The organism is Vitiosangium sp. GDMCC 1.1324 (assembly GCF_003044305.1).
Lineage (GTDB): Bacteria > Myxococcota > Myxococcia > Myxococcales > Myxococcaceae > Archangium.
This window is the reverse complement of the sequence record NZ_PZOX01000025.1, coordinates 1-55299: the sequence shown is the minus strand read 5'-3', so window position 1 is coordinate 55299 and position 55299 is coordinate 1. Positions and strand designations below refer to the sequence as shown.

Genomic DNA, 55299 nt, shown 5'->3' with positions numbered 1-55299 from the left:
GGGAGAGCGCCTCGCGCCCCTCCACCAGCGCCTTGGCCACCGACACGGGCAGTTCCACCGTGGCGCCGAAGAGCGTGGGCACCGGCGGCTCCTCGCGCGCCAGCATCCGCTGGAAGGCCATCAACCTCGCCCGCTCCAGGGCGGCGTGAGCGTCCAGCACCACCAGCGTGCCGCCGGGCCCCTCGCACACGTGGAAGCGCTCGCCCAGCACACCCATGGGCCGCAGCGCGCCGAAGTAGCCCGGGGGCGGCGCCTCGTTGAGCTGGGGCAGGGCCTGCCCGAAGGCGGGCGAGCGCCCCGGGAGCAGCGGGGTGGAGGGCGCGAAGGCGGAGCCGGACGCCGCGGGCATGGACAGCGCGGCGAAGGGCAACTCCGAGGGCCCGGGCGCCGGAGCGTCCTGGGTGCCCGGCAGGGGCAGCGGCGCGCCCCACGTGGCCTCCTGGGCCCGGGTGAGGAAGCGCTCCACCGCCATGGCGTAGTGGGCGGCCTGCCGAGGCGGCTCGGCTCCCCCACCCTCCCCCGTGTTGCCCAGCCAGGGCGCGGCCCGGAGCGCGCGGGAGATGGCGGCGTGCACCGTGTCGCCCACGCCCTTGCCGTCCGCGAAGCGCACCTCGAGCTTCTGCGGGTGCACGTTCACGTCCACCGTCCTCGGGTCCATGTCGATGAACAGCACCACCACCGGCTGGCGCCCGGCCGCGAGGAACTCCTGGAAGGAGCGCTGGATGGCGCTGTTGAGGCCCCGGTCGCGGATGTAGCGGCGGTTGACGAAGGTGTAGATGCCGCGAGCGTTGGGCAGTGTGTACTCGGGCGAGGCGATGTGTCCGGTGACGCTCACCCCCAGCCTCCGCTCCTCCACCGGCACCAGGTGCGGGTGCACTCCGGGCCCCAGCGCCGCGGCGATGCGCTCGCGCGGATCTCCCGGGCTCGCCGGGCTGGTGAAGAGCTGCTGGCCCCCGTGCTCCACGAAGAAGGACACGTCCGGATGCGCGAGCGCCAACCGGATGACCGCCTCCTCCGCGTGCTGCAGCTCGGTGGACTCCCGGCGCATGAACTTGCGCCGCGCCGGCGTGTTGTAGAACAGGTCCTCCACCGAGATGACCGTGCCCACCCGTGGCGGCGCCTCCTCCAGCAGCGGCTCACTGCCCCCCTCCACCACCACCCGCGTGCCCACCTGCGCCTCGGGCACGGCCGTGTGCAGTGTGAACCGCGAGACAGACGCGATGGCCGGCAGCGCCTCGCCCCGGAACCCCTTGGTGCTCAGGGTGAACAGATCATCCAGCTCGCGCAGCTTGCTGGTGGCGTGGCGGTCCAGACACAGCCGCGCGTCGTCGGGGCCCATGCCGTGCCCGTCGTCCGAGATGGTGATGCGCCCGAGCCCTCCCCGCTCGAGCGCCACGCGCACGGTGCGCGAGCCGGCGTCGATGGAATTCTCCACCAGCTCCTTCACGACGGAGGCGGGGCGCTCGACGACCTCGCCGGCGGCGATCTTGTTGATGAGGACATCACTGAGACGGGCGATACGTGCCATGGGAGGTCACATCATGCGCAGGACCCGCGAAGTTGGCCAGCAAACCTGACGCATCGCGGCTGACAACCGTGGGGCTTCTGAGCTATCACGCCCACTCCCGTATGGAAGCAACTCAGGCGAGCAAGGGGGGACTTCGCGTCGCGGTGACGGGGGCTGCCGGTGACCTCGGCCGGCTGCTGCTCCCGTTGCTGGAGCGAGATCCCGACGTGGAGAGCATCCTGGTCCTCGACGTGGCGAAGCCCGCGGGGGACAAGGTGGACTTCCATCGCGTGGACCTCACGCGGCACGACGCCGAGAGCGAGCTGTCCGACGCGCTCGCCGAGCTGCCGGTGGACGTCTTCTACCACCTGGCCTTCCTGTACGGGCCGGTGAGGGATGGGTCGCTGGCGCACGAGCTCGAGGTCATCGGCACCATGAACGTGCTGAGCGCGGTGGGCCGAGCGCGGGTGCCGCGGCTGATTGTTCCCTCGCTGACGGCGCTCTACGGGGCGCGAGGCCAGAACCCCGCGCTGCTGGGCGAGGAGACGCCGCTGATGGGCTGCCCGGGCAGCCGCTTCGTCACGGACAAGGTCGAGGTGGAGAAGCAGGTGCGCACCTTCCGCGAGCGCCACCAGGAGACGCGCGTCATCGTCCTGCGCTTCGCGCCGCTGTTCGGACCGAACGTGGACAACCCGGCGACGCGCATGCTGGCGCACCGGGTGGTGCCCACGCTGTTCGGGTTCGATCCGCTCTGGCAGGCGCTGCACGAGGAGGACGCGGCGCGGGCGCTGTACCAGGCCCTGAGCGCGAATGCCGAGGGCGAGTTCAATATTGTGGGCCGAGGGGTGCTGCCGTTGTCGGGGCTCATCCGGCAGGCGGGCGGGCAGCCGCTCCCCCTTCCCGGACCGCTCTACCGTGCGGCCCTGAAGACGATGACGTCGCTGGGGGGACCGGGATTCCCCACCGCGCTGCTCGACTACATGCATTACGGATGGGTCGCCAACGGCGAGCGGGCGGAAGAGGAGCTCGGCTTCATTCCCATGTTCCACGCCCGGGACGCCGTGGCGGCGATGCGGAGGAGTTGATCATGGCCAAGGGAGTGCTCGGAAACGATCCCTTCCAGCGGGGCGCGGCGCAGCGGCCCTCGGAGCCCAGGTCGGCCAGCACGGCGCCCACCGCCCCGGAGCCGAAGAAGGCCCAGGCCGCGCCACCGGCCGCGAAGAAGGCAGCCCCGGCCAAGACCGCGAAGAAGACGCCCTCCGAGAAGGAGAAGGCCGTCGCGAAGCCGGCGCCCAAGCCTGCGGCGGGCGCACGTGCGAAGGCCGAAAGCCCCACGAAGGCCGCCGCGCCGAAGCCGGCGACGAAGGCCGCCACGCCCAAGCCTGTCGCGGGCACGCGTACGAAGGCCGACGGCCCCGAGAAGACCACCGCGCAAAAGCCGGTGCAGTCAAAGCCGGCCCCCCACTCCGTCACGACCGCGAGTGCGAAGACCGAGGCCACCGAGAAGACCGCCGCGCAGAAGCCGGTGGAATCGAAGCCCTCGTCCAAGCCTGTCACGGGTGCACGCCCAAAGGCCGAGGCGCCCAAGGAGCCGACTGCCGCCGCCGCGACCGGAACGGCATCGCCCCGGCCGGGAGCGCGCGTACCGCCCGAGGGAGCCACGGGCGTGACCGAAGAAAGAATCCCCGCCGAGGCCACAGGTGCTCCGGCCCGGCCGCAAGTACACATCACGCCCGAGCCAGCCACCGCCGCCGGAGTTGAGCCAGGCACTGCGGTCGCGGCGCCACCCTCGCCGACCCAGCCACCGACCTCGGCGGAGGCGAGGGCCTTCGTCGAGGAGCCGATGGAGCCGCGAGAGCCCTCGGCCTCCACCGCGTCCGACAATCCCGAGGAAGCGGAGGTAGACGCGGAGCTGCTGGAGCGAGCAGCGGAGGCCCTCACGGCCGCGGAGGCCCTGCGAGAGCTGGAAGAGACCATCGGAGAGCCGTTGCCCACCGGGCCGGTCGCCATGCCGGGATTCGAGGACGTGGCGGCGATTCGAGAGGATGGGGCGGTGGTGGTCGAGGTGCTCGACGGGAGCATGGACGAGTACGCCCCCGACAGCGAAGCCGAAGCGGTGGAGGAGGCCCGCATCGAGGTGGAGGTGGAAGCCGCGCTGGCGCCCGCGCTGCCGGCGGTGAGCACCACCACCACGGACATCTTCTTCACCTCCACGTCCCCGGGAGCCGAGTCACCGCGGTTCGGGGCACGGGTCGCGGGGCTGATGTCGCTGGCGAAGGAGGTTGCATTCCAGGCGCTGGCGAGCGAGCGGCTCGGCAAGACGATGGGCTCGGCGCAGGGGCTGCTGGGCGCGGCGCTGACGGGAATCGGGGTGGGCGGCGGCACGGCCATCGACGAGTACGGTAAGGACGCGGCGCTCGGCAGCGTGATGCAGCCGGTGCTGGACTTCCTCTACGAGCGGTACTGGAGGGTATCGGTGCAGGGGGCGAGCCACGTGCCGTCGGGGCCGGTGCTGCTGGTGGCCAACCACTCGGGAGCGCTGCCCATCGACGGGCCGGTGCTGCAACAGGCGCTCTCGAGGGAGCGGCCGGACCTGCAGGAAGCGCGCTGGCTGGCGGAGGACCAGGTCTTCTACGCGCCGATGCTGGGCACGCTGATGAACCGGCTGGGCGCGGTGAGGGCCTGCCCGGAGAACGCATTGCGGCTGTTGGACGAATTGCGCCCGGTCATCGTCTTCCCCGAGGGAATCCAGGGACTGGGCAAGCCCTTCGCGCAGCGCTACCAGCTCAAGCGCTTCGGCCGGGGCGGCTTCGTGAAGCTGGCGCTGCGCACGGGCGCACCGATTGTCCCGGTGGCCATCGTGGGAGCCGAAGAGACGGTGCCCCTGTTCGGGAAGATACCGGCCAGCTTCCTGGGGATTCCGTACCTGCCGCTGACGCCGCCGCCGTTGCCGGCGAGGTGGACCATCCGCTTCGGCGAGCCCATCAGCATGGGCGAACTGCCGCCGGAGGCCGCCGAGGACATGTCGCAGGTGCAGCGGCTCACCGAGCGCACCCGCGAGTCCATCCAGGGAATGCTCCAAGCGCTGCTCAAGGAGCGCCGCTCCGTCTTCGCGGGGTGAAGACGCATTGAGGGGATGCCCCTAAAATTCAGAGGCATCCCCTCCACACTGGTGCTCACCTACCCCGCCGCAGCACCCACCGAAACTACGGCGGTGTTGACACTTCTGTTACCCACATGAGTGTCACGAGGCGTGGATTGCAAATCACTCTGCTGCGGCTCCTTGAATCCGAAGACAGTCGCGCTGTGAAATTGGACCGAAACAGAAAGTCAGCTTGACCGTCCCCTCAGCTACATTCGTTGTCGTTCCACCATCACAGGAGGGCTGCACTCTTCGACGCCCCATAGCGCTCTGAGCGTAGAATTCGGTTTGGAGCCGCTCGCCCCATAAAGGCTTAGTCGATGTCGTTACCTGCCCATCTGGTGGAGCACTGATGAGGTACCAACCATCTTCCATCGGCAATGGAGGCGCTCCCTTCACTTGAAACCGAGTGGTGACACAGCCCTCAAATTTCTCTGGGACGACCCATCGAAGCCCAGAGGGCGTTTTACTACATGCAAGCAATACGCACATCAAGACTAGTGGCAACAAGCACTCGCTGGATCGGCCCCTACATTTTGCAACGCAACCTGCACATCTTATTCGCATACCCCACCCACTCTTGACAATCCCTCAACCCAAGAGAGTAATCCATTCGATCGCCCGGATTCATCCCCATATCAAACATACACTGTTCAAAACAACCATTACTGTCATCAACGCGATCGCACCGCTCCGGAACATACTCATCTCGAGATGGCACCCCAGGACCCGACGCCCCACCATTCGCAGACGTCTTACCGAAACACTTAAGCTCACCATTCGGAGCGGTGACACAATAAAACTGATGATACAGCGGCAAAAAGAAAACATAAGGATAGCTTCTTCTTGCAGTCTTGTCGCTTCCGCCACCATACGGAACCAGTGCATCCAGTGGCTTGGAGCACATATAGATATCGAGCCCGGTTGGATCTGAGAATGCTAATGCATTGCTCAAGGCGAACACATACACCGGAAGCCCATGCCCTAGCCTCGCATACCGCAGGTGACTCTGCGGGTCCTGAAGAATCGGCTCCGGTTGCAGGTAACGCCCAATGCTCGGATCGTAGTAGCGGTTCCAATTCTCGAAGAGGTCCGTCTCCGCGTCGTAGTACTGGCCAGGAAAGCGCAGCGGCGTCCAGAATGGCTGCGCGCCCGTCTGATAGCGCTGGTACTCGTACGCCTCCATCACCACTCCCGTCGACGTGCTGGAGGAAGAATTCGCCTGAGTCCCTGCGAAAGATTCGGTGGTGCAGTCCTCGTGGCAGAAGAGGTCATTACAAATGACGGGGCACGACGTGGTGTAGGTGAATCTCACCTTCGCATATCCTGCGGAGGGCTGCACCCATCCAGACCAGAAATGGCCCTGCTCGGAACTATCAATGGCATCGGAGAGCGTGCGTCCATCCGTCCCGTCAACCAGGTTCAGGTGGCCCTGCCCCTTCGTATCGAGCAGATGGAAGAGGACTCGCATCTTCACCTGGGTAGACGCACTCGTGGGCTGCCTCAATTCTGCCATCGTGTAGGGACTACCCATGGTGGGAAGAGGATGCCCCGTCTCCGCGTGCAGCGCCACCCGGTTGGCCTGGCCGAAGGGCTCATAGTCCACGGCACCCGCCACGCGCCCCGCACCGTCCAGCATGAGCACTGGCTTGCCGATGTGATCCGTCACCGGGAAGTACACACCGCATGCCGAGGCCTCTCCGTTACGGCTGCAATCCGTCGAACTGTCAGACAGTCGAATCCACGTATTGCTCAGCTTACCGCGCACCATGGCGACCGGGCGCCCGCCCAGCCACACGTAGTCGTCTTGGGTGTAATGCGCCACCGGAGTGGTCGTGCTGCTGCTTCCACGGTCCACCAGCATCTTGCTCGACATGTCGTGGAAGAACTCGTCCGAGGTACCTCCGGGGTAGCTCTTCGACCGGCGGCGTCCCTGCGCGTCGTAGTAGTAGTTGTAGAAGACGCCGTTCACTTCCACCGCCCGGAAGACGGTCTCCGTGGCCACTCCCACTGACTGCCCATACCTGAACCCCAACGTGTACGTCGGCTGTCCATCGAGTGTTTTTGCTCCTTCTTTCCGGGTGACTCTCCCCTCCGCGTCATACGCCAGCGTGTAGCCCCAAAGACTGTTTGACGCAGAAGAGCTCCAGCCCGTCAGCCTGTCCCCTCGAGGCGCGGCCGCGTAGCTCATGTTGTAGGAGGAACCGTCGATGTTCATGGACGTCCGGTTGCCACGACCATCGTAACCGAAGCCGTAACCGCCCGTGATGCTCTCGGCCGACCACTGCATTCCCGTCAGACGCAATGTCCTGTCGTAGCCGTAGCTCTCCGTCCTCGGCGCCGACGCCCCGAGCAGACACGTGTCGGTACGTACGACCTGGTCCGCCTTCCACGTGTAGGTGCGCTGGTAGATGTCGCCCGCTCCGGTCCCCATGGCCATGGCGCCCGAGGACACCCTCAGGCTGCGCAGCCGACCCGTCAGGTCCGAGCTCGCCACAGACGGGAAGGTCGTCGAGCAGCCCGTGGGCGCCACTGAACCGTTATCTCCCAGGCCGTACTCCACCGTGCTCGTCGTGCCCGTGGTGGGGTGGGTCAGCGTGTAGCCCCGCAACCCGCCGTATGGCTCCCACGCGACGTTGCTCAGCAGTCGCTTCGTGGTCCACACCGTGCCGTCGTACAGCGTCACATCGACAGCGGCAACCCTGTCCGCGTTGGCGCCTGTCCCATACACATACGTCACCGTCCGCCCGTTCGGGTACGTCACCGAGGCGAGGTTTCCGTTGGCCGAGTAGGTGTAATAGGTGTGCGGGTTCGCATTGACCACGGTGCCGCACGTCGTCTGCCCTGCCCTCACGCGAACCTCACCCAGCACGCGGCCCTGCGGATCATACTGGTACCAGGTCTGTCCGAAGGAATCCTCCCGGTAACGTGTACGCCCCATCGTGTAGGTCAGGGCCGGGCAGCCGGAGGGGGACGTTCCCTGCGAGTCGTAACCGAAACGGTAGAGGGTTTCAGTCCCCGTCTCGTACACCCGCTGGGCGGACACAGGCCTCGAGAGCATGTCATAGGAGTAGGAGACGTACTCGTGCGCCTGCCGCATGGCCTCCGTCTCCTTCACCACCACGTTGCCCAGCACATCGTAGGCGTAGCGCACCGGTCCATCGGCGTGCGGCAACGCCACCTCCACCACCTTGCCGAAGTCGTCGTACTTGTACGTCGCCGCCGGCTGGCCGCAGCTACCGAAGGAGTCCGTAGCCAAGCACCCCACCTTCACCCCGGTCACGTTGCCCTGCACATCGTAGTCGAAGAGCGTGCGCTGGGCCACGCCGTCCGCAGGGTACTCGTCCACCTGCACCAAGCGGTTGGCCCTGTCATACGACATGGAGGAGCACAGCTGCGACAGCGGCGTCCCGTCCGCCTTCACTCCACCGCACCAGGCCGGCGGGTTGTTGAAGGGAAGCCCCACGCCTGTCGGGTTGTCCGCACCATCGAAGGACTTCGCCGTCGTGAAGCTCCCCGCCCCGTCGCCCCACTTCTGCCATGTGGGCCTCTTATGCGCATCCGCCGCGTACTTCAGCACCCGCCGCGTTTCGCTCGTGGCTCCCGTCCTCGCCAGGTAGCGCTCCTCCTTCAGCGTCCCATCCGGCCAGTACGTGTACACCACCTTCTCCGTCCAACCCGTACCGTCCGTGCTCGCCGCCCGCGCCTTCCACTGCAGCTTTTCCGTCAGCGTCCCTCCCGTGCACGCCTCTCCCGAGGTCCCCGTCCGATAGCAGAACACCTCGGCGTTGCCAGCGGGAGACTGGACTGAGGTCAGGTTGCGGCCATCGGCATAGCCGTACTGGGTCGACTGCCCATTCATCACCGTCTGGAGCAGCCTGTCTTCCTCATACGTGAAGCCAGTCACCACACCATTCGCATCCTTGACGCTCGTGACATGGCCCCGCGCATCGTAAGCGAGGTACTCGGTCGTCAGCGGCGCAGTGGACGTGCGCGTGGGGTAGACAGACACCTTCTGCAAGCGGTTGCGGACACTCTCCGCGGCGGTGCTCGGGTAGTAGTCGTAGCGAGTCAGCGAATAGTCGCCGGCAGCACTGCAATCCGTGGCGGACTCACTGGAGACGACGCACGGGCCGTGCACCTCCATCGTCCGGCCCAGCGGGTCGGGAATCGACTCGCCCGAGGAGATATGGGAAGTGAAGTTGAAGGTCCCCACGAAACGGCGCGTCGGCGTCCAGCTGCCGTCCCCGTTGCGCACCAGCGTCCAGCCGGACTCGATGACGGCCTTCTGCCTCCCCGACTCGTCGTACACCGACGCCGTGCGCTTGCGCGCCCCCGTGCCGCCCAGCACGCTCTGCTCCTCGGTAGCCTGCGGCAACTGCTCCCCGTTGGCACCGTAGGTGTAGCTGAAGGTCTGCTCCTCGAGCGCGCCCGTACCGAACATGTCCGAGGCACCCCGCTTCACACTGGTGCGCTCCAGGCGCGGCTGCGCCTCCGAGGACATGGAGTAGCCGTACACCTCCCAGTTGTCCCGCTTGTCCTTGCGCGCCGCCTCATGCCCGGGCATCCCCGCGGCCGAGCACGTCCACTCCGTACGCTCCGAGCCCGCGCTGCACGCCTGGCTGGGGCTGCACGCCTCCGTCGTCCGATACAGGCGCGGCGCCAGCTGCTGGCCATAGTTGGAGAGCGTCTCATAGGTGTACGTCAGCGAGGCCGCGGTCTCGGTTCCATCTCCGCGGCCCACCAGCGAGTCCGTCGCCTGCTTCACCTGGGGCACCTTGCCGCAGCAGTTGGAGCCGGGCTGGCAAGTCCCCACCGCCGACTGCCATTGCAGGGACACTCCGGACCCACCACCTGTCACGGAAGACACGCGATTGTCCGTTCCGTAGGTGTGACGCACGAGCTCCACTCCCTGCTCGGTGCGCCGGAAATCCTGCACCTTATAGGAGCTAGACGGATTCAACGTATAAAGATACTCCTCCTGCCGTGCACGGTACTGAGCCTTGGCGATACGCCCGGAGCGCTCCAGGCTTCCTATCCTCGAATAGGTGTACGTCACCTCGGGGACCGTGGAGCCCCCATCCACACCACCCGGGCTGCCCAGGCTCACCGCCGAAATGACGCACTCGGCGCCCCCGCTCAGCTGCGTCAGCAACCGGTAGCTGAAGCTCAACGTGCTCCCCGCCGCTGTCTGCACGGACGACAGGTAGGGGACTCCCGGATTGCTTCCGACGCCCCCCCAGGGGCAATTCGCCAACGCCGGTGCTGCATAGTTGAGCGTTGCCAGCACCACCCCTGTCGGCGACTGGACTCGTGAGAGGAAGTAGCGGTTGCGTCCGCCGTCGGCCGGCACGAAGCGCGCCTCGAAGACGAGCCGGCTGCCGTCCTCCTGCACCAACTCATACCCGCTGGCCGTCCGCCACAGGCGCTCGCGCTGGCTGGGGTTGCTTTGCGATGGAGCCGCCTGGCACGGCACTCCTCCCGTGCATGGCGTGAAACGCAGCATTCTCCCGTCCCTGTCTCGGACACTCCAGAAATTCGCATGCTCCATCACCAGGCTCAGCCAATTGTGCCACCACTCCACGGAGTTCGGGTTGCTCACGCTGGCCCCAAAGGGCTTGGGCACGCCGAGCAGCGGAGCGTCAGTCCCCCACTCGTCCGCACGCGAGCTGAAGGTGCGCTCGAAACTCAGCGTCGTCACGCTGTCCGCAACCTCGACATCCTGGACTCGCTCAAAGCTCGTACCCGTAACGATGTTGACGGGGTCGAACTTGTTCGTCCCTCCGCACGCGCACTTGGGACCCACGCAGGAGGGCGGCGGCCCACCATCCGGCTCTTCATCCCGACAGTCCTCATCCACCTCTCCATCGTGATCGTTGTCGAAACCGTCATTGCACTCGTCGCCGCCCCCCTCCAACTCCGGCGGGTACTCGCAATAAGTCCCCTCATTCAAGATGAATGAAGCCTGCTCGATAGTCGAGACATCCATCTTATCATTGACAAGGCACCTGCCCCCGGGGAAGGCCTTGCAGTCCGAGTCTTGTCGGCACCGCCATTTGGCGCTTATCGGACACTCCCTGGCTTCGGGCAGGATGACCCTACGGGTGTCACCTGGCTGACGCGGGGCGTTGCCATTCGCAAGGCATTGAGTTTTCACCAACTCGCAACTACCTGTGCGATTCGGACAATAATGATCGCTACCAGAGGAGCAGCCCCCTGTATAACATACCAGTGGCTCCTCGCCCGGGCAGGAACACAACCAGTAGTCGTTCAGATTCGGATTGGTCGGATTCTGAACTTTCAACACATAATTACTATTGGCCCGCATGGGCACCAAGAAACACACGAGCCCCAAGAGCACGGTTGCCGTTGCTCTCAGCAAACACAAGGACTGGAGACATGACAAAATCCAGCGACGCATCAACACATGGGATTGTTGCACGATTTCACTCGATGAATGCCAAAGAAATGGATACACGGATGATTCTGGGAGAAGGACTCACTGCCTCGAGGGCGAAGGGACACACAGCCTCCCCTGAGGCGTGGGATACACCTGAGCGCACCGCCAATCCTGAGGACACTCCTGCTCGCCCTGGCACGCACGGCTGCAGACGTACCCCTCCTCGCGCCCTGGCTTCACATGGAGACAGACACCGGAGAGACACGCACTGGCGCCATTCTCCGAGCAGTCCTCCCCCATCTGCTTCGTCGCCATCTCGGCTCGCAGAGGGCGATGCTCCGTGAGCACTTCCCGCGCTCCGGACACCTCGGGTTCCGCCTGGTTTTTCGAACAGCCCGCCCACACCCCCGTGGCGAGCCCCAACATCAAAACAATCCGCCTCATGAATCGCTCTTTCCGTTCGCGCGGCATCGATCTGGCTTCTCAACTCCCAAACAGCTGTCTCCTGACCACACCTGCGGGCGCACTTCGGACAGGAGCCCACGACCACAGACGCCTCGAGCTCCGCCAATGATTGAGTCCGTGGTCGCCGGCGGCCGAAGCACAGGCCGTGCCAGCTCAGGAAGCCCCCCCCCGAAGCCCCTGAGACGCCTCGCCGCTGAACCTCTGCCGGTGACCTTCACTCAGCGGGCTGGCAAGGCTCGGAGGGGCCCTGCCGACCACTGGAGACGAAGCAGGGAGCTGGTGCGCACATCGATGAGCCCGAGGGGGAACACGGAGACCGGAGCACACTCAAACATCCGTCGCCCACCAACCCCGCGAACTTCCAAGACCCACCAGCAGGCCAGCTTTCGGAGAGAGCTCGTTCAGGCGACCCGCCCACCGATACCCGTCCGCCCCATTCGACCAGCACGGAGCTCCGTTCTCGGCGACGGACTACCATCCCATCCCGGAGACGCTCGTGAGCAGCACAGGACATGGGCTCGCTCTCCATCTTCGGACATGGACCTGAGTCAGCCGGGCGGCTACGTGAAGCTGGCGCTGCGCACGGGCACGCCGATCGTCCCGGTAACCATCGTGGGGGGACGCCGAGGAGACGGTGCCCCTGTTAGGCAAGATTCCGGCCCGCTTCCTGGGGATTCCGTACCTGCCGGTGACGCTGCCGCCGCTGCCGGCAAGGTGGGCCATCCGCTTCGGAGAGCCCATCAGCATGGGCGAACTGCCGCCGGAGGCCGCCGAGGACATGTCACAGGTACCCGAGCGCACCCGCGAATCCATCCAGGGCATGCTCCAGGCCCTGCTCAAGGAGCGCCGCTCCGTCTTCTCGAGCTGAGCGCTCTCGAGATCAGGGTCGTTCCCATGAGGCTCGCATGTTGAGCCTCGCATCTACTCTGAATACACTTACGTCCTGACAAGCTGCTCAATGCGATCAGCCACATCGAGCCAGATTTGAACGCGTCTCGCCCGAAGTCGCTCATCCGCTCTCATGGCGAGGTACACACGAGTAAGCACCGGCAAATTTTGTTTGTCCAACCTACCTCCGGCCGCAGCAAACGCCTGGCTAGACCTGGACCAATCCTCCGGATGCAACTTTGCCCAGAGTTGCCCTAAATCAGCCATGGCACAATCGTAAGCGGCATCAAAAATCCACCGCTCGAATTCTTTTCGTTCTGCCTTTCTGCTGATGGCCAACCAAAGATCTTCAAGGCCGCTGACGTAATTACCAGCACCCGCGAATGAGTGTTTCTCCGCCTCCGAGGCAAAATCAACAGGCTCTACAACAGCGTCAGTTCCGCCGAACCAAGCCGCGGCACCCTCCAAGAATCGACGTGCCCAGTCAGAATCCAGAGCGTACGCCTCGAAGAGCGGCAGGAACAGCATCAGTCGCTCACGAACAACTTCGAAAGAGACTTCTGGGGAGAGACAACTGATCAGCGAACGAAATGCGGATTCCTCTTCTTTATTATCCCCTCGCAAAACAGCCTCACGGAAATCCTGTGCAATCAAAACCAACTCCTCCTTCGTATGCTCTTTTCTACAGCCGACTTGCTGTAACGATCTGAGTTCATACGAAGCACTATAACCACGGACTGCCTATCAGGCGCAGGCTTCGGCGAAAGATCTGGAGTACCCGCCCCAGTCCCTGCTGGAGCGCCGCTCCGTCTTCGCGGGTTGAGCGCTCCCTGAGTCCTACTTCATCGTAGCTGCGAGGGGTCACCAGGCTGGCCAGCACCTGCAGACCACCAGCAGCTACGCTCGCCCCCCTCCCTCGGAAAGCGGCGAAGGCGAGCTCCGACGGACACACGCAGCAGAACGGCGACATCTCGACGCAGAACAACGGGCATTGAGAGAGGATCAGTTGAAACAATGCCAGTACATACTCGGCTGTGTCGCAGGGCTACTCCAAAAGAAATATATCCACAGCTTCAACTGGAATCCCGCTCCCGACATCAGCAATGGGCTCGACGCGTCCCATTCTGGCCCACTCTCGATAGATTGATTCTGCTTCCCCAAGGTCCAATCCGCTCCGTAGCAGCCCATGCTCATTCAGGATCCCTGGAAGCACGTGCGACGGATCCAACAACACGTGTTCTTGCAAGCTTCTCAACAGCGACCATTCCCCAACAGCGATCACATCCACCCCCAAGAGAGAGGGGGTACGCCCTGGCGTTTCGGCCCGGCAGCGTAGCGAAGAAAGATACGGAGAAGCCACCGCAATCAATTCGCACGGAGGCCCATTGACAATGGAATAGGCCAACAAGTCCTGGGCAGCTCCAAACTCACGACTAACGGGCCACCAGAGTCCGCGCTGCTCGGGCGACCTCATTTGCTCAAACCAGCTTCGTTCCCGCTTCGGGATCAGCCCTTCATAAAAATGTCTCTCAACCAAGCCCCAAGGATTTCTATCAACTCCACGATAAAGGAAACCGCGCCGCGACCGCTCGACAACCAAGTAACCATTCACATCGATTCCTCGCCAAGCTTCCGAAGGGCAGTGCATGCCTCATCTCGGACCTGAGCCACCCTATCCCGCTTCAACTCGCGAAGCATCTCAACAGCCCGTCGCCTGATCTCAGCGCTCTTTGTGTGCAAAGCCAACGATTCAAGGCCGTGGGGCACCAAGGCGCGCGCCGGCATCGAGGCACCTTTCGAAAGCGTCGAGAGCGCCTTCAGCGCATCTTCGTCACAGTAGCGCTCGCCAAGCACTTCCCCGATAACAAACGCCCCCATTGGGCTCCCCCACTGGTCGAAGCTCTCCACCAGCAGAGGACGCAGCTTCTCTCGTTGTGGTGCCGTTAGCAGCGCCCAGCTGCCGTCGATCTCTTTCAGCAACCCCCAAGCCCCCTCATGCGCCCGAAGCACTGGATCACTCAGCAGAGAGAGCAGTCGCTCAAAGGCATCTTCAGGAAACTGCTGGTGCATGCACAGACTGGCGATCAACTCAACCACGAGGGCAGAGAGTGGCCCTCTGCCGCCTGTGCGAATCACTGCGCCAATGTCTGCAAGAACATCCTTGGGTTCGCGAATCATGGAGTAGCCCACGAGCGGAAGGCTCAGGTTGTTCCACCTTGAGCGTGCACTTCGGACCACGCACTTCGCTTCAACACTCCCTCAATGACCGATGCGACATACTGAGTTCGCGTTGTACCGTCCTCTCGACATCGACGAAGGAGCTCAACGGCCTCCTGTCGATATTCCCGGCCCTGCGTCTGAGCGAACAGGTACATTGCCGGAGCCAACACGGCTGGGTCTTCCTTCAGAAACTGCCGGCAGTCCTCTGGCGCGATCTCCTCCCCAAGATCCGCCCAGGGGATGTACTTCTGCCAGAACCTGACTTCTGTACTTTCCGGGTAGGCTCGACCCGCTTCACTGAGCAGAACAGGGAACCGCTCGCTGGCCGTCGCGACAAATCCTGGACCCAGCCCGTGCCTGGTCGAGAATCCAATCTCGGTGGCTTGCCAATATAGAATCGCGAGATTCAAGAACAGTTCCAGTGTTCTCTCTCCAACCAACAGCGACCCTTCGTAGAGCCGAGCAGCCGCCTCAATCTGACCTTCGCGGTCGAAACGAATGGCATCGAAATGATTCATCGGAATTCTCCAAGCCTGCCAGACCGGTTCAGGCTGCCTGAACCCCTGGCGAAAAGGGGAGGCAGAACCGCAGGGATGAGGCTCAACACCAAGTCTCGCTCTGGCTGAACCAGATCGGGATGTTCGGCATAAAGCGGGTTCATCACCTTGTCCTGAATGGTTGCCATGAGCATCGCGACCTGAAGCCGGTAATACTGGAAGATCTCCTCTGTTTCCGTCGTCTGGACCAGCCGCACTGATTCATTGAGCTGTGCCCCGATTGACAGCATGAAGTCAGAAACTGCCTTTGCCGTTTGTTCTCGTCATCTTCCAAATTTCCCCTCTTACAGCTCAGCGTCGGTAGGCACGCCTTGAACGCCCTACTCTCTCACACCCCCGTCAGCCATCGCCGATGTGGGCGGGCAGAACTCATCACGAAGTGGAGAGGGCGGACATTCGCATGCGGTTCTGGCGGATTCAGGACAGCCCAGGATGATGTCGTGCACCTGATCTTCCGTCACCATGTGGGCACAACTGCTCGTCCCCACAACCCATGACAAGACAGCCATCACAACAGGAATCACCTGACTTTTCATCTTGGACACTCTCAACCCCCGAGGCCCCGTTCCAGACAGCGCTCAGGGCATGCTTGACGGACGTGACGGCCCAACCAGGACTACTCGGTCGTCATGGGTTCCTACAATCCCATCGCGGCCCAGCGAGCGGAGCGAGATACATCCCGCGTCTTCGTTCAGCACAAACACTCGTCCCCAATCGTCGCGTGGTACTGCAGCCTGCATGCAACCGGCGCCAACACATCGGGGTGGTACCATTTCTTCGACGCTCCAAGGCCAGATACCTTTCGCCCGCCGGAATTCGTCAATGGCCGAGGCAACCCGCCGCATGTTCCGGTCGGCATTCATGTCGGACCAGTGTCGCTCCGACCAAGCCAATATTGCCACCAGAAAGCTCGTAGCACCGGTCACAACGATTAAGACCCTGTGATGCAATCTCAAACTCATGGGCATCCCCCCCTTGTTCACTGCGTTGACCCAATGAGTCCCTGTTCGTCAGACGCGCTGGTGGCGCAAGATGCATTCGCAGGAATCAGGTACGGTTCTGGCGTCCTGAGAACGCATTGGTTTTTCACGCAATGGGCCTCGCAGGAAGAGCCTTTCATGCAGATGCGATTGACCGATCCACATGCCTGCTCTACCTCCTTTTCGAGCTCAATCCGCCCCTGACCAAGGAACCACGAGCGATTCACCGCTGTGCAGCAGGGACCAACAGAAGGCCAGGAGTGCATGACTGCACAGTCCGCATCGGCAGTGCACTCCTGGCTATTCACCATTGCGCTCATGGCAGACCAGGACCTCCTCAAACAGGCCTCTGACGTCGGGGACTCATAGCCCAGGGCTACAGCACACGCATGATCGGATCGAAACTGCTCGAATTCGAAACCATCCCTCCCGGGATGTTCCCAGTAGCGCCCCCTGGATACGCAACCCACCAGCAGACCGATGGCAACCATCATCCCCCGCTGAATGCCTTTCATTCTCAACGCACTCCGGACTTCGCTGCTTTCAGCGCTCGCATCCAATCTTCCCAGTGGGCCGGATCCATAGGCATGCCGTCCTGTAGCAGTTGAAGTCCCGAGAGCAGATCTCCCAGAGCGTCTGGTCTGCCTACGCGATTCCAGTAGTCCTCCAGAAAGAGTGTCATTGCCTTGAACGCTGTGTTCGCGTCTGTCTTCATTGCGCTCCTCAGCGGTGCTCCTCGATGAGCCAGAGGCCGAAGACGAAGAATGGAGCATGCTCGGGCACGCGCCGGTCACTGACCTCCCGGAACTCCAGGGCCCGCTCCAGGTCTCCCAACAGGTGGTGCTCGTTCAGGTGTCCCGCCCACTTCGCCCTGAGGCTCGCGGCCTCGGCTTCCGTGTATCCGCAGTTGCTGAGGCCGCTGATGAGCCCTCCATCCGCCACGTCGTAGCCGAGAAGCTTCCAGCCCTCCTCACGCATGGCGGGCACTGTCGGCTCCCGGTAGGGGCCTCCCTGCCACGTGCCTTCCTCGGGCTTCCCGTCCCAGTGCCAGCTCACCGCCACCAGCGCATATGGAGCCTCTCGCACCGCGCCGAGCGACGTCAGGCTGTTCCTCATCCGCTCCAGGTCGTCCCACAGCGGCGGGTTCGGACCCCTCCAGTCCGGCAGGTTCGCGTCTCGGAGCGCCAACCGCTCGCGCTCCGCCTCGGGAAGCCCCTCTCCGAAGAGCGAGGGCCAGACCCTCGCGTCCGTCGCCAGCGGCTTCCTCGCGTCCTCCCGGAGCAGGTAGAGCCCTCGCCGGGATGCCTCCCACTGCCGCCCCACGTCAAGCCACAGCTCCCGGGCATCGAAGCCCACGAGCCACTCTCCGACCGGGCTCCTGCTCACGAGCACACGCGGTTACGGCCCGCTGCCTTCGCCTCGTACAGCTTCCCGTCCGCCGCTCGCTTCAGATCCGCCGAGTCCCGGTGATCCGCTGCCAGGAGCGCCACCCCCAGCGAGATCGACACCGGGATGATGTTCTTGTCGAACTCGAAGCGCTGCTTCTCCACCAGCCTGCGCACCTTCTCCGAGAGCTTCACCGCCCCCAGCAAGTCAATCTCCGGCAGCAGCAGCCCGAACTCCTCCCCGCCGTACCTCGCGAATACGTCCTCCCGCCGGATCTTCGTGCGCAGCGCCGATGCCAGCTGCTTCAGCACGTAGTCCCCCGCAAGGTGCCCGTACTTGTCGTTCACCAGCTTGAAGTGGTCCACGTCGAACATCACCAGCGCCAGGCTCCGCTCGTACCTCCGAGACCTCGACACCTCTCGCTCCAGCGCCTCCTCGAAGTAGCGCCGGTTGTAGATCTGCGTCAGCCCGTCCATCGTCGTCAGCCGGTAGATCTCATCGTGGTACGCCGCCTCGATGTTCCCTCCCGCGATGAACTTGAAGATCGTCCTCCCGATCTTCACCAGGTCCCCGTTGCGCAGCGCCTTCTCCCCCTGCACCGCCTCGTCGTTCACGAACGTCCCGTTCGTCGACTCCAGATCCTTGATGAACACCCCACGCTTCGTGTTCGTGATGCATGCGTGGTTGCGGCTGATGGACTCCTGGTCCACCTGGATCTCCGCCTTCGAGGAGCGTCCAATCAGGATCTCCTCCTTGAACAGGTCGTACTTCCTGCCCAGTTCCAGGCCGTAGATCACCACCAGCGCCGCGTCATGATCGACCGGCCGCTCTGAGATCTTCGAGATGACTGTGACGACCGTCTCGTTCTGCGCCATGCCACCCAAGACGGTACCACCCGGAAATCCTTGTAAGCCAGTGGACGGAGCGGTTCTGTGCACAGATGCACGCCCGCTCGGCCTGGATGGCACCTCGCTCTCTCACAAAAAGAGAGAAATCGGCCTCGGGAGACCCCATCCGGCGCTCCTCCCTCGTCCAGGGAACGAGGGAGGGAGCTGAGTGAGGGGAGCTTTCTCACGGGGTGATGGTGATCGTGCGCGTGCTCGTCACCGGGGGGAGCAGGGGCACGCCGTCTGGGTCCACCAGCGTCGCGGTGAGCTGCACGCCCGTCCCCGAGCACTCGCCAGGCAGTTGCAGCTCCACCTCGCCCCGCCCCTGCGAGTCCACCACGTACCCGTTCACCGTCTTGCCCGCGCACCCCGCCCCGCCCGAGAACGTCAGCCGCACGGAGCCGTCGTCCGAGATGCCGCTCCCCACCCGGAAGGCCAGAACGCGCACCTTCACCTTGGAGCCTCGCGACAGCGTCTTGCCGTCCTCCTCGGGGTCCATCCACGTCACCAGCGGCCGGCCGTAGTCCAGCGCCGACCACGCCACCGTCAGCGCCCCCAGGTGCTCCAGGTCCACCCCGTCCGCATCCACCAGCCCGTTCAGATTCAACGCCGCTCCCGCCGACGTCCCCGTCCGCCGCAGCACCAGCGCCTGCACCCCGAACGGCGAGCGCGACCCCGTGAGGTCCCCGAAGTATGTCCGATCCTCGAAGGGCACCGGCGGCACCGGCAGGCGCACCCCCGTGGTGGCGCTCGCCACGTCCATCAGCACCTCCCAGCGGTGCTCCGCCCGGTTCGTGAACACCGCGCGCAGCACCGTCGCCACGGGCAGCTCCGGCGCCACGAGGAAGCGCAGCTGCCGTCCCTCGAGCCCTCCCGCCGTCCCCAGGTTGTAGTTGTAACGCGCTCCCTCGGGCACCAGCAGGAAGGGCCCGCTCACCGTCACGGGCGAGCTCCCCTTCGGATCGAAGGGCAGTTTCTCCAGCGTCCGGTCGATGAGCACGCTGGAGGCCGCTCCCGCCGTCGCGTCGTTGGCGGCGGCCGAGGAGGAGGCCGTGATGATCAGGTCATACGGGCTGCCCTCGAGCCCGTGGTGCGCGGGCGCCATCCGCACGCTCACCAGTCCCGGTCCCGGCAGGTTCGCCTGGATGTCCGTGTTCGGATCCGCCGGGTTCGTGTTCGTCCCCATTCCCAGGCCCAGCGGCACCACTCCGCGCCCCGGCACTCGCGCCGCGCCCATCACCGCCGCGCTGTCCATCCACGCCCCCCGGTAGCGCGGCAGCGCCGGCACCCGGACGGCGAACGAGAAGGCCAGCCCCATGCTCCGATCCGCCTTGAAGTCGTGGTCCACGCCCGTGAAGTGCGCCTGGTCCGAGAAGTCCGGCGCGCCCATGTCCGCCCCCGGCGTCTCCTTCAGCCGGAACCCCACGTCCCGCACCACCGAGGAGTTGAAGGTGCGCAGCAGCGGAATCGTCTGCGCCAGCACCTGCCCCACGTCCATCGTCCCGCCCGACAGCAGGGGCAGTGCGTTGAGCGGAATGTCCCCGCCCAGTGCCCACGCCGTCCGCGTGCCGCACGTCCCCGTGGCCATCGCCACCTCGGGTTCCTCCACTCCCTGCAGGGCCTCGTCGCAGACCCCCGCCAGGCCCTGCGCCGACACGTTTGTCACCTGCAACGTGCTGCCCGGAAGCACCACGTAGGCCCCCGCCGGCAGCGTCGCCTCGCGGGCCTGCCCTCCCATCGTGAAGCTCACCCGGCGCGTCGGGCCCGCCAGCAGCGACGCCGACAGGTCCGTCACCGCGTCCGGCGACGACAGCCCCGCCAGCCCCGAGTGCATGTCCAGGCTCGTCGGCATGTTCCGGAACGTGCCCTTGTAGCCTCCGTACCGGTCCGTCGGGTTGCGCCGCAGCGGCAGCGCCAGGTCCGTGGGGCCCGTGCTCCCGCCATGCGCCACCGTGAGGTAGCCGAAGTCCGCGTGGAACACCGAGACGCTCCCCGCCGACGCCGGCGCCGCCAGCATCGCCACGCCGCTCGCATCCGTCGCGGACGAGCCCGTCACCGCTCCCTGTGCGTCCGCCGTCACTACCACCGCGCCCGGAATGGGCCGGCCCGTCTGCTCGTCCGTCACCACCGCGCGCAGTTGCCCCGACTCCAGCGCCGCCCCCAGCACCCTCACCCGCGCCGTGCACGTGGCGCTCCCCACCCGCGCCTGCACCGACTCGCGCGCCTCCACCGTCGCCGCCGACAGCACGAAGGAGGACTCCACCCCCGCGCCTCCCCCCTGCACGCTCCCCTCCAGCGCCGTCCACGTCGCGCCCGAGGGCACCACCACCGGCCCGCCCGCTGCGTCCATCGCCAGCACCGAGAAGCGCGCCGACGTCCCCTCGCGCCCCACCACGTAATCCGGCGTCACCCGGCACGCCGCCACCGTGCTCGCCGCGGGCGCCGGCTGGCACCGGCCGTTGCGGCACACCGTCCCGGATCCCCCGCACTCCGCGTCCGCCGAACACAGCGCCTGCACGCACCGGCTGCTGTCACAGCGGCAACCCAGCGGATTGGCGTCACACTCGGCGATCCGGTACGCCCCCCGCTTCTGCGCCGTGCAGTCCTCCTGCGTCCGGCAGGCGGCCAGGCAGCGCGACGTCACCGTGTCGCAGAAGAAGAGCCCGGGATCCGGGCAGTCCTGATCCACCTGGCACGAGCCCGTGTGCGGCGTGTCCGGTGACTCGTCGGGCGGAGTCCCAGGGCTGCCTGGAGCGCAGGCGCTCCACAGGCTCGTGCACGACAGAAGGACGGCGCATAGCGCCAGACGAAGGGGGGGATTCATCGGCGGCTCCAGTCAGCGAGGAGCCAAACGGCTCCCTTCGGACCATGTCAAGCAGGGCTCCGTATACACCGCCTAGCCAGCTTCATGCCGAGTCCGGATTCCGCGAGGTTGCACGCCAGTGGACCCTTCAACCCACGACACCCCCGCCCTACACTCCTCGGTTGGCATTCCCCCCGCCCCGGCCGATGATGACTCCCCACATGGCCCGGCGCGATCCGCAGACCCTCGATCAACTCCTCCCCCGCGTCCTGGCCCGCCTGGCCGAACAGTCCGGGAAGGGACAGGCCCTCGTCCCGGTTTGGAACGCCACGGTCGGGCCCCACATCTCCAAGCACGCCCGGCCTCACACCCTCGAGGGAGGCACCCTGGTGGTCAACGTGGTCAGCGCCGAGTGGGCCCACACCCTGTCCCGGCAGCAGGAGTCCCTGCGCGAGCAGCTCAACGCCCGGCTGGGGCCGGATGCCGTCTCCGCCCTCGTCTTCCGGCTGGAGTAGCGATGCTCGCCCTCGCCCTCAGCGCCCTGCTCGCCTCCACCTCGCTCTCGCCCACCACCATGGAGCAACAGGCCTCGCGCCACGTCCTCCAGGAGTTCGAGCGCGTGGGCCGCCGCGCCCCCCAGACCGACCCCGCCCTCACCCAGGCCGCGCGCAGGCTCGCCCGCGAGGCGCTCGACGACAGCCCCTCCGGCGCCGTGGAGCTGCTCGCCCTCACCGAGGCCGTCAGCGATGCGAACGGCACCGACCCGAGCCCCCGCTCCTATGTCATCCGCGCCTGGGTGCGCGAGCATGCCGTGGAGACGCTGCTCGCCCGGAAGGATCTCCCCCAGGAGCCCGCCACCCACGTGGGCGTGGGCGTGGCCGTGGAGAAGGATCGCGCCGCCCTCGTGGTGCTGCTCGCCGAGCGCAAGGCCACCCTGCAGCGCTTTGCCCGCACCCTCGACAAGCCCGGCACGAGCCAGAGCCTGTGCGGCCAGCTCGCCTCCCCGCTGCGCGGGACCGAGGTCTACGTCACCCTGCCCGATGGCCGCGTGGAGCGCCCTCCCCTCACGCGCGAGTCGGGCCCCTCCTTCTGCACCCGGCTGCTCTTCCCCTCCGAGGGCCGCTACACCGTGGAGATCGTCGGCCGCAGCGAGCGGGGGCCGGAGGTGGCGGCGATCTTCCTCGTGGACGTGGGCACCTCCCAGCGCAAGGGCGAGCGCGAGCACGTGGTGGAGCCCACCACCGTGGAGGAGGCCCGCATGGCCGTGCTGGCCCGTATCAACGCCCTGCGCCGCGCCCACGGGGCGCAGGAGCTCGCGCTCGACGACACCCTCAACGGCGTGGCCCAGGCCTACAGCGACCGCATGGCCAAGGAGGGCTTCTTCGCCCATGTGGCCCCGGATGGTTCGGACCTGCGCAACCGCCTGACCTCCGCGGGCTCCACCTACCGCATCGCCGGAGAGAACCTCGGCATGGCCTCCGGGCCGCTCGCCGCCCACTTCGGCATCGAGCACAGCCCCGGCCACCGCGGCAACCTGCTCGGCGCCCAGTTCACCCATGCCGGCATCGGCGTCACCTTCCAGAAGGTGGATGGGCGCGACCAGGCCCTGCTCACCGAGATCTTCTCCTCCAGCGTCACCCCCGCCGCCACCACCGCCACCGCCCCGGTGGATCCGCTCGAGGAGGCCTACCAGGCCATCGCCACGCACCGCGCCTCGCGCGGCCTGCCCGCCCTGGAGCGCAACCCCGTGCTGGAGCAGATCGCCCTGGACCATGCCCGGCGCGCACTCGAGCTGGACCAGCCCAGCGTGCAACTGCCCGGCACCAAGGTGCATGACCGCGTCTTCGCCGCCCTGGAGAACTCCAAGAGCGCCGCGGTGGACTTCTACGTGGCGGAGAGTCCGACCCTGCTCCCGGACTCCAAGAACCTGGGAGACCGTAAGAACACCCTGGTGGGCGTGGGCGCCGTCCGAGGGGACTCGCGCACCTACGGGAAGGGACAGTACTGGATGGTGATCATCTACGCCGCCATGCGCTGAGCGGGCTCCCGGCCCGGCACGCCGGGAGCCTCTGGCGCATGCATGGCGGCCGCCTCAGATGGCGCGGCGCTGCGTGGCGTACGCCTCGATGCCCATCTGTGGCGGAGCCACCTGCTGGTTCATCGGGCACTTCACGCAGGTGAAGGACTGCCAGCCACGGCGCACCGCCTCATCGAGGCAGTTGTCGTAGTAGTTGCAATTGAGGTTACGGTGAGTCTCGACGCCAGCCCGCTTGGGCCCGGCCTCGGGATTGATGGTCTGCGGCAAATCAGTCGGACACGGCTTCAGCATGGAACGGAGCCCTCCCAGTAGAGCTGTTTCCCCCCCGAACGCATGGGGCCGCGAACGGCCCGGAACGCAAGTCACCTCATCAGCGACCTTTCAGGTCATGCGCTTGAAATGGCCGCACAACCTAAGAAGCGCCCCCTTTTGACGCAACGGGTCAGGGCCCTTTACGCCTAGTAACTTTCATTTCACACAGATCAGCAGCCAAACAATTGACAGCTGCTGAACAGTGGCCCTGTCGTCGCGGGGGGGATCTAGGACTTGTCGGCCCGGCTGTCAAACCGCACCCTGAGCAGGCACGAAGTGGCCCGGTGCGCGGATGTGGTGCGGAATGTGGAATTCGGGCCTGCTGTTCTCCAGCCCCTCGCTCCGTGAGAAAGCGGAAAAGGAGATGCACACATGCGGCGGTGGACCGGGACCGGACTTCTCTCGGTGATGTTGGGTTCGGGCGTGGCGTGGGCACAGTCCCCGGAGACGCTGGAGGCGGTACGGCTGCATCGCGCCGGAGCGCGAGAGTTGGCGCACAAGGACCTCGAGGCCTGTGCGGCCAGCAAGTGTCCTGACGCCGGCCGCATCGCCCTGCTCGCGGGAACGCTCGCCCTGGCGGAGGGAGATGTAACCGAGGCGCGTACCCTGCTGACGGGCGCGAGCGTGTCCGAGCCGCTCCAGCCCTACCTGGCCTACTACCTGGGTCAGGCGCACTTCTACTCGGGTGACGCGGCGCAGGCGGCGGTGGCCTTCGCGAAGGCCATGGAGAAGGCCTCGCCGGCGCTGGCGTCGCGGACACGGGCCCGGCTGGGCGAGGCGCTGCTGGCCGCGGGCAAGGCGAAGGAGGCCGCCCCGGTGCTCGAGGTGGCCGCGAAGGAGGAGCCCTCGGCGGAGCTGCTCTACCAGCGGGCCCAGACGCGGAAGGCAATGGGCAACGCCACTGGCGAGCGCGAGGACTTGAAGGCGGTGGCGCTGCGCTACCCCGCGCACCCGTACGCGGACGAGGCCCTGGCGATGCTCGAGGCGACGAAGCCGCCGCTGCGGCTGACGCTGGCCGAGCACCTGCAGCGGGCGCGCGGGCTGCTCGACGCCGGTGCGCCCAAGCGAGTGTTGGAGGAGCTGGAGAAGGCCGAGTCGCGCAAGCTGGCACGCACGAAGCAGGACAAGGCGCAGGTGGCGCTGGTGCGCGCGCAGGCGCTCTACTCCACCGGGAAGAAGGAGGAGGCGGAGCAGGCGCTGGCCGTGGCGCGCCAGGGGCCTCCCTCGGTAGCCGCCGAGGCCGCCTACGTCACCGCGCGCCGCGCGCTCAAGGCCGACGACAACGTGAAGGCCCGCGAGCAGATGGCCGCCATCGAGAAGACCTGGCCCAAGGAGGACGTGGCCGACGAGGCGGGCTTCTACGTGGGCTGGTTGGACCTGCAGGCCGGGCGCTTCGAGGACGCGGTGAAGTCCTTCAAGGCGTTTGATCAGCGGCACACGGGCTCGCGGCGCCGGGACGAGGCGATGTGGTACCGCGCGCTGGCACACATCCGGATGGAGCAGTACGGCCCGGCGCGCGAGGTGCTCGACACGCTGGCGGATACCTTCCCGCGCAGCAGCCTGGTGCCACAGGCGCGCTACTGGTCGGCCCGCAGCCACGAGTTGGAGGGTGCCGGCGCGGACGTCACCGGCCCCGGGTATGAGTCCGTCATCGCCACCGCGCCCAACTCGTATTACGCGCTGCTCGCCACCGAGCGACTGCGTGAGCTCGGCAAGGAGCCTCCCGCGGCCTTCCCCGAGGCGCCGAAGCAATTGGAGGCCGCCGGGGTGCTGCCGGAGCTGAAGCTGGCGGTGGCGCTCACCGAGGCGGGGCTGTTCAGCGACGCGGCCGAGGAGGTGCAGGCCCGCTCGGCGCGCATCCGTGGCCAGGACCAGGCGCTGACGTTCGCCCAGGCCCTGCTGCGGCTGGGCGAGTACGGACATGCGCACGCGGTGGCCGCGCGGTACCTGTGGGGCCGGGCGTTTGGAGCCAGGGCCCCCGAGGCGCTCGCGGCCTTCTACCCGCGCGCCTTCGCCAACGCGGTGGAGAGCGAGGCCTCGCGCTACAAGGTGAGCCCGTTCCTCGTGTGGGCCATCATGCGCCGCGAGAGCGCCTTCCGCCCCGAGGTGGCCAGCGCCGCCGATGCGCGCGGGCTGATGCAGGTGATTCCGCCGACGGCGCGCGCCATCGCGAAGAAGCTGTCGGAGCCGGAGCCGGCGCCCGCGGAGCTGTTCTCGCCGTCGCTGAGCATCCGGTATGGGGCGTGGTACCTGTCGCAGTTGATGAAGCGCTTCTCGCATCCGGCGCTCGCGGCGGCGGCGTACAACGCGGGTCCCGACGCAGCGGTGAAGTGGGTGCAGCAGAAGGGCTCGCTGCCCCTGGACCTGTTCGTCGAGGAGATTCCCTTCCGCGAGACGCGTGGGTACGTGAAGCAGGTGCTGGCGGACCTGTACCTGTACCAGTCGTTCTACGGAAAGGACGCGGCACCGCAGCGGCTGTCACTGACGGTGCCCGCGCCGAATGTCGAGGGCGTGAGCTTCTAGCGGACGGCTCACTGCACCGAGAAGAAGGCGGGCACGGAAGCACCGCTCGCATCGAAGGCCCGGATCACAGCGCGCAGCCGGGTGGTTCCGCTCGCGCTGTTTCCCACCACGCCGGGCTGGACGTAGGTGTAGCCGGACTCGCTCGAGAAGACCGTGCCGCAACCCGCTCCAGTTCCGGAGTAGGTGATGTTGCCGCCACCGATGCGCACCCAGTAGCCCACGCCGCTGCTGCTCGTCGTCCAACGGTAGTAGTCGACGTGCGCCGTGTGTCCATCCACGCAGGTGGAGGCTCCCGCGGAAAGGGTGTGGCCACCGGACACGTTGGGAAGCTCGATTTCGGCGATGAAGCGCCGGCAGGCTCCAGTGGAGGCGTAGGTGGAGCCGCCGGAGTCGGCCGACCAGGAGGTGGAACTGGTCACGGTGGGCGAGTTGTCGGCGCCGTCGATGAGGCAATCGAACACGGATTTGACGGCGTTGGCGACCTTCTCGCGCCGTGAGGCATCGCCGAGGATGAGCGTGCTGTCCTGCTCCAACTGCAAGCCCCGGAAGTCCACGCTCATGGCGTTGACGAAGTTGTCATCATCGCTGCCCTCAAAGCAGACACCGGGTCGCCAGTGGACGCGCAGGCTGGAGTCGTTGAGCGCCTCGCGGATGATCTCCGCCACGCCCTGCCGGAAGGACAGCTCGATGCCGCCGCCCACCTTGACCTCGCTCGTGGTGCAGCTCGTCTCGCCGTGGAAGGCGACGGCGTAGGGAATCCGGTTGGCCAGGAACGTCCCCAGCCCGGGGAAGCTCGCGCCGCTGATCTCGGTAGCGGTGATGTGATACCGACTGAGGGTGCCCTTCTGGTTGTTGTTGATCCCCGCGGCCCAGATGGCATTGCGTTGCGTATCCGCGGTGTGGACGAGCGAGCCCTGCTCGAAGGTTCCCTTCTCGAAGGGGTGCGGCACGGTGTAGGCCACCACCGAGCCCGGCGCGCGGAGGGTGTATTCCATCACCTTGCCGAGTGATTGGGTGTTGGCCTCATCGAGCGAGTTGGCGGGCTGGGCGATCGCCGGGGCGCTGCCCGCGGTGTGCTGGTTGGCCACCTGGACGTCAGCGGAGGTCTCGGTGGCGTTGTCGCCGGAGATCTTCACCCGGTTGTCGAACCCCTCCTGGTTCATCTCGAAGTCGCCCGAGGCGCTCGCGGTGGCCTCGACGGTACAGAGGCCGCGCAGGGTGGTGCCGCGCCGGATGAGGAGCTGCCGGTTCGCCTGGAAATCCGCCTGCCGGCTCTGTGGCACACGGCAGTGCTCCGTGGAGGCGATGCCGGTATTGACCTTGAACTTCTGGCCGTCGAGCACGAGCGAGCTGGAGGTGACTCCGTCGGAGCCGGGCGCCCGGTCCAGGGAGGCGTCCGGGCCGCAACCCGCGGCCAACAGCAACGGGGCAAGAGTTCCCAGCAGTCGTGACGAGCGCTTCATGGTGTTTCCTCCTCGAGAGCAGAGCCGCACCGGTTCTGGGCGGCCACGGCGGCCCGAGGCAGGAGCAACCATCGTGCCGCGTTGCCGCCCGTACAGTGACGCTGCGCTCTTCGAGGAAGACCGGCGCCGTCCACCTGCTCCCGGGTGAGGAACACGGGCGGAACGGCGTCGAAGTGAGGCTCGGTGGAACGAACGTGGCACAGCAGCATGTGTCACTGACGAGTGAGTGGCACGGCCAGGTGTGTCACGTGCGAGGAGGAGCCGCATGTGGCGGTCCGGCCCCAGAGCCTCCAGGGAAGCAGGAGGGCCCTCTACCGAACGAGGGCCCCCGAAGGGTTACCGCTGGGCGTAGGCCACCGCGAGCTGCCCCGCGAAACGGGCATTGTTCGTCAGCAGCGCGAGGTTGGCGCGCAGTGTTTTTCCACCAGTGCGCTTCGCCATCTCCGAGAGCAGGAAGGGCGTCACCGCCTTGCCGCGGATGCCCTGCCGATCGGCCTCGGCCAGCGCCGAGGCGATGTGCAGTTCCACGTCGGCGCGAGGCAGCGACGTCTCCTCGGGCGGAGGCACGGTGAAGAGCAGCCCGCCCTGCCCCAATGTCTCGAAGCGCGCCCGAGCGATGCGCGCCGCCTCGGACGCATCCTCCACCCGGTGCTCCAGCGGCAACCCGGACGAGCGACTGTAGAAGGACGGCAGCTCATCGGTGCCCACGCCGATGACGGGCACGGCGACGCTCTCCAGGGCCTCCAGCGTCTTGGGTAGATCCAACACGGACTTGGCCCCGGCGCACACCACGGCCACCGGGAAGCGAGCCAGCGCCCAGATGTCCTGGGAGATGTCGAGCTGCTCGGCGACGCCCCGGTGGACACCGCCGATGCCACCGGTGGCGAAGACGCGGATGCCCGCCGCCGCGGCCAGCTCGCAGGTGGCGCTCACGGTGGTGCCTCCCGTGCCCCCTCGGGCGATGGCCACGGGCAGGTCCCTCGAGCCCAGCTTGAGCAGGCGCTCACGGCCCTCGGCGAGCCGGCGCATCTGGGGCTCCTCCAGGCCGATGTACACCTGTCCGTCCACCACGGCGATGGGCGCGGGCACGGCGCCCACCCGACGCACGGCCTCCTCGCAAGCGCGCGCCGCCCCGAGATTGTCCGGGTACGGCAGCCCCTGGGCCACCACGCTCGTCTCCATCGCCACCAGCGGCACGCCCTGCTCCTTCGCGCGCCGGACCTCTTCCGAGTAACGCAAGTCCATGGGGGGCATATACGCCATGGCCCCGCGGGAATCCCGCCCTGAAAAACCCGGGTGTTCATGGTCATCAGGCGGGTCTCCGTTCCGCAAACCCACAGCCAATCGCGCGGAGCTCGAAGAGCGACAGGAGATCATCGTCATCTGCGGCCACAGCCACTTGGACGGCCGCTCGCGGAGCTGCCGGGCGGAGCGCAGGTGCTCAACGTGGACAGCCGGGCCGTGCTGCTTCAATGCGCCTGAGCCCCGGCGCCCCACCGGCATTGCCAGCACCTCCCGGCGGGAGTATGCCGCTGCCCGTCTTGAGCACGACCAGCACCGTCACCGTCCCCTCCGAGGCTCCGCGCACCGTCTCCCTGTCGGACCTCGCCCTCGTCTTCGTCGTCATCATCTGGGGGACGAACTACACGGTGGTGAAGGAAGCGCTGGGCTCGTTCCCTCCTCTGGCCTTCATGGCCCTGCGCTTCGCGCTCGCGGCGGTGGCCATGGCCGTGGTGCTCCACGTGCGCGAGGGCTGGAAGCCGCTGCCCCGCGCCACCCTGCTCAAGCTCGCGGCGCTCGGCTTCGTGGGCAACACCATCTATCAGGTCTGCTTCGTCGTGGGCCTGTCCCACACCACGGCGGCCAACAGCGGGCTGCTGACCTCGGGCACTCCCGTGGTGACGGCCCTGCTGGGCGCCGCGCTGGGCGTGGATCGGCTCCGCCGGCCGCTCGTGATGGGACTGGCGCTCGCGGTGCCGGGCATGCTCCTCATCCTCAGCGCCCGCGGCCCCGAGCTGGATGCCTCCACGCGCCAGGGGGATCTGCTCATCCTCGGCGCCTCGCTGTGCTGGGCTCTCTACACCGTGGGCATCCGCTCGCTCGGCACCGAGCTGTCCGCGCTGCGCGTCACCGCGCTCACGATGATCACCGGCGCGCCCGGCGTCGTGCTGATCGGCCTGCCCTCGGTGATGGACATGAAGCTCGAGAGCATCAGCCCGGGCGCCTGGTCCGGCATGGTGTACTCGGCGCTCATTCCTCTGGTGCTGGCCTACTCCGTCTGGAACCGCAGCGTGCAGGCGGTGGGCAGCAGCCGCACGGCCATCTACAACAGCGGCACGCCCCTGGTAGCGGCGACCACGGCCTGGCTCGTGCGCGGCGAGCAGCCCACGTGGGTGCAGGCGGTGGGCGCGGGGCTCGTCATCTCCGGGGTGCTCGTCAGCCGGCGGCGCTGAGTGCTATCCAGGAGTCCCGTCCTCCACCCGCGCAAGGAGCTGCCCCCATGGCCGTCCTGACTCCCTCCGAGGCCGCGCCCCACCTTCGCAAGGCCTACAAGGAGGGCCGGCTCATCCCCTTCCTCGGCGCCGGCTTCTCCGTGCCGCTGAGCCTGCCAAGCTGGCGAGAGCTGACCGGGTGGATGGCCAAGGATGTCGGCTTCGAGGCCGATCTGTTCGAGCTCCACGGTCGCAACGAACAGCTTGCCGAGTACTTCGACCGCATCGGCCCCAGGAACCTGCAGCGGCTCATCCACGAGATGACGCGCCGCTTCGACTCGGCCGAGGCCGAAACGAAACGCAAGAGCTCGCCCACGCATCAGGCGCTCGCGCGGCTCAACTGGCACACCCTCTACACCACCAATTACGACTTCCACCTCGAGGGGGCGCTCCGAGACGCGGGCAAGCAGGCCGTCGTGCTCGCCTCCTTCGACGACTTCCAGGGCCCCCGCCACCCGGGTGCCTGCGAGGTCATCAAGTTTCACGGCACGCTCGAGCAACCGGAGACCATCGTCCTCACGGAGAGCAGCTACTTCCAGCGCATGGCGCTCGAGGCGCCCCCGGATCAGCGGCTGCGCGCCGATCTGCTCAGCCACGGCTTCCTGTTCATCGGCTACGGCTTCAACGACTTCAACATCCGCTACATCTGGTACCGGATGCACCAGCTGCGCCTCCAGAGCCAGGCGCGCCGCGCGCCGAACGACTCCGGGCGCCGCAGCTTCTTCGCCACGCATGGCCCCGGGCCCGTGCAGCCGAAGATCCTCGATGAGTGGGGCATCGACGTCATCCAGCTCGATCCAACCGACAAGACGGCCAGCGTCGCCGAGCTGCTCCAGCTCATCGGATGAGGAAGGAGAGGGACATGAAGATCGCCTGGTACAACACCACCAACCCGGACAAGGTCCGCGAGGTCGAGCACTTCTTCGGCCCCACAAGCAAGCTCGGCATCCTGCGCAGCGCCGTCACGGAGGTGCTCGACGCCAACCTCGAGAAGGTCATCCTCGCCAAGGCGGCCGCCGCGTACCAGGTCTGCCGGGTCCCGGTGGTGGTCGAGCATGGCGCGTTCTGTCTCGACGCGCTCGGGGGAATGCCTGGCGCGCTCATCAAGCCGCTGTGGGAGACCCTCCAGTTCCGGATCTGTGACCTCGTCCCGGCGGGGCAGTCCCGGACGATGTTCGCCAGGAGCGCGGTGTGCTACTGCGACGGCCGCACGCGCACGCTCATCCTGAAGGAAGTCAAAGGCGAGCTGGCGACGAAGGCCCGGGGCTCCGGGGGCTTCCACTGGGATCCCATCTTCATCCCCGAGGGCCACACGCGCACCTTCGCGGAGATGAGCCTGACCGAGAAGCTCGCCCTCTCTCCCGCGGGCCTCGCCTACGCGGAGCTGCGCCAACGGCTCTCGCTCTGAAGCGCGCCCGAGCGCTCAGACGCGCCGCCGGGCCACGGTGAGGCCGTAGTCCTCGATCTTCTTGTCCAGGGTGGGCCGGCTGATGCCCAGCATCCGGGCGGCGACGATCTTCTTCCCGCCGGCCGTGCGCAGGGCCTCGGTGATGGCATCGCGCTCCAACCGGGCAACCCGCTCCTGCAGGGTCAGCGGCGTGGGCGAGGTGCTCCCCGCCTGGATCTCCGGAGGCAGGCCCAGCGCGTGGATCTGCGAGCCGGCATGCACCAGCGCGAGCCGCTCGCCGAGCAACTCCAGCTCGCGGACGTTGTGCGGCCACTCATAGTCCATGAGCAACTGCCGGGCCTCGGGGGTGAGCACGGGAGGCCCTTTCCGGGCCGCGCGAGCGCCACGGGCGGCGAAGAGCTCGAAGAGCGGGGGGACATCCGCGCGCCGGTCGCGCAGAGGGGGCAGCTCCAGCTCGAGCCCGGCGAGTTGCCGGAGCAGCGACGCCTCCAGTTCGCCCCGGGAGGCGAGCACCCGGGGAGGAGCGCTCGTGGTGACGATGAGGCGGAAGTCCACCGGCTCCTCGCCGCCCTGACGTGCCGGGGCCGTCTTGCGCGCGAGCAACCGGGCCAGCCGCTCGGCCAGGGAGCGCGGGAGCATCTCCACATGGAGCAGCAGGAGCGTGCCCCCATCGGCGCGCAGGAGGGCCGAGGACAGGGGCGGCAACCCCTGTCCGGTGGAGCGCCCGAAGAGCACCTCCGCCAGGGAGGCCGAGTCCCGGCAGTCCACGCGCACCAGGGGCCCGAGCGCCCGGGACGAGCGCGAGTGGATGTAGTGAGCGCACAGGGACTTGCCGGTGCCGGGCTCACCGGAGAGCACCACGGGCGCGGCGCTGGCGGCGGCGCGGCGGGCCTGCTCCAGCACCTTCCGGAAGGGGCGCGAGTTGCCCACCATGTCCACGCGAGCCGGCTGGGCTCCCGCGCGCGAGCGCACCGCCGCATAGGCCTCGCCGCCGAGCCGTCCGAGCATGGCGGCGAGCCGTCCGTCCACTTCGGTGAAGGGAGGATCCGAGCGCTCCACGTACAGCACGCCGAAGGGCGACCCACCCGAGGCCACCAGGGGTGAGCACAGGGCTTTGGAGGAGAAGCCCTGCTCGGAGTGTTCCAGCGCGGCGCGGGCCATGTCGCGGGGCACCTCGACGGAGGGCGCGCCCACCACGGCCGCGGTGAGCAGGCCCTTGACGTCACCGAGGAGCGCCGCCGCCGCGTCCGCGTGCAGCGCGTGGAGTGACTCCTCGGCAACACACCGCAGCACCATGGCCTCACTGGTGGCGCCCAGCAGCGCCGCCCCCGCCGAGTACAGCGCGGCCTCCGCGCCCACGTGGGGCAGCACCTCCTCGATGGGGAGCTGGCTCGCGCCGGCCGGGGTCGAGCCCACCAGGGCGGCCGCGCCGAGCGGCTCGACGAGCACCGTGGTCTTGCCCACCTGGACGCGATCGCCGGGGTGGAGCACCACCTCGTCGACGATGCGCTCGCCATTCACCGACGTGCCGTTGCGCGAGCCCAGGTCCGCCAGACGCACCTGTCCCTCGTGCACGAAGAAGCGTGCATGGCGGCGCGACATCTGGTCGTCCTCGGGGAGGGGAATCTCGCACGAGGGGCTACGGCCGATCGTCGCCTCGGCCTGGACCTCATAGCGGAGGCCGGCGGAGGGACCAGAGAGGAGCAACAGGGCGGGCATGGAGGGCGCGCGATGCTACCCCTACATCGGGCGTTCGGCGATGAGCAGCGCGCGGACCTCTTCCTCGTCCAGGGTGCGACCTTCGCGGCTGAGCGCGAGGGCATTCACGTCGGACTCGGGCACCTCCACGTGGGCGCCCTTGCGCCACTCGGTGGTGTGCACCGCTCCGTCCACCAGACGGCCCACCACGACGCCTTCATCCCAGGAGAGCACCTCCATCCAGAGCTGCTCGGTCACGGAGTCGCCTTCCGGGTGGGTCTCGAAGGGCGAGCGCACCAGGAAGGTGAGCGGCTCCATGAGGCCACGGCGCAGGAAGCGGGCCTTGAAGGCGGGCAGGAGCGTCTGGGTCTCCTGGCGCATGGACTCGGTGCGCTCGGTGGGCTCCTGGGCGAAGCGCTCGCGGAAGGGGCGCAGCAGCTCCGCGGTGTTGTGCCGGCCCTGGGGCGACACCACGGTGAGGAAGAGTCCCTCATGGCCCTCGAACGCCTCCAGGGGCACTCCGAGCAGGTTGGTGCGCGCCTCCTCCGAGGGCACCAGCATGAAGGTCTGTCCCTCGCTGGTCCCCATCTCCGTGCGCAGGGGCGGCCCCTGCCCGAAGGCCAGGTCCGTGCACAGCTCATGGAGGAAGGCCTCGGCTGGCAGCAGATCCTGCTCGCCCAGGTGGAAGACCTCCAGATCCCTGGCGCCGAACTTCTCCATGCCGTGCGAGTGCACCCACAGCGGGGTATCGCCCTCGATGACCTCCACGGCATGGAGGTTGAGGTGGTCGCGGATGTCGAAATCCAGCTCGGTGATCTCCGCCACGTCCTCGGAGTCGTGAACCTTGGAGGACGTAATGTCCACCAGGACACCGTCCGCGTGCGTCAAGAGGAGACGGGCGCTCATGAGCGCCACGAAGACGGGCACGGTCGGCTGGGCGCCTCCAGTCTCGAAGGCGAAGCGGTAGAAGGCCTGGGCGCGGCTGAGCGACTCCAGGGCGGTCTCACTTCCGGAGAACAGGTCCGGGGTCCACTCGCTGGGGGTGGGGCGAGACTCGAAGACGACCTCCACCCGGGAGCCCTCGGCCTCGAGGGTGAAGCCATGGCCGTCGGGGGCGGGGGTGAAGGCCATCTCCTCGGACTCGAAGGCGGCGCGCAGCGTCTCGGCGGGCACGGGCGAGGCCTGCGTGATGGCGACGAGGTAGACCTCCATCACAGGTGCTTCTCGATCTGTCGGAAGAGGTCCACGCGGTCCACCAGGTTCGTCAGATAGTCCAGCTTGTCCGTCGGGAGAACCAGGACGGGGGACAACTTGTAGCCACTGAACCATTCCTCGTACAGACCGTTCAACCGGTTGAGGTACGTGGTGGGGATGTCCTGCTCCATCTCCCGGCCGCGCAGGCGGATGCGCTGGCGGAGCGTCTTGACCGGGCAGCGCAGGTAGATCATCAGATCCGGCGGGGCGAGCGTCTGGGAGAAGGTCTCGTAGAGATCGCAGTACATCTGCCAGTCGCGCTTGTCGATGTAGCGCTGGCGGTGGAGGTTCTTGGCGAAGATCTCCGCGTCCTCGTAGAGGGTGCGATCCTGGAGGGTGGTACCGGGGGAGCGCTCGAGCTGGCGCTGGAGCCGGAACTTCGCCGTGAGGAAGAAGAGCTGGGAGCGGAAGGCCCAGGTCTTCATGTCCTTGTAGAAGTCGGCGAGATAGGGGTTTTGCTCGTTGGGTTCAAAGAAGGGCGTGAGGCCGTATTTCCGGCAGAGGAAAGACGTGAGCTCCGTCTTTCCGGCTCCAATGTTGCCCGCGATCGCGATGAACTTCTTCCTGGCCAAGGGACTGCGCTTGTACCCCCACCGGGCGGCACACACCAGCGCCAAGGTGGCGTGATAGATACGCGCCCGCATGTCTCCTCTCCCACCCACCCCGAGCCTGACGTGGCCTGGTGCCACTCCGAGGGCCCTGGATGGTCGGAGGCGCTCCCCCACCGCCGCCGGGCGCACGAGCGTGCGGGCGGCCCCTGGCTTCTGGAAGAGGGGTGGGCGGCTCCACTGTTCGGGCTTTTTTGGCGGGACAGCGGGTTCAGCGCCGTGGTGGGCTCCCCGTAGGACAAAGCCGAGGTCGCCAGGATGCTACGCAACCTGATGTGCATATTGGTCACGGCGGTGGCTACCGCCATCTTCTTCCCCGTGACGGTGGTGGTGGCGATCGTCACCCTCAACCCGGGGGCGACGGTATGGGTGGCCCGCGAGCTGTGGTCGCCCATCCTCATCTGGATAAGCGGGGCGAAGGTGGTGGTGAGCGGCCAGGAGAACGTGGACCCGAAGCGGCCCACCGTCTACGTCTCCAACCACCAGTCCACGCTGGACATCCCCATCCACTTCGTCGCGGTGCCGGTGAACTTCCGCTACGTGGCCAAGCACCAGCTCAAGTACGTGCCGCTCATCGGCTGGTACCTGTTGATGGCGGGGCACATCTTCATCAACCGGAGCAGGCGCGAGAAGGCCATCGCCTCGCTGAACGAGGCGGCGCGGAAGATCCGCGGCGGCACGAGCGTGTTCCTCTACCCCGAGGGCACGCGCTCGGACGACGGCCGCGTGCTGCCCTTCAAGAAGGGCCCCTTCGCGCTGGCGCTCAAGGCGCGAGTGCCCGTGGTGCCCATCACCATCGAGGGCTCCGGCACGGTGATGCCGAAGAACTCCTGGAACATCAAGCCAGGCGTCGTGCACGTGAAGATCGGCAAGCCCATCGACACCACGGCGTTCGCCGAGGATGACCGCGAGGGGCTGGCCCGGGCCGTGCGCGACGTCATCATCGCGCAGAGCCTCGAGCTGGGCGGCAAGGGAGGAGATCCCGAGAAGGCCGTCGCCGCCGCCGGTGTCGAGGGTGATTCCCCTTCCCGCCTCAACGCCTCCTGAGGAGACCGTTTCCCCGTGCGCCATCCCTCCCCCACCCCCCGTCGCTCTCCTCGCCGCCGCTGGCTCACCTGGACCGCGGTGGCCATGCTCGGCTCAGGCCTCGCCACGGGCTGTAGCCACGGCACGGCCGCCGAGCGCCCCCTGGAGCCACGTGCGCAGGCCCGCGAGTACCTGTCGAAGAACCAGCCCGAGCGAGCCCTGCCGCTGCTGGAGGCCGAGTACGCCCGGGCCCCGGAGGACCTGGAGCTGGCGCGGGTGCTCACGGAGGCCCAGGTGAAGGCGGGCCACACGGACGCGTGGATCGCCGAGTTGCAACGCCGCAACGCGCAGGCGGAGCGGGCGGTGAACCACTACATGCTGGGGCTGGCGTACTTCTCGCGGGCGTCGGACGCGGGGGCGCCGGCGGTGGCCGCCTTCGAGCGGGCGCTGGCGTTGAAGCCGGACGAGCCCGAGTTCCACTACCGGTTGGGGCTCGCCCGCCTGGAGTCCGAGCAATACGAGGCGGCGGTGGGCCCGCTGCGCCGTGCGGCCGAGCTGGCACCAGAGCGCGCGGTCATCCGCCTGCCGTTGGCGAAGGCGCTGCACCGGACGGGGGACGCGGCGGGGGCGGTGAAGGCACTGGGAGCGGTGGTGCGGATGAGCCCGAGCCCCTCCGAGGTGGCCACGGCGCGGGCATTGATGGATCAGATCGCGGATCCGTTCGCGCGCTTCCCGAAGGCGTCCGAGTCCAAGCTGGAGGAGGGCATGCGCTACCTGCAGGAGATGGACGCGCCCCACCCGGCCATCGTGGCCTTCGAGGAGATTCTGCGGGACTACCCGGACCTGGCGGTGGTGCACGCGCTGCTGGGGCTGGCGTGGCAGCGGCTGGATGACGCGGGCCGGGCGGTGGAGGAGTTCAAGCGAGCCATCGAGCTGGCGCCCGAGGACGGCAAGAACCACTTCTACCTGGGCGAGCTATACCTCTCGAGGCAGAGGCCGGAGACGGCGAGGCCGTACCTGGAGAAGGCGGTGGAGCTCAACCCGATGCTGGACATGGCGTGGTTCCGGCTGGGGGACATCCACCTGGAGCGCAAGGACTTGAGGGCGGCGCGCGAGGCCTTCCGGGTGCTGACGTACCTGGAGCCGGACCAGGTGCCGCCGAAGGGCAAGCTGGCGCTGGTGCTCCAGCTGGAGGGCGACTGGGCGGGCGCCGAGCGCGAGCTGATGGCGGTGGTGGACAAGGATCCGGAGAACCTCGAGTTCACCCTGCGCCTGGGCATCCTGTTCACCGAGCAGGCGCGGCAGTCCTCGAAGCCCGAGGAGCGAAGAGAGGCGGCCGGGAAGGCGGAGCGCTGGCTGCGCAAGGTGTTGGAGACCCAACCGGAGAACGCGGTGGCGTCGCGGGCGCTGCAACAACTCAAGGGCCCGTAGGAGCCCCAGTAGCCAGCGGGAGCCCGTGCCCTCTACACTGGAGGCCCGATATGAGTGAAGGTGCCAACCAGCCCGAGCAGCCGCCGCGTGGGACGCCGTCGTCGTCGAACGTGCCCCGCGTGTCGCAGACGAACCTGCGCGTGATGACCGCCGCGCGCACGGCGCCCCTGCCGAAGGAGCAGCAGCAGGGCCCGCTCGGCCAGAAGCTGAAGTCCGAGTCCGCCAACGTGGCCCTGAACGCCCTCTCCATCGTGAAGGAGATGGTCCAGGACTTCCGTCAGCAGGATCGCTTCTTCAAGTACAAGGCCTTCATCGTGGGCGGCTGGCTGTTGCTCTCGGTGGTCACCTTCGGGGCCACGTGTGCCCGGGGCGTGAAGCAGACGGGAGACTTCGGAGCGAAGCTGGTCCCCGTCGCCGGGCGCTCCTCGGTGACGATCATGAACAAGAGCGAGGCCCCGTGGATCGAGGTCACGCTCATCGTCAAGGACGACCGGGGTGCGGAGTGGCGGGCCTCGGTGGCGCGAGTGGAACCGGCCAGGGAAGTCACCGTCAGCCCCAAGCAATTGCTGGGAGCGGGTGGTCAGGCGGCGCCCTCGGACATCTCCATCCGCGGCGTCGAGATGCGCACCTCCGAGGGCCGCGCCACGCTGATGGTGGACGGCAGGAACCTCACCGACGACGCGCAGTAGCGCCCCTCTCAGACTCAGGCGTCGGTAGCGCTTGACCCCGCAAAGCGCGAGAGCGCCCTTCCCAAAGGGAAGGACGCTCCCGTGCACTACCCGACGGATGGCCGACTACCCCTCCGTCTGGGCCTCCGGAGCCTCAGCGGCCTCGGTGCCCTTGGCCTTGGCGGGACGATCCACCAGCTCCAGCAGGGCCATCTCGGCACCGTCACCGCGACGGAAGCCGAGGCGCACGATGCGGGTGTACCCGCCCGGGCGGTTGGCGTAACGGGTCTTGTACTCGCTGAACACCTTCTGGAGGATGGCGCGGTTGCGAACCGTCCGCTCCGCGAGGCGCACGTTGGCCAGACCACCGCGCTTGCCGAGGGTGATGATGCGCTCGGCGAGAGCCCGGGCCTCCTTGGCCTTGGGCAGCGTGGTGCGGATGGCCTCGTGCTCGAGCAGCGAGGTGACCATGTTGTGGAGCATCGCGAGCCGGTGGCTCGTGGTGCGGTGGAGCTTCCTCTGTCCGACCTTGTGACGCATGGTGCTGACCTCGGGCCCTTGGGGGGCCCACCACTCCGGCCGTACGAGGTACCGGGTGGGAAGGATGGAACCGGCACGGGCTCCACCGTTGCTGTGTTGGGCCGGTGAAGGCCCCCTCCTCCCCCGAGGCATGCGGCCATGCCGCCCCGCGGGAGGAGGTACTGCGAGAGGTGATTAGGCCTTCGGCGCGGCAGCCGCAGCGGCGGCACCGGCACCCGGAGCAGGAGCCGGGGGCGGGGTCTTCGGAGGCCAGTTCTCCAGCTTCATGCCGAGCGACAGGCCCATCTCCGCGAGGATCTCCTTGATTTCCTTCAAGGACTTGCGGCCGAAGTTCTTGGTCTTGAGCATCTCGGCCTCGGTGCGCTGCACGAGGTCACCGATGGTCTTGATGTTGGCCTGCTGCAGGCAGTTGGCCGAGCGCACCGAGAGCTCCAGCTCGTCCACGGAGCGGAAGAGGTTCTCGTTGAGCTTGGCCTCCTCCTTGGGCGCCTCGACGGCCACGGGCTCCTCGGTCTCGTCGAAGTTGACGAAGACGGTGAGCTGCTCCTTGACGATCTTGGCCGCGTAGGCGACGGCGTCCTGCGGGGTGACGGAGCCGTCCGTCCACACCTCGAGGGTGAGCTTGTCGTAGTCGGTGACCTGACCGACGCGGGCGTTGGTCACCTGGTAGTTCACCTTGCGGATGGGCGAGAACAGCGAGTCGATGGGGATGGTGCCGATGGGCGAGCCCGCCACCTTGTTGGCGGAGGCCGGCTGGTAGCCGCGGCCGCGGCGGCACGTCAGCTCCATGCGGACCTTGCCACCCTCGGAGACGGTGCAGATGTGGTGACCCGGGTTGAGGATCTCCACGTCCTGGTCGGCGATGATGTCACCGGCCTTGACCTCCTTGGGGCCCTCCGCCTCGATGCGGATCGTCTTCGGCTCGTTCGTGTGCATCCGGAGGAGGACCTCCTTCAGGTTCAGCACGATGTCCGTGACGTCCTCGGCCACCTCGGGGATGGTGGTGAACTCGTGGTCCACACCCTCGATCTTCACCGTGGTGATGGCGGCACCCTGCAGGGACGACAGCAGGACGCGGCGCAGCGAGTTGCCCAGCGTGGTGCCAAAGCCGCGCTCGAGCGGCTCGGCCACGAACTTGGCGTAGGTGGGGGTGAGCGAGTCCTGATCGACCTCGAGCCGGCGGGGCTTGATGAGATCACGCCAGTTCTTCGCGATGAAAGCGTCAGCCATGTTCTTCTGCTCCTCGTGACGTGCACCACCACCGACTTACCCGCCCCGTGGCGGGAGGATGGGCACGTGGGGTTCCTTGAATACGCGCCGGCCCCGTGTGCTGCATGGGGGGCCGGCAGAAGCACGACGCCCCGGCGGTGAGGCCAGGGCGCGTACGACAGCTCCAGCGGTGGGTCTCGCCCGGTGGGGGCGAGCCAGGCCGATTACTTCGAGTAGAGCTCGACGATGAGCTGCTCCTGGATCGGCATGGTGAGGTCCTCGCGGTTCGGGGCGGTCTTCACCGTCGCCTTGAAGGCCTTCTTGTCCAGGTCGATCCACTGCGGCACGCCACGGCGATCCACGGTCTCCAGGGCCTCGGAGATGCGGAGGATCTTCCGGCTCTTCTCGGCCACCTCGATGGTGGTGCCCGGCTTCACCGCGAAGGACGGGATGTTGACCCGCTTGCCGTTCACCGTGAAGTGACCGTGACGCACCAGCTGGCGCGCCTCGTTGCGGGTGTCCGCGAAGCCCATGCGGAACACGACGTTGTCCAGGCGGAGCTCCAGCTGCTGCAGGAGGTTCTCACCCGTCTTGCCCTTGGCGGCGGAGGCGCGGTGGTAGTAGCCGCGGAACTGGTTCTCCAGCAGGCCGTACATGCGCTTGACCTTCTGCTTCTCGCGCAGCTGCACGCCGTAGCCGGAGAACTTCACGCGACCCTGGCCGTGCTGGCCGGGGGGATACGGGCGACGCTCGATTGCACACTTGTCCGTGTAGCAGCGGTCACCCTTCAGGTACATCTTCAGGTTCTCACGCCGGCAGATGCGGCAGGCGGAGGCGGTATAACGGGCCACGATGCTTCTCCGTGTAAAGATGGTCTAGGGCCGCTCCCTCTGGAGAGGAAGCGGCCCGGGATGGAACTAGACGCGGCGGCGCTTGGGCTGACGGCAGCCGTTGTGCGGGATGGGCGTCACGTCGCGGATGAGCGAGATCTTCAGGCCAGCGGCGGCGAGCGCGCGCAGGGCGGACTCACGGCCGGCGCCCGGACCCTTCACCAGCACCGTCACGTTCTTCAGGCCGTGCTCCATGGCCTTGGCCGCGGCGTCACCGGCGGCCACCTGGGCGGCGAACGGCGTCGACTTGCGGCTGCCGCGGAAGCCGCGGGCGCCAGCGGAAGACCAGGAGATCACGTTCCCGGACACGTCCGTGATCGTGATGATGGTGTTGTTGAACGTGGACTGGATGTGGACCACGCCATTGAGGATGTTCTTCTTGCCCTTCTTGCCCTTCTTGCGCGCAGCGGCGGTCTCGCCCGCCGCGGGGGCCGCTGCGGCCGGTGCCGCAGGCGCGTTGGTCTCTTCAGCCATGGAACTCGTTGCTCCTGGAGGTAGGTGATCGACGCCAGCTCCTCGAGGGAGCCGGCGCAGGTGGAAGAACTAGCGAGCGGCCGTCGCCGGCTTGGCGCGCACGATGCCGCGCTTGGGACCCTTGCGGGTACGCGCGTTGGTGTGCGTCCGCTGACCGCGCACCGGCAGACCCTTGCGGTGACGCAGACCCCGGTAGCAACCCAGGTCCATCAGCCGCTTGATGTTCATCGTGACCTCGCGACGCAGGTCACCCTCGACCTTGTAGTTCGCCTCGATGAGCTCGCGGATCTTGCGCGTCTGCTCCTCGGTGAGGTCCTTGGTCCGGGTGGCGAGGTCGATACCCGCGGCGTTGATGATGTCGTGGGCGGTCTTGTTGCCGATCCCGTAGATGTACTGGAGCGAGATCACCGCGCGCTTGTTCGGCGGGAGGTCGATGCCGGCGATACGAGCCATCTAAGTCGTTCCTTCGTTTGGAGTTGGTCTGGAGCTCGGCCCCTGTGGGGCCTAGCCCTGGCGCTGCTTGTGCCGCGGGTTGGAGGCGCAGATGACGCGCACGATGCCCTTGCGGCGGACAACCTTGCACTTGTCGCAAATCTTCTTGACGGACGCCCGAACCTTCATGGCGGTACTTCCCTTCCTTCGCTTTTAGAAAAGAAAAGCCTCGAGGGCCTGTCCGCCATTCCGCGGAACCAGGCCCTTGCTACTTCGCTCGGTAGGTGATGCGTCCCCGGGACAGGTCGTACGGGGAGAGCTCCACCTTCACCTTGTCGCCCGGGAGGATTCGGATGAAGTGCATCCGCATCTTTCCGGAGATGTGCGCGAGCACCTTGTGGCCATTGTCCAGCACCACGCGGAACATCGCGTTCGGGAGGGGCTCCATTACAGTCCCCTCAACTTCGATGGAATCGTCCTTCGGCAATCAGATAACCCTCTCGCGGACCACCTGAACTCTGGAAGCGCGGCGGGATAACACTTTGGTCCTGAAGTGGCAAGCACCCTCGCGCGGTAAAACCGAAATTCTACGAACAGCCCTGTATCCCACTGTATTCCGCTCGCCTACCCGGCCCGGCGCCGGGTGAGGACTTCCGGCCCCCCTTCAGTGATGAGCACCGTGTGCTCGAAGTGAGCGGAAAGCTTGTTGTCGAGGGTGACGGCTGTCCAGTCATCGTCGAGCAGCTCCACCTCATACGTGCCCTGGTTCACCATGGGCTCGACCGCGAGGACCATTCCTGGACGGAGCTTCATACCGCTGCCGCGTTGACCGTAGTTGGGCACCTCGGGCTTCTCATGGAGGTGCCGGCCGATGCCGTGGCCGGTGAAGTCGCGCACCACGGAGAAGCCCCGGGCCTCCACGTAGGTCTGCACCGCGTACCCGATGTCGCCGATCCGGTTGCCGGACACCATGGCCTGGATGCCCTTGTTGAGGGACTCCCGGGTGGCATCCACCAGGGACTGGGCCTCGCGGCTCACCTTCCCCACCGGCACCGTGCGGGCCGAGTCCCCGAAGAAGCCCCGGTACACCACCCCGAAGTCCAGCTTCATCAGGTCCCCCTCCAGCAGCTTGCGCCGCTTGGAGGGGATGCCGTGCACCACCTCGTGGTTGATGGAGGCGCACAGGCAGGCGGGGAAGCCACGGTAGCCCTTGAAGGCCGGCCGGGCGCCCTTCTGGTAGATGAGCTTCTCGGCCAGGGCGTCCAGATCCCAGGTGGTGACGCCGGGCGCCACGGCCTTCTCGAGCTCGTCCAGGATCTCGCTCACGATGCGCCCTGCCTCGCGCATGAGGGCGATCTCATCCTGGCTCTTGATCTCGACCTGGCTCATCGCTGCCCTGCCCTTGGTGGAACCCCTGGGGCGCGGGTCCCCACTTCAGGACCCCGCCCCTGGCCGTCAGCCCGCCTCGCGGGCGCTCAGGCCTTGCCGACCGCCTTCTTGAGCTCCTCGTAGATGCCCTCGGGAGAGCCCACCCCGTCGATGCTCTTGAGCAGGCCGCGTTGCGCGTAGAACTGCTTCAAGGGGGCGGTCTCCGCGTCGTACTTCTTCAGACGCTTCTCGATGACCTCCGCCTTGTCGTCCTCGCGCTGGGTGAGGCTGGCGCCATCCTTGTCGCAGAAGCCGGCCCGCTTCGGGGGGCTCTGGAAGACATGGTAGACGGACCCGCACACGGGGCAGGAGCGGCGCCCGGAGCCCCGCTCGATGAGCTTCTCGTGCGGCACCTCGAGCGACACCACGGCATCCAGCTTCTTGCCCAGCTTGGCCAGCATGCGCTCGAGCGCCTCGGCCTGGGGAGTGGTGCGCGGAAAGCCGTCGAGGATGAAGCCAGGAGCAACATCCGGCTCCTTCAGGCGCTCCTCCACGATACCGATGACGATCTCGTCCGGGACATAGGCACCAGCAGCCATCAGCGGCCCCGCGAGCTTGCCCAGCTCCGTGCCTTCACGAACCGCCTTGCGGAGAATGTCACCCGTGGAGATCTGCGGAATCTTGAAATCCGCGTACAGCTTCTTCGCCTGGGTCCCCTTCCCCGCGTTCGGCGGGCCCAACAGGATGAGGTTCATTTGTTCCTCTCAGCTCGTCAGGAAGGAGCGCGGGAGGGCCACGGCCAACCTCGTCCCGCTGCTCACACACCCCTGGAACGACGAGGCGCCCCTCCCCGGGGTGAGGGGGAGGAGCGCCCGCGAAACGGCTGCCTTGCTCAGGCGGCCACGCGAACCCGACCGCGGATGCGAGGACCGCGCGGACCGGCGAAGCCCTCGTAGTTGCGGCTGATGAGATGACCCTCGATCTGCTGCACCGTGTCGAGCGCCACGCCCACGACGATCAGCAGCGCGGTGCCGCCGAAGGTGAAGCGAACGCCCAGCATGTTGGTGATGATGGAGGGAACGACGCAGATGGCGGCCAGGTAGAGCGCGCCGCCGAAGGTGATGCGGTTGAGCACCCGCTCAATATAGTCCGCGGTCTGACGGCCCGGGCGAATGCCGGGGATGTAGCCGCCCTGCTTCTTGATGTTGTCCGCCACGTCGTCCGGCCGGAAGGTCAGCGCCGTGTAGAAGTACGAGAAGAAGATGATCAGCAGGACGAAGATGCCGTTGTAGACCCAGGGGCTGGACTCGATGCTGCGCTGCACGTTCTGGAGGAACGGGAACCAGGTGCCCAGCGTGGCGGGGAAGGACAGCAGCGCGCCGGCGAAGATGGGCGGAATCACGCCCGAGGTGTTCACCTTCATCGGGAAGTAGGTGGCCTGACCCGCGAACATGCGCCGCCCGGCCATGCGCTTGGCGTATTGCACCGGGATGCGCCGCATGCCGCGCTCGACGTAGACCACCACGCCGACCACGACCACCATGAACAGCAGCAGGGCCGCCACGGCCGCCATGGTGATGACCTCTTGCTGGACCAGGTCCAGCAGCGTCTTGGCGCTGGGCAGCAGGCCCGCCACGATGCCCGCGAAGATGATGAGGGAGATGCCGTTGCCGATGCCGCGCTCGGTGATGCGCTCGCCCAGCCACATGATGAACGCGGTACCCGCCGTCAGGCTGATCACCGTCATGAAGGTGAACCAGACGTTGTCGTTGGGGACCACGACCTGGTTGAACCCGGACTGGCCCGCGTCACCGCGGCCCAGCGAGGCCAGCCAGCGCGAGATACCAATGCCCTGGACGATCGACAGGCCGATGGTGCCGTAGCGCGTGTACTGGTTGATCTTCTGCCGGCCCGCGGCGCCTTCCTTCTGCAGCCGCTCAAGGCTGGGCACCACCACCGCCAGGAGCTGGATGATGATGGAGGCGGACACGTACGGCATGATGCCCAGACCAAAGATGGACATCTGGTTCAGGGCGCCGCCGGAGAACAGGTTGAAGAGCGAGAACAGGCCGCCCGACTGGCGCTGGGCGTCCATGAACGCGTTCATCGCCGCCCTGTCCACTCCAGGCGTGTTGATGAAGATGCCGATGCGGTACACCGCGAGCAGCATCAGCGTATAGATGAGCCGGCTGCGCAGCTCCGCGATGCGGAAGACGTTGGCGAAGGCGTTCAGAGCCACGTGGGAACCATCCCCCAAAGAGGTTTCTGCGAGAACAACAGCGCCCCTGTCCGAATTCGGAAAGGGGCGCGGAATCCTACACGCATGGAAAGGCGCGCACCACCAAGAGTGTAACGCGCCCTACCCTCACGACTTGGCCTGCTTGACGCCCTTGCCGGCGTGGGCCTTGGAAGCGGACTCGGGCTTGTGGGCCACGAGCGGGAGCTCCTCCACGGAACCGCCCGCCTTCTCGATGGCCTCGCGGGCCGCGGCCGAAGCCTTGTGCACCCGGACGGTCACCTTCTTGGTGAGGGAGCCGTTGCCGAGCACCTTCACGCCGTCATAGCGGCCCTTCACCAGGCCCCGCTTCTCCAGCGCGTCGGCGTCGATGGTGGCGCCCGCGTCGAACTTCTCGAGGTCCGCCAGGCTCACCAGCGCGTACTCGGTGCGGTTGGGGGAGATGAAGCCGAACTTCGGCAGGCGGCGCTGCAGCGGGCTCTGGCCACCCTCGAAGCCCTCGAACCGCATGTTGCCCGAGCGAGCCTTCTGGCCCTTGCCACCGCGGCCGGCCGTCTTGCCCAGACCGCTACCCTGGCCGCGGCCCACCCGCTTCTTGCGGTGCCACGAGCCCTCAGGGCGCTTCAGCTTGTTGAGCGTAGTCATTGTCTGAACCCTCTCGCACTAGGCCTTCCGGGCGCGCGCGGCGTCCCGGGCCCGGATCTTCCGAGGCTTGCGGCGGGCGATCTTCGGAGCATCGCCCTGCACCGTCTCGGCCGTCACCAGGTGACGGACCTTGTTCACCATGCCGCGGATGGCCGGCGTGTCCTTCAGGAGACGCTCGTCGCCGAACTTCTTCAGTCCGAGGCTGTCGATCGTCGCGAGCTGGTCCACGGACGAACCCGCGAAGCTCTTCGTCAACTTGACCTTGAGCGCCATGATTAACCCCTCGCCTCTTCCTTCTGGGGACCCACGTCCTTGCCACGCAGGCGGGACACCTGCTCCGGCGAGCGCAGGTTCTTCAGACCGGCCACCGTCGCCTTGAGCACGTTGTGGGGATTCCGCGAGCCCTGACTCTTCGTCAGGATGTTGCGGATGCCCGCCGCCTCGAGGACCGCGCGCACCGCGCCACCGGCGATGACGCCCGTACCCTCACCGGCCGGCTTCAGGAGCACCCAGCCCGCGCCGAAGTGACCGAGCACCTCGTGGGGAATGGTGTGACCCTGCAGCGGAACGCGGAACAGGTTCTTCTTGGCGTTCTCGCCACCCTTGCGGATGGCCTCGGGAACCTCGTTGGCCTTGCCCAGCCCGACGCCGACATGGCCGGCGCCGTCGCCCACCACCACCAGCGCGGCGAACGAGAACCGCCGGCCACCCTTCACCACCTTGGCCACGCGGTTGATGTTCACCACGCGGTCGGTGAGGTCGAGATCGTTTGGATTGATCGGAGTTGCCACTTGGGAACTTCCTTATTCGAAAGGTTGCTAGAACTTGAGCCCGGCCTCGCGCGCGGCGTCAGCCACGGCGGCGATCCGACCATGGTAGGGGAAGCCGTTACGGTCGAACACCACCGCCACGACATTGGCCGCCTTGCACTTCTCCGCGATGAGCGCGCCAACGCGCTTCGCCTCGGCCTTCTTGTCGCCCTCGTCCTTGCCCTTGAGCTCCTTGGAGAGCGACGAGGCGAAGGCCAGGGTGCGGCCCGTGGTGTCGTCCACCACCTGGGCGTAGATGTGCTTGAGGCTCTTGTAGACCGTGAGCCGCGGGCGCTCGGTGGTACCCGAGAGCTTCTTGCGGATGCGGTCCTTCCTCTTGAGGCGCGGATCGAGCTTCTTCGACATGGATGATTCCTTCTCCGTCCGGCGGTGATGGGGACTTCCACCGCCGGATGATTACGGAGCCCCAGCAGGAGCTCCGCGGTTGGGTGTTCACTCCGACTAGGCGGTGCCCGTCTTGCCTTCCTTGCGACGGATCTTCTCGGTGGCGTACTTGATGCCCTTCCCCTTGTACGGCTCGGGCGGGCGCAGTGCGCGGATCTTCACAGCGGCGGCCCCGAGGGCCTCCTTGTCCGCCGAGCGCAGGGTCAGACCCAGGGTGGGCAGACCGTCCTCGGTGCGGGCGGCCTTGTCGACCTCGGCCGTCACGCCCTCGGGCAGGTTGAACACCACCGGGTGCGAGTAACCCAGCGAGAGGTTGATCGTCTTGCCCTTCACCTCGGCGCGGAAACCGACGCCGCGGATGTCCAGGCGGCGCTCGAAGCCCGAGGACACGCCCTTGGCCGCGTTGGCCAGCAGCGTGCGGGTGAGACCGTGCAGGCTGCGGGCCTCGCGCGACTCATCCTCGCGCTCCACCGTCACCTCGTTGCCGGCGACCTTCACCTTCACGCCCTTGGCGGGAAGCTGAACGACCATCTTGCCCTTGGGGCCTTCGAAACTGACCTGGCGGCCCGACACGGTGACCTTCGTCTTGTCCGCCAGCTTGACCGGAAGCTTTCCAATCCGACTCATGATTCCCTCGTGCAGTGAGTCCGGGTCGCGACGTGAGTCGCGGCACCCGGGCAGCTGGCTAGTAGACGGTGCAGAGCAGCTCGCCGCCGACCTTCTGCTTGCGAGCCTCGGAGTCCACCATCACGCCCCGCGACGTGGACAGGATGGAGATGCCCAGACCACCGAGCACCTGCGGAATCTCACGCGAATTGACGTACCGGCGCAGACCGGGCTTGGACACGCGGCGGATGCCGGTGATGGCCGGAGCGCGATCCGGGCCGTACTTCAGCTGAACGGTGATCTCGTTCTGCGGGGCGCGCTCGTGGATGGTGTACTCCCCGATGAAGCCCTCGGACTTGAGGACCTTGATGATCTCGACCTTGAGGTTCGAGTGGGGGATGACGACCTTGTCGTGACGCGCGCGCGAACCGTTGCGCAGGCGGGTCAGCATGTCGCCGATCGGATCGTTGATGACCGACATGGATGGCTACCTTCCGTGCGGAGCGGTTTCACCGCCTCCGCGCTCGCAACCGCCGCGCCTGCCGAGCCCATCCCGGGGGTTCGCCACGGTTGCCATGCATACTCACTGCTTCGGCCCACCCTCTCGAGGGCAGGCCAGGCAGCCGGGCTCCTTCTGGGAGCCCGGAAGCCCGCGTCCGACTACCAGGACGACTTGGTGACGCCGGTGATCTCGCCGCGGAGCGCGCGGTGCCGGAAGCAGATACGGCACATGTTGAACTTCCGCAGGAACGCGCGGGGCCGGCCACACAGCGGGCAGCGGTTGTACGCGCGGACGGAGAACTTCGGCTTGCGCTTCGCCTGGGCGATCTTCGAGAGCTTGGCCATGGATGCGGATCCTCTTTACTGGCGGAACGGCATGCCGAAGTGACGCATCAGCGCCAGCCCCTGCTCATCGTTCGCCGCGGTGGTGACGAAGCTGATGTTGAGCCCCTTCACCTTCTCGATCTGGTCGTAGTTGATTTCCGGGAAGATGATCTGCTCGCGGACACCGAGCGTGTAGTTGCCCTTCCCGTCGAAAGCCTTGGGGGACACGCCCTTGAAGTCACGCACGCGCGGCAGCGCCACGGTGATGAGGCGGTCCAGGAACTCGTACATCCGGTCGCCGCGCAGCGTGACCGCGGCACCGATGGCCTGGCCCTGGCGCAGCTTGAAGTTCGCGATGGACTTGCGGGCGCGGGTCACCACGGGCTTCTGGCCGGTGATGGCACCCAGCTGGTCCACGGCGGACTCGAGGATCTTCGCGTTGGCGAGTGCCTCGCCCAGACCCATGTTGACGACGATCTTCTCGAGGCGGGGCACCTGCATGGGGTTCTTGAGCCCCAGCTCCTTCATCAGCGCGGGCACGCCCTCCTTGCGGAAGCGCAGCTTCAGACGCGCCGGCTTGGACTCGAGACCCTCCTCGATGTTCGCCGCGAATCCTGCCTTCTTGAGCTCTTCCTTCTTGCGGCCCTTCTTTTCCTTCTTCGGCGCCGCTTCCTTCTTCTCTTCAGCCATCGTCTTGTCCTCTGCTTCGGAGCGCCGTCGTGGACCCAGCGCGCCGATCAGTACTGCGTGGAAACTGGAAACACCGGAGCTCTCATGGGTCCTTCAGAGCTCCGGGTACGCACGCCCGCCCTCCCCTCGTCCGGGTAGGACAAAGGGCGCGCATACATGCCCGAACCCGCGCCCCTAGTCAATCAGGGCGTCGCAGTTCTTACAGAACCGCTTCTTCTTGTCCCCATCGGCCCGGATACCCACGCGGGTCGGCTTGTCGCACTTGGCGCAGACCAGCTGGACGTCCGAGATGTGGATGGTGCCCGGCTTCTCCACGATGCCGCCCTCGGGCTGCTGGGGCGTCTTGCGGAGGTGCCGCTTGACCAGGCGCACGCCCTCAACGGTCACGCGCTGGGCCTCGCGGTCGATCTTCAGGATCTTCCCGCGCTTGCTCGCCGGGGTCTTCTCCGAGCGCTCGGCGCCGGCGATGACCTGGACGGTGTCTCCAACCTTGAGCTTCTCCATGGTTCCTCTCCCTCCTCGCGGACCGCCTGATGCCCTACTAGAGGACCTCGGGAGCGAGCGAGATGATCTTCATGAACTTGCGGGCGCGGAGCTCGCGGGCCACCGGCCCGAAGATGCGCGTCCCGATGGGCTCCATGTCCTTGTTGATGAGGACGGCGGAGTTGCCATCGAACTTGATGTAGCTGCCATCCGGACGGCCCACCTCGCGCGCGGTGCGCACGATGACCGCCTTGGCCACATCACCCTTCTTCACCTTGGAGTTCGGCAGCGCCTCGCGCACCGACACGACGATCACATCGCCGATGGACGCGTACTTACGCTTCGAGCCACCGAGCACCTTGATGCAGAACACCTTCTTGGCGCCCGAGTTGTCGGCCACGTCGAGCACGCTCGTCATCTGAATCATCTGGAATCTCCTATCTCAGCTACGGCAGGCCCCTCCGGTGAGGACGGGCACCGCGCGGCTCGAGCCACGGCCTCGCGCGCCTGGTGGGCAGCGCGAGCTCGGACGGCTCAGACGTTCTTGCTCTTCTCCAGCACCTCGACCACCCGCCACCGCTTGTCCTTCGACGCGGGCTTGGTCTCGGCGATACGCACCCGGTCACCCTCGTTGATGGTGACCTTGGCCGGATAGTCGTGGTCCTCGACGTGCGCCTTGTACTTCTCGCGCATGCTCATGATCTTCCCGTACTTGGGGTGAGCCGCGCGGCGCGAGACGGTGACCACCACCGTCTTCTGCATCTTGTTGGAGGTCACGATCCCCACGCGGGTCTTGGGACGGCCGCGGGTGGAGGTCTTGGCAGAGGTGGATTGAGTCGCTTCAGCCATGAGAAAAGCTCCTAAGCCTTCTTCTCCGCCCGGGTCTTCTCCCCCAGGACGGTCAGGATGCGCGCCAGATCGCGCTTGTGCTGGGTGCGCTCGGACGGGTTGTCGAGCGAGCCGGTCGCCCGCTTGAGCTGATCCTGGAACAGCGTATCGCGCAGCTCGGCCGCGCGCCGCTTCAGGTCATCCGCCGAGAGCTCCTTGAGTTCCTTCGCAGTCGCCATCTTCAAATCTCCTCAGGCCAGCGGGCGGCCCACTTCTCAGCGAGCCACCCGGAGGCGAACTAGAGCGCCAGCTCGCTGCGGCTGACGATCCTCGTCAGCACCGGCAGCTTCGCCTGGGCCAGCTTCAGAGCAGCCGTGGCAACCTCCGGCGTCATACCCTCCATCTCGTAGAGGATGCGGCCGGGCTTGACCACCGCCACGTAGTACTCCACACCACCCTTACCGGTACCCATACGGGTCTCGGCGGGCTTCTTCGTGATCGGCTTGTCCGGGAACACGCGGATCCAGATCTTGCCGCCACGCTTGATGTGGCGCGTCATCGCGATACGGGCCGCCTCGATCTGCCGCGAGGTGATCCACCCCGGCTGCAGGGACATGAGGCCATACTCACCGTAGGTGAGATCGCTGCCGCGGTACGCCAGACCGGGCGTGCGGCCCTTGTGCATCTTGCGGAACTTCGTACGAGCAGGCTGAAGCATCGTCGGTGTCCTTCAATCCCGGGCGAGCCGCCCCTCTCGAGGCGGCTCCGGGGAGTTAGCGGTTGGCGGCCGGCGCGGCGCCCTGACCACCCTTGGTGGGCAGGACCTCGCCGCGGCAGATCCAGACCTTGCAACCGATCTTGCCGTAGGTGGTCTTCGCCTCGGCGAAGCCGTAGTCGATGTCCGCGCGGAGGGTGTGCAGGGGCACGCGGCCCTCGCGGTACCACTCGTAGCGGGCCATCTCCGCGCCACCGAGGCGGCCGGAGCACGACACGCGGATGCCCTTGGCGCCGAACTTCATCGCCGTCTGCAGCGCCTTCTTCATGGCGCGGCGGAAGGCGATACGGCGCTCGAGCTGGGTGGCGATGTTCTCGGCCACCAGCTGGGCGTCCGTCTCGGCCTTGCGGACCTCGACGATGTTGAGGAAGACCTCGTTCTTGGTGAACTGCTGGAGGTCCTTCTTCACCGTCTCGATGCCGGCACCGCGCTTGCCGATGACGATACCGGGGCGCGCGGTGTGCACGTTGACCTTCACCTTGTTCGCCGCGCGCTCGATCTCCACCTTGGAGACGCCCGCGTGGGCGAGCGACTTCTTCACGAACTCGCGGATGCGGATGTCCTCATGCAGCCACTGCGCGTAGTTCTTGTGCTCGAACCACTTGGAGTCCCAGGTCTTGATGACCCCGAGGCGGAACCCAATGGGATGGACTTTCTGGCCCAACGTGCTTCTCCTTCGATCGGTTGCGTTAAGCGCCAGGCGGGCGGCTACTTGGCCGCCTCCGCCAGCACCACGTGAATGTGACTGGTCTTCTTGTTGACGCGCGTGGCGCGGCCCATGGCGCGCGGCATGTAGCGGCGCTGGGTCGGACCCTGATCCACGGAGATCGTCTTCACGATGAGACGATCCACGTCGACCTGACCCTTGGACAGGTCGGTCGCGTTGGCCACGGCGCTCTTGATGAGCTTGGCCACGGGAACAGCCGCGGCGCGGCTGGTGAAGCGCAGGATGTTCAGGGCCTGCCCCACCGGCTTGCCGCGGACGAGCGCCGCCACCGTAGAAACCTTCCGGGGCGACATGCGCAGGAACCTCAGATGTGCCTTCGACTCCATGTGATCTCCTCTGGCGGACGCCGCCTGTCAGCGGGGCCGGCTACTTGCCCTTGGCGACCTTCTTCTCCGCCGAGTGACCGCCGAACGTACGCGTCGGGGCGAACTCGCCGAGCTTGTGGCCCACCATGTTCTCGGTAACGAAGACGGGGATGAACTTGCGGCCGTTGTGCACCGCGAAGGTGTGTCCCACGAACTCCGGCAGGATGGTGGAACGCCGGGACCACGTCTTCACAACACTCTTCTTGTTCGTCTTGATCATGTCCTCGACCTTCTTGACGAGGTACTTCTCGACGAACGGACCCTTCTTGATCGAACGCGCCATTGTGTGAACCCTCGACTACTGGCTGCGCGCGCCCGGACGGCGGACGCTCACGATGAACTTGTCAGTACGCTTGTTCTTGCGGGTGCTGAGGCCCTTGGTCTTCTGGCCCCACGGCGACACCGGGTGCGGGTTACCCTGACCGGACTTACCCTCACCACCACCGTGCGGGTGGTCGACCGGGTTCATCGCCAGACCGCGGACGGTGGGCCGGATGCCCAGCCAGCGGCTGCGACCCGCCTTGCCGATGCGGATGATCTCGTGCTCCAGGTTGCCCACCTGGCCCACGGTGGCGCGGCACTCGATGAGCACCATGCGCACGGCGCCCGAGGGCAGACGAACCTGGGCGTAGCGGCCCTCCTTCGCCATCAGCTGGCCGGAGGAGCCCGCGGAGCGGATGATCTGGGCACCGCGGCCAGGCTTCAGCTCCACGTTGTGGATGATGGTACCCACCGGGATGTTGATGAGCGGCAGGGAGTTGCCCGGACGGATGTCCGCGGTCTCACCCGCCATCACGGTGTCCCCGACCTTCAGGTCCACCGGCGCCAGGATGTAGCGCTTCTCGCCGTCCGCGTAGTGCAGGAGGGCGATGTTGGCGGAGCGGTTCGGGTCGTACTCGACGGCAGCGACCTTGGCCGGCACGCCGTCCTTGTCCCGACGCTTGAAGTCGATGACGCGGTAGCGGCGCTTGTGACCACCACCCTGGTGACGGCGGGTGATGTGGCCGTGGACGTTACGGCCGCCGGACTTCTTCAGGGACTCGGTGAGCCCCTTCTCCGGCGTGTCCTTGGTGATGTCCGCGAAGTCAGACGCCGTCATCAAACGGCGGGCGGCGGAGGTCGGCTTGTACTTCTTGATGCCCATAGTGGTTCCTCAACGTCGGTCAGCGCCGTGCGCTAGACCGCGCCTCCCTCGAAGAGCTCGATCTTGTCCCCCTCCTTGAGGGTGACGACCGCCTTCTTGAAGTTCGGCCGCTTGCCAATCGAGCGGCCCACGCGCTTGGTCTTCCCGCGCACGATGTTGGTCCGCACACCCTCGACGCTCACCTTGAAGAGCGACTCGACGGCGTGGGCCACGTCGTGCTTGGTGGCCTTCTTGTCCACGATGAACGAGTACTGCCGGAACTTCTCGCGGGCCGCGTCCAGCTTCTCGGTGATGAGCGGTCCCTTGATGACGTCGTTGATATTCACGAGAGCGCCCCCTCGATGGCCTTGGCCGCCGCGGAAGTGAGCACCAGGTGCTTGTGGCGGAGCACGGACTCGAGGTTCAGACCCTCGGGGGGCAGAACGTCGAACTTCGCCAGGTTGCGCACGCTGCGGTGCAGGTTGGTATTGCTCTTGGCGTCGATGACCAGCGCGCCGGCCAGCTTCAGCCGCTTGGTCAGCGCGTCGAAGGCCTGCTTGCTCTTGGGAGCAGCCAGGTTGAAGTCGCTCACGATGATGAGCGTCTTCTCACGGGCGCGCAGCGACAGGGCCGCCTTGAGCGCACCGCGGCGGACCTTCTTCGGGGGACGGTAGAAGTAGTCCCGCGGCTTGGGGCCCATCGCCTTACCGCCGCCCACCCAGTGGGAGGCGCGGATGGAGCCCTGACGAGCGCGGCCAGTGCCCTTCTGCTTCCAGGGCTTCTTGCCACCGCCGCTCACCAGCGAGGTGTTCTTCACCGCCACCGTGCCCCGGCGCCGGTTGATCTGCTGCATCTTCGCGACCTCGTAAAAGAGGTTCGCGTTCGGCTCGGCGCCGAAAACCTCGTCGGAGAGCTCGAGCTCCGACAGCTTCTTCATATCCAGGTCGACTACGTCGAACTTCGCCATGGCTCTTTCCTCTGGGGAACGGAGTGGAACCGCGAGGGCTCAGCCCCGCTTCCTCAGGACTTGATCTCCACGTCAACACCAGCCGAGAGATCCAGCTTCATCAGCGCGTCCAGCGTCTGCTGGGTCGGCTCGAGGATATCGAGCAGGCGCTTGTGAGTGCGGATCTCGAACTGCTCGCGGCTCTTCTTGTCCACGTGCGGCGAGCGCAGAACCGTGAACTTGTTGATGCGCGTGGGCAGGGGGATCGGACCGGCAACCTTGGCGCCCGTGCGCCGAGCCGTCTCAACGATCTCCCCAGCGCTCTGATCCAGGAGCTTGGAGTCGTAGGCCTTCAGCCGGATGCGGATCTTCTGTGTCGCCATTCGCAAAAACCTCTTTGTACGGCCTCTGCCTGCCTGTGGGAGGCGCTACGCCCAACGTCCCCTGGATGTCACAGAGCCGTCTCTTCGAAGGGGCGCGGCATGTACCACCGCAGCCCCGGTGTTTGCAACCTTATTCCCACTACCCCGGCTTTTTTCTACCTGGAACGCCGGGGTAGCTGGGTACTTCCGAATACTACGCGATGATCTCGGCCACGACGCCGGCGCCCACGGTACGGCCACCCTCACGGACGGCGAACCGGAGCTCCTTCTCCATGGCCACAGGGGTGATCAGCTCCACCTCGATGGCGATGTTGTCGCCCGGCATCACCATCTCGACGTTCTCCGGCAGCTTCACCGTACCCGTCACGTCCGTGGTGCGGAAGT

General features: G+C 66.7%; 58 protein-coding genes and 1 pseudogene (1 of these 59 only partly in view). 12 read left to right on the top strand and 47 right to left on the bottom strand.

Going from position 1 to position 55299, the window contains the following annotated elements; translation table 11 throughout:
- Window positions 1–1528, bottom strand: the 5' portion of a protein-coding gene (gene mutL, locus DAT35_RS47130; RefSeq protein WP_108075914.1) for a DNA mismatch repair endonuclease MutL. Its footprint begins 356 nt before the window's first position; only the first 1528 of its 1884 coding nucleotides appear in the window; the start codon lies at window positions 1526–1528; its stop codon lies beyond the left edge, outside the window.
- A 101-nt stretch (window positions 1529–1629) separates the two neighbouring features.
- Here mutL and DAT35_RS47125 point away from each other — a divergent pair, with 101 nt between their 5' ends.
- The gene (locus tag DAT35_RS47125) at window positions 1630–2592 is read left to right on the top strand and encodes an NAD-dependent epimerase/dehydratase family protein (RefSeq protein WP_108075913.1); all 963 of its coding nucleotides are present in this window, start codon (window positions 1630–1632) and stop codon (window positions 2590–2592) included.
- A 2-nt stretch (window positions 2593–2594) separates the two neighbouring features.
- Window positions 2595–4628: a 1-acyl-sn-glycerol-3-phosphate acyltransferase gene (locus tag DAT35_RS47120; RefSeq protein ID WP_108075912.1), complete on the top strand. Its 2034-nt coding sequence runs from the start codon at window positions 2595–2597 to the stop codon at window positions 4626–4628.
- Between the two features lie 144 nt (window positions 4629–4772).
- On the opposite strand, the gene DAT35_RS62560 is transcribed toward DAT35_RS47120, so the two are convergent.
- Window positions 4773–5141, bottom strand: a complete 369-nt coding sequence (locus tag DAT35_RS62560; protein ID WP_369946353.1) for a hypothetical protein — start codon at window positions 5139–5141, stop codon at window positions 4773–4775.
- Between the two features lie 37 nt (window positions 5142–5178).
- Window positions 5179–10638, bottom strand: coding sequence for an RHS repeat-associated core domain-containing protein (locus DAT35_RS47115; protein ID WP_146210166.1), 5460 nt, complete (start codon window positions 10636–10638; stop codon window positions 5179–5181).
- Between the two features lie 1510 nt (window positions 10639–12148).
- Between DAT35_RS47115 and DAT35_RS47105 the strand changes: the two genes are divergently transcribed.
- A complete protein-coding gene (locus tag DAT35_RS47105; protein ID WP_233262122.1) occupies window positions 12149–12382 on the top strand; it encodes a hypothetical protein in 234 nt (77 codons plus the stop codon).
- Window positions 12383–12450: 68 nt separating this feature from the next.
- On the opposite strand, the gene DAT35_RS47100 is transcribed toward DAT35_RS47105, so the two are convergent.
- The 7 genes from DAT35_RS47100 to DAT35_RS47070 all read right to left on the bottom strand — a co-directional run bounded on the left by DAT35_RS47100 (window position 12451) and on the right by DAT35_RS47070 (window position 21256).
- Window positions 12451–13056 carry a hypothetical protein gene (locus tag DAT35_RS47100; protein WP_146210165.1) on the bottom strand — a complete coding sequence of 202 codons (606 nt, stop codon included), beginning with the start codon at window positions 13054–13056 and terminating at the stop codon, window positions 12451–12453.
- Between the two features lie 954 nt (window positions 13057–14010).
- A complete protein-coding gene (locus DAT35_RS47095) occupies window positions 14011–14580 on the bottom strand; it encodes a hypothetical protein (RefSeq protein WP_158502165.1) in 570 nt (189 codons plus the stop codon).
- A gap of 23 nt (window positions 14581–14603) precedes the next feature.
- Window positions 14604–15140, bottom strand: coding sequence for a hypothetical protein (locus tag DAT35_RS47090; protein ID WP_108075908.1), 537 nt, complete (start codon window positions 15138–15140; stop codon window positions 14604–14606).
- Window positions 15137–15409, bottom strand: coding sequence for a hypothetical protein (locus tag DAT35_RS47085; RefSeq protein ID WP_108075907.1), 273 nt, complete (start codon window positions 15407–15409; stop codon window positions 15137–15139). Before DAT35_RS47085 ends, DAT35_RS47090 begins: the two co-directional genes overlap by 4 nt.
- A gap of 1473 nt (window positions 15410–16882) precedes the next feature.
- Window positions 16883–17515 (bottom strand): hypothetical protein, encoded by a 633-nt coding sequence (locus DAT35_RS47080; protein ID WP_146210164.1) that lies wholly within the window; start codon window positions 17513–17515, stop codon window positions 16883–16885.
- Window positions 17516–17541: 26 nt separating this feature from the next.
- Window positions 17542–18420 (bottom strand): GGDEF domain-containing protein, encoded by an 879-nt coding sequence (locus DAT35_RS47075; protein ID WP_108075905.1) that lies wholly within the window; start codon window positions 18418–18420, stop codon window positions 17542–17544.
- Between the two features lie 196 nt (window positions 18421–18616).
- Window positions 18617–21256 (bottom strand): carboxypeptidase regulatory-like domain-containing protein, encoded by a 2640-nt coding sequence (locus tag DAT35_RS47070; RefSeq protein ID WP_146210163.1) that lies wholly within the window; start codon window positions 21254–21256, stop codon window positions 18617–18619.
- Window positions 21257–21456: 200 nt separating this feature from the next.
- Here DAT35_RS47070 and DAT35_RS47065 point away from each other — a divergent pair, with 200 nt between their 5' ends.
- Window positions 21457–21750 carry a DUF721 domain-containing protein gene (locus DAT35_RS47065; protein ID WP_108075903.1) on the top strand — a complete coding sequence of 98 codons (294 nt, stop codon included), beginning with the start codon at window positions 21457–21459 and terminating at the stop codon, window positions 21748–21750.
- A gap of 2 nt (window positions 21751–21752) precedes the next feature.
- Entirely contained in the window at window positions 21753–23273 is a 1521-nt protein-coding gene (locus DAT35_RS47060) for a CAP domain-containing protein (RefSeq protein WP_108075902.1), read from the top strand.
- Between the two features lie 54 nt (window positions 23274–23327).
- Here DAT35_RS47060 and DAT35_RS47055 read toward each other — a convergent pair whose 3' ends face one another.
- Window positions 23328–23561: a hypothetical protein gene (locus tag DAT35_RS47055; protein ID WP_108076015.1), complete on the bottom strand. Its 234-nt coding sequence runs from the start codon at window positions 23559–23561 to the stop codon at window positions 23328–23330.
- A gap of 396 nt (window positions 23562–23957) precedes the next feature.
- Between DAT35_RS47055 and DAT35_RS47050 the strand changes: the two genes are divergently transcribed.
- The gene (locus DAT35_RS47050; RefSeq protein WP_108075901.1) at window positions 23958–26108 is read left to right on the top strand and encodes a transglycosylase SLT domain-containing protein; all 2151 of its coding nucleotides are present in this window, start codon (window positions 23958–23960) and stop codon (window positions 26106–26108) included.
- A gap of 8 nt (window positions 26109–26116) precedes the next feature.
- Here the strand turns inward: DAT35_RS47050 and DAT35_RS47045 are convergent, their stop codons facing one another.
- Together DAT35_RS47045 and DAT35_RS47040 are read right to left on the bottom strand one after the other, a co-directional pair.
- Window positions 26117–27571, bottom strand: a complete 1455-nt coding sequence (locus DAT35_RS47045; RefSeq protein WP_108075900.1) for a hypothetical protein — start codon at window positions 27569–27571, stop codon at window positions 26117–26119.
- Between the two features lie 336 nt (window positions 27572–27907).
- Complete coding sequence (locus DAT35_RS47040) at window positions 27908–28816, bottom strand: pseudouridine-5'-phosphate glycosidase (protein ID WP_108075899.1); 909 nt, start codon at window positions 28814–28816, stop codon at window positions 27908–27910.
- 296 nt (window positions 28817–29112) lie between these two features.
- Between DAT35_RS47040 and DAT35_RS47035 the strand changes: the two genes are divergently transcribed.
- From DAT35_RS47035 to DAT35_RS47025, 3 genes are read left to right on the top strand one after another with little or no spacing between them, the layout of a single operon-like run.
- Window positions 29113–30024 (top strand): DMT family transporter, encoded by a 912-nt coding sequence (locus DAT35_RS47035; protein WP_108076014.1) that lies wholly within the window; start codon window positions 29113–29115, stop codon window positions 30022–30024.
- Between the two features lie 47 nt (window positions 30025–30071).
- The gene (locus DAT35_RS47030; protein ID WP_108075898.1) at window positions 30072–30911 is read left to right on the top strand and encodes an SIR2 family protein; all 840 of its coding nucleotides are present in this window, start codon (window positions 30072–30074) and stop codon (window positions 30909–30911) included.
- A gap of 14 nt (window positions 30912–30925) precedes the next feature.
- Window positions 30926–31471 carry a non-canonical purine NTP pyrophosphatase gene (locus DAT35_RS47025; RefSeq protein WP_158502164.1) on the top strand — a complete coding sequence of 182 codons (546 nt, stop codon included), beginning with the start codon at window positions 30926–30928 and terminating at the stop codon, window positions 31469–31471.
- A 15-nt stretch (window positions 31472–31486) separates the two neighbouring features.
- On the opposite strand, the gene DAT35_RS47020 is transcribed toward DAT35_RS47025, so the two are convergent.
- Genes DAT35_RS47020 through DAT35_RS47010 form a run of 3 tightly spaced genes read right to left on the bottom strand, consistent with a single transcriptional unit; the run spans window position 31487 to window position 35067 of the window.
- Complete coding sequence (locus DAT35_RS47020) at window positions 31487–33190, bottom strand: sigma 54-interacting transcriptional regulator (RefSeq protein ID WP_108075896.1); 1704 nt, start codon at window positions 33188–33190, stop codon at window positions 31487–31489.
- Between the two features lie 21 nt (window positions 33191–33211).
- A complete protein-coding gene (locus tag DAT35_RS47015; RefSeq protein ID WP_199243217.1) occupies window positions 33212–34384 on the bottom strand; it encodes a hypothetical protein in 1173 nt (390 codons plus the stop codon).
- Entirely contained in the window at window positions 34381–35067 is a 687-nt protein-coding gene (locus tag DAT35_RS47010) for a deoxynucleoside kinase (RefSeq protein WP_233262120.1), read from the bottom strand. Before DAT35_RS47010 ends, DAT35_RS47015 begins: the two co-directional genes overlap by 4 nt.
- Before the next feature lie 222 nt (window positions 35068–35289).
- Between DAT35_RS47010 and DAT35_RS47005 the strand changes: the two genes are divergently transcribed.
- The 3 genes from DAT35_RS47005 (at window position 35290) to DAT35_RS46995 (ending at window position 38177) form a co-directional block, all read left to right on the top strand.
- Window positions 35290–36078: a 1-acyl-sn-glycerol-3-phosphate acyltransferase gene (locus tag DAT35_RS47005; protein ID WP_199243216.1), complete on the top strand. Its 789-nt coding sequence runs from the start codon at window positions 35290–35292 to the stop codon at window positions 36076–36078.
- 84 nt (window positions 36079–36162) lie between these two features.
- Window positions 36163–37488 carry a lipopolysaccharide assembly protein LapB gene (locus DAT35_RS47000; protein WP_108076011.1) on the top strand — a complete coding sequence of 442 codons (1326 nt, stop codon included), beginning with the start codon at window positions 36163–36165 and terminating at the stop codon, window positions 37486–37488.
- A gap of 50 nt (window positions 37489–37538) precedes the next feature.
- Window positions 37539–38177, top strand: coding sequence for a hypothetical protein (locus DAT35_RS46995; protein WP_108075894.1), 639 nt, complete (start codon window positions 37539–37541; stop codon window positions 38175–38177).
- A 105-nt stretch (window positions 38178–38282) separates the two neighbouring features.
- On the opposite strand, the gene rplQ is transcribed toward DAT35_RS46995, so the two are convergent.
- From rplQ to tuf, 31 genes and pseudogenes are all read right to left on the bottom strand, one after another.
- Window positions 38283–38696, bottom strand: coding sequence for a 50S ribosomal protein L17 (rplQ, locus tag DAT35_RS46990; protein WP_108075893.1), 414 nt, complete (start codon window positions 38694–38696; stop codon window positions 38283–38285).
- A gap of 174 nt (window positions 38697–38870) precedes the next feature.
- Window positions 38871–39926 (bottom strand): DNA-directed RNA polymerase subunit alpha, encoded by a 1056-nt coding sequence (locus tag DAT35_RS46985; RefSeq protein ID WP_108075892.1) that lies wholly within the window; start codon window positions 39924–39926, stop codon window positions 38871–38873.
- Window positions 39927–40129: 203 nt separating this feature from the next.
- Window positions 40130–40756, bottom strand: a complete 627-nt coding sequence (rpsD, locus tag DAT35_RS46980) for a 30S ribosomal protein S4 (protein WP_108075891.1) — start codon at window positions 40754–40756, stop codon at window positions 40130–40132.
- Window positions 40757–40822: 66 nt separating this feature from the next.
- Window positions 40823–41269 (bottom strand): 30S ribosomal protein S11, encoded by a 447-nt coding sequence (gene rpsK, locus DAT35_RS46975; RefSeq protein ID WP_108075890.1) that lies wholly within the window; start codon window positions 41267–41269, stop codon window positions 40823–40825.
- Between the two features lie 69 nt (window positions 41270–41338).
- Complete coding sequence (gene rpsM, locus DAT35_RS46970) at window positions 41339–41722, bottom strand: 30S ribosomal protein S13 (protein ID WP_108075889.1); 384 nt, start codon at window positions 41720–41722, stop codon at window positions 41339–41341.
- A 51-nt stretch (window positions 41723–41773) separates the two neighbouring features.
- Window positions 41774–41890 carry a 50S ribosomal protein L36 gene (gene rpmJ / locus DAT35_RS46965; protein ID WP_002633586.1) on the bottom strand — a complete coding sequence of 39 codons (117 nt, stop codon included), beginning with the start codon at window positions 41888–41890 and terminating at the stop codon, window positions 41774–41776.
- A gap of 79 nt (window positions 41891–41969) precedes the next feature.
- Complete coding sequence (gene infA / locus DAT35_RS46960) at window positions 41970–42188, bottom strand: translation initiation factor IF-1 (RefSeq protein ID WP_043409051.1); 219 nt, start codon at window positions 42186–42188, stop codon at window positions 41970–41972.
- Between the two features lie 137 nt (window positions 42189–42325).
- Window positions 42326–43090, bottom strand: coding sequence for a type I methionyl aminopeptidase (gene map, locus DAT35_RS46955; RefSeq protein WP_108075888.1), 765 nt, complete (start codon window positions 43088–43090; stop codon window positions 42326–42328).
- Window positions 43091–43176: 86 nt separating this feature from the next.
- A complete protein-coding gene (locus DAT35_RS46950; RefSeq protein ID WP_108075887.1) occupies window positions 43177–43824 on the bottom strand; it encodes an adenylate kinase in 648 nt (215 codons plus the stop codon).
- A 137-nt stretch (window positions 43825–43961) separates the two neighbouring features.
- Window positions 43962–45308 (bottom strand): preprotein translocase subunit SecY, encoded by a 1347-nt coding sequence (gene secY, locus DAT35_RS46945; RefSeq protein WP_108076010.1) that lies wholly within the window; start codon window positions 45306–45308, stop codon window positions 43962–43964.
- A gap of 126 nt (window positions 45309–45434) precedes the next feature.
- Window positions 45435–45950: a 50S ribosomal protein L15 gene (gene rplO / locus DAT35_RS46940; RefSeq protein ID WP_108075886.1), complete on the bottom strand. Its 516-nt coding sequence runs from the start codon at window positions 45948–45950 to the stop codon at window positions 45435–45437.
- 18 nt (window positions 45951–45968) lie between these two features.
- Complete coding sequence (gene rpmD / locus DAT35_RS46935; RefSeq protein ID WP_108075885.1) at window positions 45969–46223, bottom strand: 50S ribosomal protein L30; 255 nt, start codon at window positions 46221–46223, stop codon at window positions 45969–45971.
- 2 nt (window positions 46224–46225) lie between these two features.
- Window positions 46226–46741 (bottom strand): 30S ribosomal protein S5, encoded by a 516-nt coding sequence (gene rpsE, locus DAT35_RS46930; protein ID WP_108075884.1) that lies wholly within the window; start codon window positions 46739–46741, stop codon window positions 46226–46228.
- 27 nt (window positions 46742–46768) lie between these two features.
- The gene (gene rplR / locus DAT35_RS46925) at window positions 46769–47125 is read right to left on the bottom strand and encodes a 50S ribosomal protein L18 (protein ID WP_108075883.1); all 357 of its coding nucleotides are present in this window, start codon (window positions 47123–47125) and stop codon (window positions 46769–46771) included.
- A gap of 96 nt (window positions 47126–47221) precedes the next feature.
- Window positions 47222–47791: a 50S ribosomal protein L6 gene (gene rplF / locus DAT35_RS46920; protein WP_108075882.1), complete on the bottom strand. Its 570-nt coding sequence runs from the start codon at window positions 47789–47791 to the stop codon at window positions 47222–47224.
- Window positions 47792–47849: 58 nt separating this feature from the next.
- The gene (gene rpsH, locus DAT35_RS46915) at window positions 47850–48251 is read right to left on the bottom strand and encodes a 30S ribosomal protein S8 (RefSeq protein ID WP_108075881.1); all 402 of its coding nucleotides are present in this window, start codon (window positions 48249–48251) and stop codon (window positions 47850–47852) included.
- A 179-nt stretch (window positions 48252–48430) separates the two neighbouring features.
- On the bottom strand, window positions 48431–48616 hold the full coding sequence (locus DAT35_RS46910; protein ID WP_043409024.1) for a type Z 30S ribosomal protein S14: 186 nt from the start codon (window positions 48614–48616) through the stop codon (window positions 48431–48433).
- Between the two features lie 15 nt (window positions 48617–48631).
- Window positions 48632–49285 carry a 50S ribosomal protein L5 gene (gene rplE, locus DAT35_RS46905; RefSeq protein WP_108075880.1) on the bottom strand — a complete coding sequence of 218 codons (654 nt, stop codon included), beginning with the start codon at window positions 49283–49285 and terminating at the stop codon, window positions 48632–48634.
- A gap of 174 nt (window positions 49286–49459) precedes the next feature.
- Window positions 49460–49789: a 50S ribosomal protein L24 gene (gene rplX, locus DAT35_RS46900; protein ID WP_108075879.1), complete on the bottom strand. Its 330-nt coding sequence runs from the start codon at window positions 49787–49789 to the stop codon at window positions 49460–49462.
- 37 nt (window positions 49790–49826) lie between these two features.
- Window positions 49827–50195, bottom strand: a complete 369-nt coding sequence (gene rplN / locus DAT35_RS46895; protein WP_043409019.1) for a 50S ribosomal protein L14 — start codon at window positions 50193–50195, stop codon at window positions 49827–49829.
- Window positions 50196–50302: 107 nt separating this feature from the next.
- Window positions 50303–50617 carry a 30S ribosomal protein S17 gene (rpsQ, locus tag DAT35_RS46890; RefSeq protein ID WP_108075878.1) on the bottom strand — a complete coding sequence of 105 codons (315 nt, stop codon included), beginning with the start codon at window positions 50615–50617 and terminating at the stop codon, window positions 50303–50305.
- Between the two features lie 11 nt (window positions 50618–50628).
- Window positions 50629–50835 (bottom strand): 50S ribosomal protein L29, encoded by a 207-nt coding sequence (gene rpmC, locus DAT35_RS46885; protein ID WP_108075877.1) that lies wholly within the window; start codon window positions 50833–50835, stop codon window positions 50629–50631.
- A 59-nt stretch (window positions 50836–50894) separates the two neighbouring features.
- Window positions 50895–51314: a 50S ribosomal protein L16 gene (gene rplP, locus DAT35_RS46880; RefSeq protein ID WP_108075876.1), complete on the bottom strand. Its 420-nt coding sequence runs from the start codon at window positions 51312–51314 to the stop codon at window positions 50895–50897.
- 55 nt (window positions 51315–51369) lie between these two features.
- Window positions 51370–52035 carry a 30S ribosomal protein S3 gene (gene rpsC, locus DAT35_RS46875; protein ID WP_108075875.1) on the bottom strand — a complete coding sequence of 222 codons (666 nt, stop codon included), beginning with the start codon at window positions 52033–52035 and terminating at the stop codon, window positions 51370–51372.
- 44 nt (window positions 52036–52079) lie between these two features.
- Window positions 52080–52424 carry a 50S ribosomal protein L22 gene (gene rplV, locus DAT35_RS46870; protein WP_108075874.1) on the bottom strand — a complete coding sequence of 115 codons (345 nt, stop codon included), beginning with the start codon at window positions 52422–52424 and terminating at the stop codon, window positions 52080–52082.
- 40 nt (window positions 52425–52464) lie between these two features.
- Window positions 52465–52746 (bottom strand): 30S ribosomal protein S19, encoded by a 282-nt coding sequence (gene rpsS, locus DAT35_RS46865; RefSeq protein WP_108075873.1) that lies wholly within the window; start codon window positions 52744–52746, stop codon window positions 52465–52467.
- A 15-nt stretch (window positions 52747–52761) separates the two neighbouring features.
- Window positions 52762–53607 (bottom strand): 50S ribosomal protein L2, encoded by an 846-nt coding sequence (gene rplB, locus DAT35_RS46860; protein ID WP_108075872.1) that lies wholly within the window; start codon window positions 53605–53607, stop codon window positions 52762–52764.
- Window positions 53608–53639: 32 nt separating this feature from the next.
- Complete coding sequence (locus DAT35_RS46855) at window positions 53640–53933, bottom strand: 50S ribosomal protein L23 (RefSeq protein ID WP_108075871.1); 294 nt, start codon at window positions 53931–53933, stop codon at window positions 53640–53642.
- On the bottom strand, window positions 53930–54553 hold the full coding sequence (rplD, locus tag DAT35_RS46850) for a 50S ribosomal protein L4 (RefSeq protein WP_108075870.1): 624 nt from the start codon (window positions 54551–54553) through the stop codon (window positions 53930–53932). The genes DAT35_RS46855 and rplD overlap by 4 nt, the downstream gene beginning before the upstream one ends.
- Window positions 54554–54606: 53 nt before the next feature.
- Complete coding sequence (gene rpsJ / locus DAT35_RS46845; RefSeq protein ID WP_002625389.1) at window positions 54607–54915, bottom strand: 30S ribosomal protein S10; 309 nt, start codon at window positions 54913–54915, stop codon at window positions 54607–54609.
- A gap of 193 nt (window positions 54916–55108) precedes the next feature.
- Window positions 55109–55299 (bottom strand): annotated as a pseudogene (gene tuf, locus DAT35_RS46840) (elongation factor Tu); the annotation flags it as partial.

Excerpts from the sequence above, each read along its gene's own strand:
- DAT35_RS47125 (WP_108075913.1), top strand. The coding sequence starts at position 1,630 with ATGGAAGCAACTCAGGCGAGCAAGGGGGGACTTCGCGTCGCGGTGACG.
- DAT35_RS47120 (WP_108075912.1), top strand. The coding sequence starts at position 2,595 with ATGGCCAAGGGAGTGCTCGGAAACGATCCCTTCCAGCGGGGCGCGGCG.
- DAT35_RS62560 (WP_369946353.1), bottom strand. The coding sequence starts at position 5,141 with ATGTGCGTATTGCTTGCATGTAGTAAAACGCCCTCTGGGCTTCGATGG.
- DAT35_RS47115 (WP_146210166.1), bottom strand. The coding sequence starts at position 10,638 with ATGGATGTCTCGACTATCGAGCAGGCTTCATTCATCTTGAATGAGGGG.
- DAT35_RS47095 (WP_158502165.1), bottom strand. The coding sequence starts at position 14,580 with ATGATTCGCGAACCCAAGGATGTTCTTGCAGACATTGGCGCAGTGATT.
- DAT35_RS47090 (WP_108075908.1), bottom strand. The coding sequence starts at position 15,140 with ATGAATCATTTCGATGCCATTCGTTTCGACCGCGAAGGTCAGATTGAG.
- DAT35_RS47085 (WP_108075907.1), bottom strand. The coding sequence starts at position 15,409 with ATGCTGTCAATCGGGGCACAGCTCAATGAATCAGTGCGGCTGGTCCAG.
- DAT35_RS47075 (WP_108075905.1), bottom strand. The coding sequence starts at position 18,420 with ATGGCGCAGAACGAGACGGTCGTCACAGTCATCTCGAAGATCTCAGAG.
- DAT35_RS47070 (WP_146210163.1), bottom strand. The coding sequence starts at position 21,256 with ATGAATCCCCCCCTTCGTCTGGCGCTATGCGCCGTCCTTCTGTCGTGC.
- DAT35_RS47065 (WP_108075903.1), top strand. The coding sequence starts at position 21,457 with ATGGCCCGGCGCGATCCGCAGACCCTCGATCAACTCCTCCCCCGCGTC.
- DAT35_RS47060 (WP_108075902.1), top strand. The coding sequence starts at position 21,753 with ATGCTCGCCCTCGCCCTCAGCGCCCTGCTCGCCTCCACCTCGCTCTCG.
- DAT35_RS47050 (WP_108075901.1), top strand. The coding sequence starts at position 23,958 with ATGCGGCGGTGGACCGGGACCGGACTTCTCTCGGTGATGTTGGGTTCG.
- DAT35_RS47045 (WP_108075900.1), bottom strand. The coding sequence starts at position 27,571 with ATGAAGCGCTCGTCACGACTGCTGGGAACTCTTGCCCCGTTGCTGTTG.
- DAT35_RS47040 (WP_108075899.1), bottom strand. The coding sequence starts at position 28,816 with ATGGACTTGCGTTACTCGGAAGAGGTCCGGCGCGCGAAGGAGCAGGGC.
- DAT35_RS47030 (WP_108075898.1), top strand. The coding sequence starts at position 30,072 with ATGGCCGTCCTGACTCCCTCCGAGGCCGCGCCCCACCTTCGCAAGGCC.
- DAT35_RS47025 (WP_158502164.1), top strand. The coding sequence starts at position 30,926 with ATGAAGATCGCCTGGTACAACACCACCAACCCGGACAAGGTCCGCGAG.
- DAT35_RS47020 (WP_108075896.1), bottom strand. The coding sequence starts at position 33,190 with ATGCCCGCCCTGTTGCTCCTCTCTGGTCCCTCCGCCGGCCTCCGCTAT.
- DAT35_RS47010 (WP_233262120.1), bottom strand. The coding sequence starts at position 35,067 with ATGCGGGCGCGTATCTATCACGCCACCTTGGCGCTGGTGTGTGCCGCC.
- DAT35_RS47005 (WP_199243216.1), top strand. The coding sequence starts at position 35,290 with ATGCTACGCAACCTGATGTGCATATTGGTCACGGCGGTGGCTACCGCC.
- DAT35_RS47000 (WP_108076011.1), top strand. The coding sequence starts at position 36,163 with ATGCTCGGCTCAGGCCTCGCCACGGGCTGTAGCCACGGCACGGCCGCC.
- DAT35_RS46995 (WP_108075894.1), top strand. The coding sequence starts at position 37,539 with ATGAGTGAAGGTGCCAACCAGCCCGAGCAGCCGCCGCGTGGGACGCCG.
- rplQ (WP_108075893.1), bottom strand. The coding sequence starts at position 38,696 with ATGCGTCACAAGGTCGGACAGAGGAAGCTCCACCGCACCACGAGCCAC.
- DAT35_RS46985 (WP_108075892.1), bottom strand. The coding sequence starts at position 39,926 with ATGGCTGACGCTTTCATCGCGAAGAACTGGCGTGATCTCATCAAGCCC.
- rpsK (WP_108075890.1), bottom strand. The coding sequence starts at position 41,269 with ATGGCTGAAGAGACCAACGCGCCTGCGGCACCGGCCGCAGCGGCCCCC.
- rpsM (WP_108075889.1), bottom strand. The coding sequence starts at position 41,722 with ATGGCTCGTATCGCCGGCATCGACCTCCCGCCGAACAAGCGCGCGGTG.
- rpmJ (WP_002633586.1), bottom strand. The coding sequence starts at position 41,890 with ATGAAGGTTCGGGCGTCCGTCAAGAAGATTTGCGACAAGTGCAAGGTT.
- map (WP_108075888.1), bottom strand. The coding sequence starts at position 43,090 with ATGAGCCAGGTCGAGATCAAGAGCCAGGATGAGATCGCCCTCATGCGC.
- DAT35_RS46950 (WP_108075887.1), bottom strand. The coding sequence starts at position 43,824 with ATGAACCTCATCCTGTTGGGCCCGCCGAACGCGGGGAAGGGGACCCAG.
- rplO (WP_108075886.1), bottom strand. The coding sequence starts at position 45,950 with ATGACTACGCTCAACAAGCTGAAGCGCCCTGAGGGCTCGTGGCACCGC.
- rpmD (WP_108075885.1), bottom strand. The coding sequence starts at position 46,223 with ATGGCGCTCAAGGTCAAGTTGACGAAGAGCTTCGCGGGTTCGTCCGTG.
- rplR (WP_108075883.1), bottom strand. The coding sequence starts at position 47,125 with ATGTCGAAGAAGCTCGATCCGCGCCTCAAGAGGAAGGACCGCATCCGC.
- rplF (WP_108075882.1), bottom strand. The coding sequence starts at position 47,791 with ATGAGTCGGATTGGAAAGCTTCCGGTCAAGCTGGCGGACAAGACGAAG.
- rpsH (WP_108075881.1), bottom strand. The coding sequence starts at position 48,251 with ATGTCGGTCATCAACGATCCGATCGGCGACATGCTGACCCGCCTGCGC.
- DAT35_RS46910 (WP_043409024.1), bottom strand. The coding sequence starts at position 48,616 with ATGGCCAAGCTCTCGAAGATCGCCCAGGCGAAGCGCAAGCCGAAGTTC.
- rplE (WP_108075880.1), bottom strand. The coding sequence starts at position 49,285 with ATGGCTGAAGAGAAGAAGGAAGCGGCGCCGAAGAAGGAAAAGAAGGGC.
- rplX (WP_108075879.1), bottom strand. The coding sequence starts at position 49,789 with ATGGAGAAGCTCAAGGTTGGAGACACCGTCCAGGTCATCGCCGGCGCC.
- rplN (WP_043409019.1), bottom strand. The coding sequence starts at position 50,195 with ATGATTCAGATGACGAGCGTGCTCGACGTGGCCGACAACTCGGGCGCC.
- rpsQ (WP_108075878.1), bottom strand. The coding sequence starts at position 50,617 with ATGGCTGAAGCGACTCAATCCACCTCTGCCAAGACCTCCACCCGCGGC.
- rpmC (WP_108075877.1), bottom strand. The coding sequence starts at position 50,835 with ATGGCGACTGCGAAGGAACTCAAGGAGCTCTCGGCGGATGACCTGAAG.
- rplP (WP_108075876.1), bottom strand. The coding sequence starts at position 51,314 with ATGCTTCAGCCTGCTCGTACGAAGTTCCGCAAGATGCACAAGGGCCGC.
- rplV (WP_108075874.1), bottom strand. The coding sequence starts at position 52,424 with ATGGAGTCGAAGGCACATCTGAGGTTCCTGCGCATGTCGCCCCGGAAG.
- rpsS (WP_108075873.1), bottom strand. The coding sequence starts at position 52,746 with ATGGCGCGTTCGATCAAGAAGGGTCCGTTCGTCGAGAAGTACCTCGTC.
- rplB (WP_108075872.1), bottom strand. The coding sequence starts at position 53,607 with ATGGGCATCAAGAAGTACAAGCCGACCTCCGCCGCCCGCCGTTTGATG.
- rplD (WP_108075870.1), bottom strand. The coding sequence starts at position 54,553 with ATGGCGAAGTTCGACGTAGTCGACCTGGATATGAAGAAGCTGTCGGAG.
- rpsJ (WP_002625389.1), bottom strand. The coding sequence starts at position 54,915 with ATGGCGACACAGAAGATCCGCATCCGGCTGAAGGCCTACGACTCCAAG.